At 53.6% G+C, this 41,640-nt stretch carries 40 protein-coding genes; 21 read left to right on the top strand and 19 right to left on the bottom strand.

What is annotated here, in order from left to right; all coding sequences use genetic code 11:
* Window positions 1-324: 324 nt before the first annotated feature.
* Window positions 325-906 (bottom strand): hypothetical protein, encoded by a 582-nt coding sequence (locus tag BM022_RS13510; protein WP_143079589.1) that lies wholly within the window; start codon window positions 904-906, stop codon window positions 325-327.
* A gap of 1,101 nt (window positions 907-2,007) precedes the next feature.
* Between BM022_RS13510 and BM022_RS13505 the strand changes: the two genes are divergently transcribed.
* The 5 genes from BM022_RS13505 (at window position 2,008) to BM022_RS16150 (ending at window position 7,603) form a co-directional block, all read left to right on the top strand.
* Window positions 2,008-2,334, top strand: a complete 327-nt coding sequence (locus BM022_RS13505; RefSeq protein WP_091140132.1) for a hypothetical protein — start codon at window positions 2,008-2,010, stop codon at window positions 2,332-2,334.
* Window positions 2,335-2,680: 346 nt separating this feature from the next.
* On the top strand, window positions 2,681-2,905 hold the full coding sequence (locus BM022_RS15610) for a hypothetical protein (protein WP_218146888.1): 225 nt from the start codon (window positions 2,681-2,683) through the stop codon (window positions 2,903-2,905).
* Window positions 2,906-3,003: 98 nt separating this feature from the next.
* Window positions 3,004-4,383, top strand: coding sequence for an FAD-containing oxidoreductase (locus BM022_RS13495; protein ID WP_091140130.1), 1,380 nt, complete (start codon window positions 3,004-3,006; stop codon window positions 4,381-4,383).
* A gap of 697 nt (window positions 4,384-5,080) precedes the next feature.
* On the top strand, window positions 5,081-6,970 hold the full coding sequence (locus BM022_RS13485; protein WP_091140127.1) for a patatin-like phospholipase family protein: 1,890 nt from the start codon (window positions 5,081-5,083) through the stop codon (window positions 6,968-6,970).
* A gap of 108 nt (window positions 6,971-7,078) precedes the next feature.
* Window positions 7,079-7,603, top strand: a complete 525-nt coding sequence (locus BM022_RS16150; protein ID WP_256209183.1) for a hypothetical protein — start codon at window positions 7,079-7,081, stop codon at window positions 7,601-7,603.
* Between the two features lie 131 nt (window positions 7,604-7,734).
* Here BM022_RS16150 and BM022_RS16485 read toward each other — a convergent pair whose 3' ends face one another.
* Complete coding sequence (locus tag BM022_RS16485) at window positions 7,735-8,097, bottom strand: WYL domain-containing protein (RefSeq protein WP_091140125.1); 363 nt, start codon at window positions 8,095-8,097, stop codon at window positions 7,735-7,737.
* A 189-nt stretch (window positions 8,098-8,286) separates the two neighbouring features.
* Window positions 8,287-8,478 (bottom strand): hypothetical protein, encoded by a 192-nt coding sequence (locus BM022_RS13470; protein ID WP_091140123.1) that lies wholly within the window; start codon window positions 8,476-8,478, stop codon window positions 8,287-8,289.
* Window positions 8,479-8,832: 354 nt separating this feature from the next.
* On the opposite strand from BM022_RS13470, the gene BM022_RS13465 reads away from it, so the two are divergent.
* Window positions 8,833-9,273, top strand: coding sequence for an anthrone oxygenase family protein (locus BM022_RS13465; RefSeq protein ID WP_091140122.1), 441 nt, complete (start codon window positions 8,833-8,835; stop codon window positions 9,271-9,273).
* 202 nt (window positions 9,274-9,475) lie between these two features.
* Here BM022_RS13465 and BM022_RS13460 read toward each other — a convergent pair whose 3' ends face one another.
* The gene (locus BM022_RS13460) at window positions 9,476-9,655 is read right to left on the bottom strand and encodes a hypothetical protein (RefSeq protein WP_091140120.1); all 180 of its coding nucleotides are present in this window, start codon (window positions 9,653-9,655) and stop codon (window positions 9,476-9,478) included.
* A 325-nt stretch (window positions 9,656-9,980) separates the two neighbouring features.
* Between BM022_RS13460 and BM022_RS13455 the strand changes: the two genes are divergently transcribed.
* Together BM022_RS13455 and BM022_RS13450 are read left to right on the top strand one after the other, a co-directional pair.
* Complete coding sequence (locus tag BM022_RS13455; RefSeq protein ID WP_177191734.1) at window positions 9,981-11,273, top strand: outer membrane beta-barrel protein; 1,293 nt, start codon at window positions 9,981-9,983, stop codon at window positions 11,271-11,273.
* A gap of 161 nt (window positions 11,274-11,434) precedes the next feature.
* Window positions 11,435-11,650: an anthrone oxygenase family protein gene (locus BM022_RS13450; protein ID WP_091140117.1), complete on the top strand. Its 216-nt coding sequence runs from the start codon at window positions 11,435-11,437 to the stop codon at window positions 11,648-11,650.
* 588 nt (window positions 11,651-12,238) lie between these two features.
* Here BM022_RS13450 and BM022_RS13445 read toward each other — a convergent pair.
* Window positions 12,239-12,970 (bottom strand): Npun_F0296 family exosortase-dependent surface protein, encoded by a 732-nt coding sequence (locus BM022_RS13445; RefSeq protein ID WP_091140116.1) that lies wholly within the window; start codon window positions 12,968-12,970, stop codon window positions 12,239-12,241.
* 1,814 nt (window positions 12,971-14,784) lie between these two features.
* Between BM022_RS13445 and BM022_RS13435 the strand changes: the two genes are divergently transcribed.
* Entirely contained in the window at window positions 14,785-15,000 is a 216-nt protein-coding gene (locus tag BM022_RS13435; protein ID WP_091140113.1) for a hypothetical protein, read from the top strand.
* A 541-nt stretch (window positions 15,001-15,541) separates the two neighbouring features.
* Here BM022_RS13435 and BM022_RS13430 read toward each other — a convergent pair.
* The 6 genes from BM022_RS13430 to BM022_RS13410 all read right to left on the bottom strand — a co-directional run bounded on the left by BM022_RS13430 (window position 15,542) and on the right by BM022_RS13410 (window position 18,049).
* Window positions 15,542-15,727, bottom strand: coding sequence for a CsbD family protein (locus BM022_RS13430; RefSeq protein WP_091140111.1), 186 nt, complete (start codon window positions 15,725-15,727; stop codon window positions 15,542-15,544).
* A gap of 349 nt (window positions 15,728-16,076) precedes the next feature.
* A complete protein-coding gene (locus tag BM022_RS13425; RefSeq protein WP_091140110.1) occupies window positions 16,077-16,379 on the bottom strand; it encodes a hypothetical protein in 303 nt (100 codons plus the stop codon).
* Window positions 16,380-16,513: 134 nt separating this feature from the next.
* The gene (locus BM022_RS13420; RefSeq protein ID WP_091140108.1) at window positions 16,514-16,840 is read right to left on the bottom strand and encodes a hypothetical protein; all 327 of its coding nucleotides are present in this window, start codon (window positions 16,838-16,840) and stop codon (window positions 16,514-16,516) included.
* A gap of 115 nt (window positions 16,841-16,955) precedes the next feature.
* Window positions 16,956-17,177 (bottom strand): thermonuclease family protein, encoded by a 222-nt coding sequence (locus tag BM022_RS16145; RefSeq protein ID WP_256209182.1) that lies wholly within the window; start codon window positions 17,175-17,177, stop codon window positions 16,956-16,958.
* Between the two features lie 32 nt (window positions 17,178-17,209).
* Complete coding sequence (locus BM022_RS16140) at window positions 17,210-17,464, bottom strand: thermonuclease family protein (RefSeq protein WP_256209181.1); 255 nt, start codon at window positions 17,462-17,464, stop codon at window positions 17,210-17,212.
* 72 nt (window positions 17,465-17,536) lie between these two features.
* Window positions 17,537-18,049 (bottom strand): N-acyl amino acid synthase FeeM domain-containing protein, encoded by a 513-nt coding sequence (locus BM022_RS13410; protein WP_091140106.1) that lies wholly within the window; start codon window positions 18,047-18,049, stop codon window positions 17,537-17,539.
* A gap of 755 nt (window positions 18,050-18,804) precedes the next feature.
* On the opposite strand from BM022_RS13410, the gene BM022_RS13405 reads away from it, so the two are divergent.
* On the top strand, window positions 18,805-19,215 hold the full coding sequence (locus tag BM022_RS13405; RefSeq protein ID WP_256209180.1) for a nitrosocyanin: 411 nt from the start codon (window positions 18,805-18,807) through the stop codon (window positions 19,213-19,215).
* Window positions 19,216-19,707: 492 nt separating this feature from the next.
* Window positions 19,708-19,905 carry a hypothetical protein gene (locus BM022_RS13400; protein ID WP_091140103.1) on the top strand — a complete coding sequence of 66 codons (198 nt, stop codon included), beginning with the start codon at window positions 19,708-19,710 and terminating at the stop codon, window positions 19,903-19,905.
* A 1,103-nt stretch (window positions 19,906-21,008) separates the two neighbouring features.
* On the opposite strand, the gene BM022_RS13390 is transcribed toward BM022_RS13400, so the two are convergent.
* Window positions 21,009-21,275 (bottom strand): SinR family protein, encoded by a 267-nt coding sequence (locus tag BM022_RS13390; RefSeq protein WP_143079587.1) that lies wholly within the window; start codon window positions 21,273-21,275, stop codon window positions 21,009-21,011.
* Between the two features lie 447 nt (window positions 21,276-21,722).
* Between BM022_RS13390 and BM022_RS13385 the strand changes: the two genes are divergently transcribed.
* From BM022_RS13385 to BM022_RS13370, 3 genes are all read left to right on the top strand, one after another.
* Window positions 21,723-22,472 (top strand): Crp/Fnr family transcriptional regulator, encoded by a 750-nt coding sequence (locus BM022_RS13385; RefSeq protein ID WP_091140098.1) that lies wholly within the window; start codon window positions 21,723-21,725, stop codon window positions 22,470-22,472.
* Between the two features lie 946 nt (window positions 22,473-23,418).
* Entirely contained in the window at window positions 23,419-24,213 is a 795-nt protein-coding gene (locus tag BM022_RS13375; protein WP_091140095.1) for a PEP-CTERM sorting domain-containing protein, read from the top strand.
* Between the two features lie 463 nt (window positions 24,214-24,676).
* Window positions 24,677-25,939, top strand: coding sequence for an ATP-grasp domain-containing protein (locus BM022_RS13370; protein WP_091140094.1), 1,263 nt, complete (start codon window positions 24,677-24,679; stop codon window positions 25,937-25,939).
* A gap of 78 nt (window positions 25,940-26,017) precedes the next feature.
* On the opposite strand, the gene BM022_RS13365 is transcribed toward BM022_RS13370, so the two are convergent.
* From BM022_RS13365 to BM022_RS15265, 3 genes are all read right to left on the bottom strand, one after another.
* Window positions 26,018-27,112 (bottom strand): ADP-ribosylglycohydrolase family protein, encoded by a 1,095-nt coding sequence (locus BM022_RS13365; RefSeq protein ID WP_091140092.1) that lies wholly within the window; start codon window positions 27,110-27,112, stop codon window positions 26,018-26,020.
* Window positions 27,113-28,347: 1,235 nt separating this feature from the next.
* The gene (locus BM022_RS13360; protein WP_091140090.1) at window positions 28,348-28,560 is read right to left on the bottom strand and encodes a hypothetical protein; all 213 of its coding nucleotides are present in this window, start codon (window positions 28,558-28,560) and stop codon (window positions 28,348-28,350) included.
* Window positions 28,561-28,660: 100 nt separating this feature from the next.
* Window positions 28,661-28,906, bottom strand: coding sequence for a hypothetical protein (locus BM022_RS15265; protein WP_143079586.1), 246 nt, complete (start codon window positions 28,904-28,906; stop codon window positions 28,661-28,663).
* Window positions 28,907-29,344: 438 nt separating this feature from the next.
* Between BM022_RS15265 and BM022_RS13350 the strand changes: the two genes are divergently transcribed.
* Window positions 29,345-31,030, top strand: coding sequence for an alginate export family protein (locus BM022_RS13350; protein ID WP_091140135.1), 1,686 nt, complete (start codon window positions 29,345-29,347; stop codon window positions 31,028-31,030).
* A 114-nt stretch (window positions 31,031-31,144) separates the two neighbouring features.
* Here the strand turns inward: BM022_RS13350 and BM022_RS13345 are convergent, their stop codons facing one another.
* The 3 genes from BM022_RS13345 to BM022_RS13340 form a co-directional block, all read right to left on the bottom strand.
* A complete protein-coding gene (locus BM022_RS13345; RefSeq protein WP_091140087.1) occupies window positions 31,145-31,972 on the bottom strand; it encodes a carbonic anhydrase family protein in 828 nt (275 codons plus the stop codon).
* Between the two features lie 349 nt (window positions 31,973-32,321).
* Complete coding sequence (locus tag BM022_RS15260) at window positions 32,322-32,594, bottom strand: hypothetical protein (RefSeq protein ID WP_143079585.1); 273 nt, start codon at window positions 32,592-32,594, stop codon at window positions 32,322-32,324.
* Window positions 32,595-32,938: 344 nt separating this feature from the next.
* Window positions 32,939-33,313 (bottom strand): hypothetical protein, encoded by a 375-nt coding sequence (locus tag BM022_RS13340; protein WP_143079584.1) that lies wholly within the window; start codon window positions 33,311-33,313, stop codon window positions 32,939-32,941.
* A gap of 504 nt (window positions 33,314-33,817) precedes the next feature.
* Between BM022_RS13340 and BM022_RS13330 the strand changes: the two genes are divergently transcribed.
* Both BM022_RS13330 and BM022_RS13325 read left to right on the top strand, forming a co-directional pair.
* A complete protein-coding gene (locus BM022_RS13330; protein WP_091140081.1) occupies window positions 33,818-35,584 on the top strand; it encodes an ABC1 kinase family protein in 1,767 nt (588 codons plus the stop codon).
* A 168-nt stretch (window positions 35,585-35,752) separates the two neighbouring features.
* Entirely contained in the window at window positions 35,753-36,136 is a 384-nt protein-coding gene (locus BM022_RS13325) for a VOC family protein (protein ID WP_091140080.1), read from the top strand.
* Window positions 36,137-36,234: 98 nt separating this feature from the next.
* On the opposite strand, the gene BM022_RS13320 is transcribed toward BM022_RS13325, so the two are convergent.
* The gene (locus BM022_RS13320; protein WP_091140078.1) at window positions 36,235-37,032 is read right to left on the bottom strand and encodes a GNAT family N-acetyltransferase; all 798 of its coding nucleotides are present in this window, start codon (window positions 37,030-37,032) and stop codon (window positions 36,235-36,237) included.
* Window positions 37,033-37,328: 296 nt separating this feature from the next.
* Here BM022_RS13320 and BM022_RS13315 point away from each other — a divergent pair, with 296 nt between their 5' ends.
* The 4 genes from BM022_RS13315 to BM022_RS13295 all read left to right on the top strand — a co-directional run bounded on the left by BM022_RS13315 (window position 37,329) and on the right by BM022_RS13295 (window position 41,576).
* The gene (locus BM022_RS13315) at window positions 37,329-37,637 is read left to right on the top strand and encodes a hypothetical protein (RefSeq protein WP_091140077.1); all 309 of its coding nucleotides are present in this window, start codon (window positions 37,329-37,331) and stop codon (window positions 37,635-37,637) included.
* A 45-nt stretch (window positions 37,638-37,682) separates the two neighbouring features.
* A complete protein-coding gene (astB, locus tag BM022_RS13310; RefSeq protein ID WP_091140076.1) occupies window positions 37,683-39,032 on the top strand; it encodes an N-succinylarginine dihydrolase in 1,350 nt (449 codons plus the stop codon).
* Window positions 39,033-39,341: 309 nt separating this feature from the next.
* Window positions 39,342-39,866, top strand: a complete 525-nt coding sequence (locus BM022_RS13305) for an NlpC/P60 family protein (protein ID WP_091140074.1) — start codon at window positions 39,342-39,344, stop codon at window positions 39,864-39,866.
* 1,407 nt (window positions 39,867-41,273) lie between these two features.
* Window positions 41,274-41,576 carry a P-loop NTPase fold protein gene (locus BM022_RS13295; RefSeq protein WP_177191733.1) on the top strand — a complete coding sequence of 101 codons (303 nt, stop codon included), beginning with the start codon at window positions 41,274-41,276 and terminating at the stop codon, window positions 41,574-41,576.
* Window positions 41,577-41,640: the final 64 nt, after the last annotated feature.

The following is a 41,640-nucleotide window of genomic DNA, read 5'->3' as shown; positions in this document are numbered from 1 at the left end:
GCTGTTATCCTGAGCCGCAGCCCATTGTGCGATGGCTGGCCATTCGCTTCCGATACGATCAAGCTTGAGTACGTTACACAACATGGCAATTCGTTTTAAACGGTTTCGGCAAGCCCCATCGTCATGACGACTGCCATCCGATACAATCAGCACGCCGGAATTGCATATCAGATTGAAAGAAGGCGAAACTACGCCGTCATCGCGTAGTTACGGGAATCCGTTTGCTTTTTAGTCTAATCTGCAAATGTCTTTTCTCTCTTTTTCCTTTACCAAAAAACGACGGCAATATTGTCGATCTAATAAATAATCGAGAGGTTTTCAGTCCTACTGCCGGTACTCTTCGACTTGTCCTTGATGGGATTCTCCGCGTTGGGTCTTGTTTGTCTTTTCGCTGAGCAAATTGTCAAGAACTTCATTCAAGCGGGTATATCCCGATGATGTTTTCCCATTCAGCAAATCCGATAACATACTACCCCAAGTGATTCTTGCGGCATCCTCCATAAAAACAGGGTCCTGAGTCACCGCTTCGCTTTGCAAGGCCGTTTCAGCCGCGGAAGCCCAAATGAGTTCGCCACTCATGGTATCCCACAGTTGAAGAGAAAGTCTCATGTGGCCCGAACGAGTCTGCGCCATCAGGAGATCGAGGGGTGGTAGGCTCAACCGGTCCGTCATGGTTTGTAAGAAGTATGCCAGGCGGGGCTGAAACACATACCTTACTTCGATGCTCTTTCCTATTTTTTGAAGTAACTCCCGATCCAGTATATGATTCTGTTCCCCACTCTCACGCAGGCGGGCATACTCTCCCGCCAGTCCGTAACGGTTGATGAGGTTGATCGTTTGCTGTTCACCTATAACCTTCCAGGTCGGGAAGATTTTCTTGATGATGTCATCAAGATAACGACTCAATGCGACTTCATTCCCTCGAAGAGCGGGTGGCGCGAACGGGGTGAGCAGTCCCACCGCTTCCTGTTGAATGCTCACCAGATCCAGATCCGATGAGAGAGGTAAGGGCGTCGACGAGGTGCGTACGGTCCATAATCTATCCGGAGAGCTTGCACACCCTGCTATAAGAAGAATGAGAAGGACAAGCCCTGCCCCTGATCGGAAACGAGAGATGTGAGTCATATTACCGATGCCTCCTGCACGAATGAGTGCTTATCGTTCTTATTCCATGATGGTATTTTTTGTCCTGAGACCTTTAATGCAAACCGGTTCGAGAGTAGGCTGCCGCTGCTCAATCGTGGTGGGGACTAGCAGCCAACTCAGAAGTAAATTTCTAAACCACGAGTTGAGAAGACATGTACGCTACGAGCAGGGCATCGGGTACCGTCCAAAAGACCCGATGATTTTTTGTAACTTCGTGCCAAGGACACGGCTATTACTACCCCACTGATAGCTGCATAAGTGCCATAAAACCGGATCATCGAATCCTGGTCGTGGGTAATTTTCAGAGTTGCTCCACCTCGACCCGCCCTTCGCGCCAGACGCCTGTTTCGCTGCTGCAAACATCACGAAAATGACTAGTGTTGCCTGTAAAACAAAAAATAAAACGCTATCCGATGATAATTGTAGAAGGCCGTCGAAGGTCATTTCGATTCATTTCCTAGATGCAACACCTCTACTCTAGCAGATAGCCCCGAACATCAGAATGGCGACGAATACAGCAGCGCACATTGGCAGTGCGCCCCTGTTCGCGTAAACGGCTCCGGTGAGCTTGAGCATTCCCATCTCCCCTCGCTCCAACATCCCTTCCGTTTCAAAGTTACCAACGGCTCAATGCTTTGATCCCTATAAGTGCCCGAATTGTGCCGCTTGCAGCCCGCAATGGTGCGTTTCCGCACCGATAACATCGAAGGATAGATGCATTGTTGTCCATGCGCGTCTCCGCCTCCGTCTCGCTTATACCCAAGGAACGCCGAGTAGAAAAGGATGAAGAGGGAAAAGCCGGCAGGGAATCTACCACTCATAAGGATATCCCCGCATAACCAATACCAATAGGAGCTCGAAATGAATAAACTTATATCGACCGTTATTCTCGCCACCTTCACGGCTGTATCCAGCTTCGGCTGTGTTTCTGATGACAAGAAAAAGGAAACAACGCGCAAGGATTCTCCCCCAACCACGAGCAAGAAAGTGGAACACAAGAAAAAGGAAACAACGCACAAGGAGCCTCCTCCGGCCGACACGAGCAAGAAGGAAGAAGTCAAGTATGAGGCCAAGCCAGAGTCAATCTCGGATCAAGATGCCGAAATCATGCGCGAGAAATCACTCTCTGAAAGGCAAGAGCAATACAGAGATCAGGAGATAATGAACAAAAAGCCGTATAAGCAATAATAGATCCCGGGGGTGTTTTGATGGGCCTTAAGATCAGGGCGGGGGAATCGCAACCAGAAAGCTACTGCTCGCCCGAGGGTCGGCTGGGTGGTTATGTCGACGTTCCGCTATGTGCGTTCATCATTCCACGGTTCTTTCTATTCGCTTGCAGCCATGTCGCCGCGCATTCAACTGGCGAGCCGTCGGATGAAAAATATTGGGCAATATGCCAACTGTGGATTGTCTATGCTGGAGCAGAATGAAGAGATATGCATGGAGGGCGGCCTAACCTTGGATGGGGATGTTTTTGCTTGGGATGTTTGCCGACTCATTTGCATGAGCCGGTAAACATCCGACACACGTCTGCGTGATATCCGGACGGCAATGGCTGGTTGTTCCAGGAGGTCACAACGCGGCTGCCCGGTCGCGTCGACCCCACGACGACGACCTTCGCGTCGGCGAACGATCTGGCGAGCGCGCTGCGGCCGCGCACGGACAGCACGAAGCACGGACGGGGCAAGCCGACAAGAACTGGCCGGACTGGTACGCCGAGTACATGGTGCGCGAGCAGTCCGGCAAAAAGCCTGAGTGAACGACTACATGATCGTCGTCAGCGGCGTTGCTCCGGCGACCGCTGCATTGCTGCGCTGGCCTAAGTTGGCCTGCGATCTTCCTTAAAGGAGGTGCCTCGTGTCGCGGCATTTCGATGCAATCATCATCGGGACCGGCCAGGCAGGTCCGTCTTTGGCGGCGCGGTTTGCGGCCGCGGGCATGACGGTCGCCATTATTGAACGCCACAAGTTTGGCGGCACATGTGTGAATACGGGATGTATCCCGACAAAGACGCTCGTCGCCAGCGCGTACGCAGCGCATGTTGCTCGCCGCGGCGCCGAGTATGGTTTTGTTGGCAATGGTGATGTGCGCGTCGATATGAAACGCGTCAAAGCGCGCAAGGATGAAGTTTCCGGACGGTCGAACAAGGGCGTCGAGGAATGGTTGCTAGGACTTAAGAATTGCACGGTCATCCAAGGCCATGCCCGCTTTCAGTCGCCCCACACTGTCGTGGTCAACGATGAGGTGCTGCAAGCCGACAAAGTTTTCATCAACGTCGGCGGGCGCGCCTCTGTTCCCGCGATGCCGGGGATTCATGAGGCACCGTTTCTCACAAACTCTTCAATGATGGATATCGACTTTCTGCCGGAGCATCTTGTCATCGTCGGCGGAAGTTATGTTGGGTTGGAATTCGGTCAGATGTATCGCCGTTTCGGGAGCGAAGTCACGATAGTGGAGAAGGGACCGCGCCCGATTGGACGTGAAGACGAAGATGTTTCCGACGCCGTGCGTGAAATCCTGGAGATGGAGGGGATAGGGATTCGGACGAATGCGAAATGTATATCACTGTCGAAGCGTGACAGTCGTATCGCCGTTGGAATGGAATGCGACGAAGGTCCGCCGGAAGTAGTAGGCACTCATGTTCTTCTAGCGGTGGGACGTACTCCCAACACGGACGACCTGGGTCTCGACCGGGCCGGCGTTGCGACCGACCAACGCGGCTACATCATCGTTGATGATCAGCTGCAAACAAACGTGCCCGGCATCTGGGCGCTCGGCGACTGCAACGGCCGAGGTGCCTTTACGCATACTTCCTACAACGACTATGAGATCGTCGCCGATAATCTCCTCGACTCAGCTCATCGCCGCGTGTCAGATCGGATCCAGGCGTACGCATTGTTTACAGATCCGCCGCTAGGGCGATGCGGTATGACGGACGCCGAAGTACGGAAATCTGGCCGCGCTGCACTCGTTACGAAACTTCCGATGAGCGCAGTGAACCGCGCCGTTGAGAAAGGTGAGACACAAGGTTTCATCAAAATCTCTGTTGATGCGGAAACAAAACACATTATGGGTGCTGCGATTCTTGGCATCGGAGGCGATGAAGTAGTTCACGTCTTGCTGGACGTGATGTATGCAAGGGCGCCATATACGGTAGTACAGCGCGCCATGCATATTCATCCGACAGTTGCGGAATATCTCCCCACCGTCTTTTCCAAACTGGAACCCTTTCCGTAAGCAACGTCGGAGGACGGCTGATCCACTCTGTGGCTGCGGGCGTGTTCATCGGCGGGTGATCGGCGAGACGTGCTCGATTCCCTTGCGTCCCACCAAGCGGATCCCCACTAGCCATCGGCGAGCTTGTGGTTGAGACGATTGCTGGAATATCTAAATGCGGTCAACGACGCAGATCACATTCGTGCCGAATTTGGCCTGAAGGGACTGAATTCGGGGTCGGATCTAAAGGTTTCTCGGATGCGAAGGATCGTGTTCACCCGATCAACGTCAAACTCTCGCCACCCTGACGTGGATAGCGTTCTAGAGTCGTACGCCGCTTGCCGCCTTTTGTATTTTTTAGCGAACCTGGCACGAGCTGGCACTTCAAGTCCTTTGCTTTCGGTCGAAAGAATAAAATAAAATCACTGATAGTAGGGGTAGACCTTACAGCTGTGTCATTAGCCCATTTCGCTAGACAGTGACCAAACTAAATTTTTTTTACGTCCATAATTGAAGTGTAAGGGTTGAATGATGGCGCGCCAGATCAGGGAATTTTCAATGGCATTTCTTACCATGTAATATTGAGGCTTGTTTTTGCTTGCATGCTCGTAACCTGCCGGATGCTTATATTCTTGTATGGGCGTGTTCAAGATGTGGTGGTTCCGAAGGATAGCAGGTGCGCCGGTAGTCTTTATCAAATTACCCTAGGAGAGCTGAAATGCGATCAGAAGTATTGGATTTGATGAGGAGGCATGGTTGTTTCCAAGGGCTGGAAGACGATGCACTTGTGGAGATTGCCGAGCATATGGAACTGGTGCAGTGCAAGCCGAACGAATGTTTGCATCAACCAAATACACCGCTGACAGACATCTATTTCGTTATTCAGGGGACCTTGAAAGGAACACGCCGCGATCTTCAAGGGAATGAGAGAGTGTTGTGGGTATTTTCGCGGGATGATCAAATCGGGGCTATTATGGCTGGCGAGGTTTCCATTCCTGAAGGTCTCTTTGCTGTAACGGATTGCACACTGCTGAAATTGGAGTACAAGAAGGCACTGAGCCTCACGCCCAAGTACCCAAAGTTCAGAATCAATGTCCTGCAGGCTGCCGTTAAAAATTTTCGCAAAAATTTTATTGAGGAGAAATCGAGGCCACAACCATGGGTCGTGGCTATCTTCCACAGCTCGCCCGCAACACGCCCCTTGACTCAGCGCCTCACACGCCGACTAGCCGAACTTGGGGAACAGCCGCGGGTGCTGAGTGATCAAAACGAGGAGGAACGTCGGGAGAATGCAGGTTACAGGGTACTCTCCAAAGGGAATTGTGAACTGTTCATATCGGAAATCCGCGAACAAATCGGCGGTCGGCAAGATAGGGGGCGCTTATTTATCGATGTTGACGCAGCCCTCGACCCCGAGCGTGCTTCTCAACTGATCGAACTTAGTGATTCAGTGATGTGGTGTCTCCATGCAGGAGATGAGAAGTCGGCTGTGGAGCGCCTAAAGGCTAATTGCGCGCATGCTTCCAGTTGCCGTGAAAAAATCAATCTAGTCTGGCTGCTTGCGGACGGACGCGGGATCTCGCCTTTTGCTCCCGAGCTGAACGAGTTGGTATCACGCGATTTCAAGGTCACCTTCTCGGAAACACAATCGCCACTGGGTAAAACCAGCCTGGAAAGGGTCATTCATTACCTGCGCGGCATCAAGATCGGGCTGGCTTTGGGTGGGGGCGCCGCGCGCGGAATGGCCCATCTGGGAGTTCTGCATGTTCTGGAGCAGAATGGGATTGTCGTCGACATGATTGCCGGGACGAGCGCGGGGGCGATGACCGGCGTTCCTTATGCTTCCGGGTTGGCAGCGAAACAGTGGGCCGAGATAGTCGCCGTGGACCTGAAGCCGCCCCTTCTCTTTCGCTATCTTCCAGACGGCCGTAACTGGTATCTGGTGTACCTGTATCGTACCCATAAAATTGATGTAATGCTGAGAAAGTATTTGTCGGATTGCAGGCTGGAACAGCTGCCCATACCCTGCTACGCCGTAACGCTTGACCTGGTCAGCGGTGAAGCAGTTATTCGCGACCATGGCGACGCAGTAATTGCGATCCTGGAGAGCATCAATTTACCGGGGCTGTCGCTGCCGATCTTTCGCGGCGGCCAGGCGCTGGTTGATGGGGGGGTTGTCAAGAATATTCCAGCCGACGTACTTGTAGATCGTGGCTGCAACTATGTCATAGCGGTTAGTGTAACGGCCAAGATTGAGCAGGAGTTTCCCACAAAATCGGCGATGGGTCGAGTTTCGACGGTGCAGACCATTATGCGAAGCCTTCTGGCTCAGAGCATGGGAGTCAATTCTTTCGGCGTGCAGCCAGCGGACGCCATCATTGAACCGGATGTGACCCAATGCGATCTGACCCAATTCACGGAAGCTGTGGAAATAGCCAGGATTGGGGAACGGGCGGCGCTCGCCGAACTTCCGAAGATCAAGGAACAACTGCAGCAACTGGATTATCCGCTGTTTGCCGATGTCGCCAAGTCCATTCCTACTGACGTTGCCACATCGCCGCCACTGTCGGGAATTCCTGTCCCCAGTGCCTCTGCACAAACGCTTTGAGCGCACGGGCCGCCTACAAGCTTCATAACAGGGTTTTTATTGGCGAAAGATAGATTATCGGCCCCTCTTCGAAATTACGGCACATCGTTACGAGGCTCGAAAGCTGCAATGCCGATAGATTGCGATGAGAAACTGCTTTCAGATTTATCCTCATCTCCAGTCCTATTTCCTCCGTTTGCTCAATCCCATCCGATTAGTTTCGTGCGCGGCACCGTCGCCGATAATCTCCTCGACTCAGCTCATCGCCGCGTGTCAGATCGGATTCAGGCGTACGCGTTATTTCCAGATCCACCGCTAGGGCGATGCGGCATGACGGACGCCAAAGTACGGAAATCTGGGCGCCCTGTACTCGCCACGAAGCTTCCGATGAGCAAAGTGAGCCGCGCCGTTGAGAAAGGTGAGACACAAGGTTTCATCAAAATCTCTGTTGATGCGGAAACAAAATACATTATGGGTGCTGCGATTCTGGGCATCGGAGGCGATGAAATAACACGTTTTGCTGGACGTCATGTATGCAAAGGCGGCGTATACGGTAGTGCAGCGCGCAATGCATATTCATCCGACGGTTGCAGAATATCTCCCCACCGTCTTGTCCAAACTGGAACCCTTTGCGTAAGCAACGTTGGAGGATAGTATGATCACTGTGGCTTCGGACGCATTCATCGGCGGGTACTCGGCGGGAGGCGCTCGGTTCACTTGCATCCCACCAAGGTGACCCGACTTCTCCATCGGGCGAGCTTGTGGCTGAGAAACTGCTGGAATATCTAAATGCGGTCAACGACGCAGATCACATTCGTGCCGAATTTAGCCTTGAAGGGACTGAATTCGGGGTCGGGTCTAAAGGTTTCTCGGATGCGAAGGATCGTGTTAACCCAATCGACCTCAAACTCCCGCCACCCTGACGTGGATAGAGTTCTAGAGTCATCCTTGATTTGCACTCCAGCCACGAGAATTCTTCCCGCTGATTCGTAGATAATGTACGGTTCAAACGTCCGAAAGTGGCCCTCGTTTTTGTAGTGGAGGCGTATCCTTGTTTTGCTACGGATGGCCTCGCATAGCGTGGTTTCCAAGTCTGTTCTACGCGGAACTGGGCCTGTTCGATTTTTTTGTTTTATTGTTTCAAACATATCCATTCCCTCCGAATATTGTGAATAGATATTAACCCAGCAATGCGAAAATAAATAACAGTTGACGCAGTAGAGAATTCGTGTTAAGTCATAGCCGGGGTCGCCTTTTGGGGCCTTTTTCATTTAAGGAAGCGCATGGCAACGAGCTTGACGGGCAGCCGGATGAAAATGAGCCCGGCTATGTCGAGTTTAATGGCGCGTTTGGAAACTCTCGTCCAGCGCAAGACGTTCGGAACTGTTGATCCAGGCAGGTAATTCCTCTTTAGCCAGCCGTTGCATTTTGAGCGCGCGCTTAAGAATTTTGTTGGTTCTTTTTTCCAGCCATTTATCGAATTCTTTTGCCTTGTATCCCAACGCATCAATACCTTTTGATTTTTTCATTGGAATCCCCTATATAAACCGCTAGGAGGCCGTCCACTAACCCGGAAGCGCAGATGAGTAGTCAGCAGGCATGCCCCGTCTCTGATATTCGCAAATTTCATAATCGAATAATGTACGCGAGCTAACTGAAGCACGACATTTTCCTTCTTGCCAGATGTGACTATCTCGCATCTGTACTAGTGTTCTAGCAGGTCTTCCTTAAAAGGTTGTGAAATGCGCCCGCGTTTGCCAAGAATTCCGCAATCAGAGAATTACGTTCATTTGCCCCTTCGCATTAGTTATTTATGTAGGGTAAGGGCCGCCACGGGGGTGATGCCAGGTTTGTTATGCCACCAATTATGAACAGGTGTTGAGATGTTGCACGCCGCGCAATTCGTCGCTGTTTTTTGCTGTACCGTTTTTGCCGGTGCCGCGCTCTACATCAATCTTGTTGAGCACCCGGCACGGATGGACTGCGATACGAAGACTGCGGTTACGGTTTGGGCGCCCAGCTACAAACGGGCAACAATGATGCAAGCTCCACTGGCTATCCTGAGTTTCAGTGCCGGGGTGTCCGCCTGGTTGCTCGATGGCGGCATTATGTGGGTTATTGGGGCAGTGCTTATTGGCTTGGTCGTGCCATTCACATTTCTTGTAATCATGCCGACGAACCATCAGCTTCTGATTCCCGGACGCGACCTTGCGTCGGGCGAAACCCGAGCACTGCTCGAAAAGTGGGGAAAACTCCACGCTGTGCGGACCGTGCTGGGTTTGTTGGCATCTGGAATCTACGTTATTGAGCTGCTTAAAGCCTAACCGCGCATGAACTCGAACGAAGCATAGTTGTTTGGGCGCGTCGCCGGCGCCGATTTTTCCAGTGCTGCCGACACCTCTGTCCTTCCTCGTTCGCCGGACGAAAGCCCGCATTTCCAGACCTTCGCAGAACTTAACGAGCGGCACGCTGCGCCTACTCTCACAACAAGCAGATCAGAATGGGCCAGCGGCTTTAATGATACTTTTACAGTAGTGAAGTTATCCCCATCCCCAGTATCGCAAGCGCCATTACACCGGTTGCGATCCAGTCGAGTATCCGAAGACAGGTGCTGACAACAAACTGTCCCGTTACGTTAGGTTTTGCAGCCGGAAGCATCATGACTGCCATAATGGGAACGGCAATTACGTCTTGAGCGAATCGCATCGGTATGCGCAAGCAAGAGTCTGATTTTTTATCTGTACGTTACCGAACAGTCACACATTACTCCTATCCTACAATGTTCCTGAACTGGCCATGTACGCCCAGTGGTGCCCCCCAGCGGTGCAATTACTCGAAGGGTGTGGTCCGAGCGTTTAGCTGGCAATAACTTCGCCTCCTTGCTCGCACTTTGCTCTTCGTTTGCCTCTGCATACTTAAAACGTCAGCGCCGCTTCTCGGTAACGAGAGTGTCACGAGCAGCACTAGTCGGATCGATTTTCAAATAGGGGGATACATGAAAAAGTGTAAATTCGGATTGGGCGCGTGCGCAATGTCCTGGCTGATCTGCGGGGTAAATTACGTGTGGGCGGATAATGGCGCGGTACCGCCTCCCATGGCTCCCAAGTCTTCCGCGTCGCCCTCAGACATGGCTCCAGCGGCGGCTGCCCTGGGTATGGGAATCAAACGTCTCTTCCCTGAAGGTTCGGGAGGCAAACATCTCTTCCCTGAACACGTGCCTAAAGGCGAGGAGGACGTCAAACATGTCTTCCCTCAAGGCTGGCCGATTTCTCTAAGAGGGTGGGTCAGCGGAGGCTACGTTTATAATGGCTCAACCCCAAGTTCCCATTTTAATGGCCCATATAACGAGGTCGATCGTAATCAGCCTCAGCTGAACCAGCTCTATTTCATTGCTGAAAAAACTTTGAAAGATACAAAAAGCATCGATCTGGGTGGCAGGGTTGATGTCCTATTCGGTAACGATTTCTTTCTTGCACAAAGCAATGGACTTGAACGTACCGAGAGCGGCGCGCCAAAATGGAACCAACAATTACATGGTTTCGCGCTTCCGCAAATGTATGCTGAAATCGGCAACAAGACCGTTTCAGTTAAGTTGGGACACTTCTACACGATAATCGGTTACGAGGGTGTACCCGCTGCGGGCAATTTCTTTTATTCGAAGTCTTATTCGTACCAGTTTGCTGGTCCATTCACGCATTGGGGTGGTCTTGCTACGGCGAATATCAGCCCGCAGCTCTCTGTTCGAGCGGGTGTAGTGAACGGCTGGGACTCATTGGACCGGCAGAATGATAATCCGGCGTTTCTTGGCGGAGTGAAATACGCTACGACCGATCAATTCTTCACGGGCTCGCTGGCAGTTATTACGGGACAAGAGCCCACGATAATTCCAGGAGTGTTTGGTAACCGGACAAGATATAGCGCAATCGTTACCCTACGTCCTCTGGAGAAGCTTGAGTTCACTCTTCACCAGCACTTTTCGTCTCAGGCAAACGGGAACGTGAATGGAACTGCTGCTTCATGGTACGGGGTGGATCAATACCTCAACTATACGCTACACAAAACAGTAAAAGCTGGCTTTCGATTTGAGTGGTTTCGCGATGCAGACGGTACACGAGTAAGCGGCTCTGAATTCAGAGGAAATCCCAACCGTGGCGCGTTTGCGGGCGACTTCTTCTCTGTGACGGGTGGAGTGAACTACACTCCGCACCCGAATATCACCTTTCGTCCGGAAGTGCGCTATGACTGGTTTTCGGGCGAGGGTCGCCCCTTTAATGGTAACAATAACCAAGTCATGGTCGGCATCAACGCATACGTGCAGTTCTAGTTTGTCGCGGTATTGTTCCAAATACAACCTGGACATATCCGGACTAAATGCGGGATATTAGAGTCGGGGCAGACCGGGGATCGAGATCGCAAACCGCTGGATGATGGGGTGGCCGAAAATAGTTGTAATCTTCTGATCGAGGATATGCACGAGGAAGCTTCATGTGGTTAATTGGGGCGGTGCTTATTGGCTTGGCCGTGCCATTCACATTTCTTGTACTCATGCCAACGAACCATCAGCTTCTGATTCCCGGACGCGACCTTGCGTCGGGCGAAACCCGAGCACTGCTCGAAAAGTGGGGAAAACTCCACGCTGTGCGGACCACGCCGGGTTTGTTGGCGTCTGGAATCTACGTTATTGAGCTACTTAAAGCCTAACCCGCGCATGAACTCGAACGAAGCATAGTTGTTTGGGCGCGTCGCCGGCGCCGATTTTTCCAGTGCTGCCGACACCTCTGTCCTTCCTCGTTCGCCGGACAAAAGTCCGTATTTCCAGACCTTCGCGGAACTTAACGAGCGGCACGCTGCGCCTACTCTCCCAACAAGCGGATCAGGGTGGGCCAGCGGCAATGGATACTTTTACAGTAGCGAAGTTATCCCCATCCCCAGTACCGCAAGCGCCATTACACCCGTTGCGATCCAGCCGAGTATCCGAAGACGGGTGCTGACAAAAAAAGCAATCAGGTTGGAAAACCCCATTCCAAGGTAAGTGTCGATCTTGATACGTCGCAGATGAGCTCTCGCTTGTTGCGGAGCTTTTCTTAGCGGCTCGTCGCCATCGACAGCACGCAGCTCCTCGACTTCCTGAGAGGCTTGCCAGAAAAAAAGATACGGGTTGAGGTAAGCCCGGCGCCGATCTGGTGCTGCGCCCCAAAGACTTGCACCGGACTAGCGGTTAACAGGGTCTTTGGGCAATCACGGGACAAAGAGACAGCCCCCCCAATGACTGCTTAGCCTTTTCGCTATTTACGCGCTCGCTCTGTGGTGACGCGCGGCTATTCTGCCGACCAGGACAAGCCCTGCCAAAAGCATGACGTAAGTATGGGGTTCCGGAATTGGCAATACCTCCGCCGGTGGCACAAGGTTCGCATCCAGCGCAACGTTATCAAATTCGAACCCGTATCGGGTACTCGAGGCGACGACCCTGTTAAACCCCGTATCCGAGTTGATATTTACGTAAAACGTGCCGCCAGCGCCCTGGTTTCCTTTAGCCAGCTGGTCGACATCCAGGCCGGTATAACTGAACAGCAACGTAGCCCCATCATAAAAGGACAATGTGTTGTAGTCGTCCACTGAGCCCCACAACAGGCCAAAATAGTTGTGGTATTGATCCAGCTGCAGTGTGACCTGTCCGATACCGGTGCTCAGGTATGGAGTGACGCCGCGACCGTCGGCCTGGGTGTTTCCAAACAACGTGCCGTTGCCTCCCGAGATATATGGTGCCGCATATTTGCCCACTACGTTGGGAACGGCAATGGTGCCGGCTCCTATGCCGCTATAAGATACGGTAACGCCTTCGTCAGTCGTACCGCCGGTCGGGGCGAGGCTGTCAAAATCGACATAGGTGCCTGCAACGATGGGCGTGCCGCCTATTGTGGCGCTGAGCGTCGTAGCGGCTATCGAAGCCGACGATGCTGCAGAGATGCTCAGAATAAAAACCAGCCGGGCGACGACAAATACAGTCTTTGCATGTTCCATCGAAATCCTAGTCCTTATCTAAAAAAGTTGTAACGTTATTCTCATAACAAGTATTTTTATGACTACATGATACTACAAGCAATTATCATGCCTTATCTTAAATCCAATCATAATCAGCAACTTAGGATACTAGTTAAGCGATATTTTTCATTGCCTTGAAAATTTTTTCGACATTCTGGAGAGTAGACGGGAAAAGATGCTGGGGGTGGGCAAATTGAAAGGGAAGATGAAAAAACTGCACGAGTGGCGGGTTAAATCTGGAGATCCCGAGTATTGATTGTTGCAGGCTTAATCGGCAGCGCAGGGGTTACGACGCGAGGCCAGACGGAATCCGGTGGAGGGATGCGTTTCTCATGCGGCGAGAGGCTCCGCCGCAAACCGAAAAGCATTTTGTCGGGTTTTGCGGAACCGCGCGTTCAGGCCAAAAAGGAAAAGGGGCGGGGAGGCGGATACGAAAAACGCTGGGCCGGACGGTTTCAATAGCCAAAGACGCACCCGGTCGCCGTATAGGAACGAGGTGAACCGGAACTACGTACCCGGCAGTCAGGCGCTATTCAGTGGGCGAGCAATAGCCCTCGATTTACCACGATGCAATATTATTGCCCGGCCAGCGTGCGCATCCGTAGCCGGGGAGCTTTCCGCAACCCATCGTTGTATGCGGAGAAAACAGAATCCCGGTCGAATTCGTGCAAAGGTTTTTTCGCGGAACATTTAAGCGAGTTGATGCTGGCTTTTTCGAGCCATCTATCAAACTCGTCCGGGCTATACCCGTATATATCAGCGTATCTGCGTTTTTTCATAAACCTCGTCATTATCAAAAAGGCCGGGCGGGCACTGAAAGGCGCCAGCCCAGGCCAGGCCAGGCAAAGTTCGCCTGGAGGGAACACAACGAGGCGAATATTGCCTTTTCCGGGATGCCATGTTATGTACGCTACCGCTCTTAAGACACACTTTATTCCACCGCCGCTTCTCATTTGTTCCACCCGGCCGTCTGCCGCCATGGGGAACGGCGCCTTCAAGATGTTGCCATTTTGGCGCGGTCGCAAGCGCATCAGCGGTATCGATATGAGACGAATTTGCTACCGTGCGTGGGATCTTGTGCGGCGGATCTCGATTGCCATCGCCGTGGCCCAGTCCATAAGGATGCCGTATTAATGTTACGTGCTTGCGACAACGTGCCGCATTCCTGCACGGACTCAAAAGATTATTCTCGCCCACGCCTGATCTCAAGAATGCTGTGACTGCGCTCGCGCGTTTGGGTAGTATTCCCCGCTTCCAGTTAAAGATATTTCCCCGACGCCATCCGCGACTATAGAGGTGGCGACCACAGGCTCGGGATCGGTCATCAAGTCGAGAATCAGCAATTTATTCCGCGCTCGAAGTCGAGCCGAAAGGCACTTCTCAAGCAGGCCTGGTAAAGACATTGCTGGAGCGTTATCGATATATGAAGGTCGGCATGAAGCCAAAACTCGCCTCACTTGCCTTGGTTAGTCTCTGGATATTTTCCCCCGGTTGCTGCCAGTGAACTCGGAGGGAGTAGTAAAAGATGAGAAAACCAAATCGGTTTTGTCCGACACCGATAAGCCGCGTACTGTCGCTCCCGTGCAAGGAGCTTTGCTGAATATCGATGCACCGCCTGTCGCCGTACGAACCGCTGCCCTGAAGCTGACGCGTCACGAGCCGGTAGTTAAAATGCCGGAACTGACGATTGAGGGAAAGGTGAAGCGCCCGCGAAGCAAACCGAGATGGAATGATACCGGCTGCCCCAGACCACGGAAAGCATTACGCGGGAAAGGATCGACAATACGATCAGCATGGCGAACCCGGAGGATGCAATCCAGGTGCGCAGCCGCTATATCGGCGATACCCACGCACCGGTCGAGATGCGCACCTCGGGCATATCCGCCAGTGCGCGCAACCTGAGCTACGCTGATGGCATTCTGCTGTCTTCCTTGCTTGGCAACAACATACCAACACCGGCTCCGCGCGCGGCGGGGCGCAAGCGGGGAAGCCGCAAGCCGGGACCGTGAGCCCGTGTAGGATATCAACCGCAAAGGCGGCAAAAGCAGTCATGGCGGTATGCATCCGCAGGATGTCAAGGCCGGCGGTCAAAGCCACAAAAGTGACGGAAGCAGTTCCGGATCAGGGTCCCATTCCCGGGGCGGCAGCTCAGAAGCGCGCGAATGATAACCCCGGACGGGGTACGCATCGTTGCTTTGAGATGAACCGGTTGGAATAGCTTGATCGGGAGTCAGGAGGACAATGCTTGATGGCAGTTGCCTTCATGTTTTTTTTTGTGAGTTTTTCTTCCTACTCCAGCGCCGCCGCCATTTTCGTCGCGAATAATGGAACCGCAGAAAGGAAAACCCGGCCAAGAGGGCACTAGGCCGGGGCGGGTTGGGGGTAAATACGCCCGCATCGACATAGTAACAGATTTTTAGATTCTCCCCTTTTTAATTAGGGGCAATATAATGAAAAAACCGCCCAAGGTCTCGTCCAACCCTGGAAAGCACTTTTTTCACCCCAAAAAAAACCCGCCGGAGCGGGTTTGAGGGGATCACGGTCCTGCTTTTAAAGATTGTCGATCGCATCTTTGACAGTTTCTTTTGCATCACCGACCTTCTTTTGGGTTTTCCCCTCGACCTGTTTCGCTAGGCCCTTGGCTTCCTGCTCTCTATCCCCGGTCAGTTCGCCGGCCCCTTCCTGGATCTTTCCGGCGATATCTTTGGCGGCTCCTTTTACCTGATCTTTGTTCATGATCAATCTCCTTTGCAGAAAATAAGAGTGTCAATGTTGCTTGCCTCTCTGTGTCCGCGCCAATCAACAAACTTATGATCGGTCAGCGGTCGCAGGAGCATAAACGGCAAGTGTTGCCAGATTAATATAATGGCGCGGCTCATACTGTGCGTTGAGTCACATTGGGTAAAATAACTTAATGATGAATAACCGCGGGAGAGTAGCGCTACGTTAAGGTTGGGGAGGATGAGGACCGGCGCAATATAGTCCGCCGGAGGGGGCGGGGCAAATTGATGTATATAGACGGCTTGTTTCTAGTCCCCCTCTTCGTTGAGACCGTGTTTACCTTCACAGTAACACACCGTTCTTCCTAATAGCGGCTTCCATCGCCGCTATGGATCGCCGGCGGATTCGTCGCGTACGGATTGTTCGGGCTGTCGTTGCTGTACTGACTGCCGTATTTCCCGTACGGATTATTGATGCTGTCCGCGGAATACTCGCTGCCATACCTGCCGTACGGGTTACTGACCGAGTTTGCGTCGTAAGGGTTGGAGCTGAGGTTGCCGAGGTATTTTCCAGTTTGCCGATCCCGAAGATGCGGCGGCTCCGCCTGGACAATTGCGGAAACAAGTATTGCGAGAAGGGCGAATGGAGCTAATTTGGCTGATTTCACGATTTGTCTCTTTTTATTGTTATTTTATTGCTCGACTATTGTTTTACTGGGCTAGCGGATCAGTTACCGATCAGAACAGTTAATGTACAGGTGCCAAGGTACAGGTGCCAACATACATGTGCACGGGCTCGCCATCATCGCTGGCGAAGCAGCACGAAAGGTGGCTCCCCCGAACTGCGATCCATTATTCTTCCCTGGCCATACTGAACCACGCGGTCATTTTTGAGGATCACGGAATAATCGACCCGTTCCACATTCAACCCGCTGGTAAACAGCCACCCGTTGATTTGGCGGTCTACATAATTCAGCGCTTCGTAGTCGCCGCTGCGGTGAAAACCATCTGGGTTTCCGATAGCATTCAAAACTTCTGCCTTTGTCAGACCTTCCCGCAGCGCCGCGGTTTTGGTTGCACACGATGCAAGCGCCAGCATGCAGACCAAAGCGAAAGCAGAGCCCTTCAAGATATTTCTCTCCCATGTAATGAGTATTAAAGAATGGCGTAAGCCCCCTCAGTGGCCCCCTTAGTGGCCCCCTTAGTGGCCCCTTAGCTATTATATCTCTGATGGCCAACATGGGTTATTGGTAAGGATCTTCGGTCGGCTGGTAATTATGGAACGGGTGCCATTCCCAAGGCGGGACGGGCGATTCACGCGACCATAAACCCCGCCTCGCGGAACGGGCTTCGTTCTGCAACTTGGAGAGCGTCCTGTCTTTTGCGGATTGGTCTTTTACCCAAGCCAGACCGCGCCGTACCTGCTCCGCGTTGACATCCACGCCGTTGCACTTGACCCTGGCCATGGTGCGTCCATAATGGTCCCGACTGATCGAGGTCAATTCGGCGTGGACCCACAGGCATAAGTCAAACAGGGACTGTCTTGAGTCGATGGAGGCTGGTCGTGTTCGGGCGCGTCGATATCCGCCAGGCGTACCCTTTCCAGCTCGCCATCCATCGAGACTGTAACCGAGTCGCCATCAACGATCTGCAATACCTGGGCGTGGACCACCTTGCTGTTTGGCTCGGCGAAGATACTGCCAGACAGCATGGCATACGTGACCAGCACGAGAGCAGGGATAACACGGCGCATCAGGTTGTTATATCACCGCCCATCTGTCTGGGCAATCGTCACGCCGCATTCGTTTGAGCGCTTATTACAGTATTACAGCCATTCCAGCGTCCTATGCAGCAGTACAGCCGCTTCTGCCCCTACACGGTTACAGCGCCTCGGTCCGGCAATTTGCTGAAAACCCAGAATGCGTTTCTGGGCGGCCGCATGACGCGGGATGACTTCGCACACCAGATCGGTGACGTCATTGAGCAGGTAGGTGTAGTAATAAACAAAGTGGAACATGGCGGCCATCACGGATCGGGTCGTCTGGGCGGGGAGAATGGCAAACCGCGATAACTCGGCAAGTTTATGCCCCGCGCCCCGTATCGAGTCGAGTTCTGCGGAATATCCTTCGTCCGCGCTCAACCCCCGCGGCGAATCCAGTGTCACCAGGACTGTGCCAACCACATTCCCATCCAGCAGCACGTCTATTACCGCGCCGTGGCTCGTCAATATGTGGTTCGGAGTATAGCCTTTACGCCAATACCGATCTGCGATCAGGGCGCGTGACGGAGCAAGAGACTTGCCGATAGCTACCGTATAGGGTCCGAATACAGCTTTCATGCATTGGATACCGTGAGGCTCGATATCGGCTGTGCGAAGTAGGTGCAACGTATTTCTCCCGGTTGTTCATCCCCTTTTACCTCGGCCCGCGCGCGGTGGGCCGTTCCCTTTGTTTTTAACGCAGCCATTTCGTCTTTTTCTCTCTCTATTTATTCTTCTGCTTCGATTATCCAGCGGGTGTTCTGTTCGAGCCATAGTCCACACTGACCACCGGACCCGGTCTCGAGTATTCCAGTCTCGTCTAAGCGGCCCGCGGAGTTGTGAAGCCGGCAGCTTAAATGCGATTTACGGCTCGATCACAATACTTACGAAGCCAGCGCGGGTATACTGCCGTAAAATTTTACGTGACGGGGGGGCGCTCGGCGTTTAACCAATGCGCATGCGGAAGGTGGGGCGGAGATCGCGCCCAAGGCATATCGGATGCGTGGAACTATGTGCGCAACAGTCTGGTACCTACCCGCTGCGCTGCCGCTGCCTGGCGTAACATCGGCCGGCGGACGGTTCGATACGGTTTGAAGCCCCGGGATACATGGGTGATGAAGACATGGGGAAAGTTTACATTATGCTCAATAGAAGCAAAATGCGGTCATGGGGAAATATCATAGAGATATGAGATCATGGTCTGGACGGATTTGTTACAAAACGATAGCTCAACCGTATGTTTGGTAGGTTGACGATTGACATCCGTGATTATCCCATCTAGAGTATTGATCCGCAGATGCTATTTCATTAAAACGTCAACTTAACAGGGGAAAATGATGAAAATAAACAAAACGATTCTAGGTGCTGCTTTGGGGTTGCTGTTGGCTGGAACCGTGCAGGCAGCGGAACAGAAACTCAAGGTGGTTATCAATGCTTATGACACTAACATTCCTGAGCTCAACGTCGAAGGGGTGACGGTGAAGAACATTCGCGCCTTTAATGTTCTCAACGAGCCGGAAGCCTTGACTGTCAAGAAAGGGACAACGGTAAAGATTACAGTCGAAAACAAATCTCCCATTAGCGAGGGATTTTCCATTGATGAGTATGGCGTCAAGGAAGTTCTGAAGGCGGGCGAAACCAAGACTATTACGCTGAAGGCAGACAAGTCCGGTGCGTTTACCATATGGTGCCAACTCCATCCCAAGAATATCCACCTGCCCGGCTCCTTGAACGTTGTGGAGTAAGCGGGATTACAAAGAACATGACGGAGTAATAGATTGGTCCGAGAAATTCTCTCGCCGATCCTCATCAAACCCGCCGGCAGGCGGGTTTTTTTATTTCGGGGCGGTATTTATTTTTCCGTAACCGAATTTCCTATTGGCATGATGGCATGATGGCATGATGGCATAATGGCATACCGGCCTTGCGTCCCTGCGGTGCCGCTAAGTAAGCACTCGGGATATTGCCTGCTATCTCGCCCCCTTCTCTTGTGGATTTTTTGCTTTTCTCTTCTTTCCCTTCCGAGCCTGGTTCGAAATATCCCGAGATAAAAACTCTTTGTGAACTGTTAAGTTGGATAGCGCACATATCTCATGTATTTGGATGAGATAAAGTTTTTTCGTGGTATTCCTCAAGGACACGCTACATATGCGTCCGGTTACCTGGGTTGGTTCCCTTGTCTGGTTCAGGAAGCCGGTCCGTATTTTTGACAAACTCTTTTTCAATAGGAATTTGCGATGAAGAAGCTCAGAAATATTGATGTATTGGGGTATGAGGCGGAAGAATTTGATAAGTGGCTGGAGGAAAGCACGAACAAAATCTTAAAACGCGCTCCAAAAGTCAGACGCACCTGGGAAGCGGATATGTCCGCTCCACTAAAAGCTTCCAGGCAGGGCTCAAGCAAATCTGTCTATTCCCGGCAGCGCGGCATCTGAGCATCACGTAGCCAAAGGGTAACAATCCTCAACGATTCCGGCTTCGGTTCGCCAGCACGTAATGTTAATGTGCTCCGCCGGAGCAAATCAATCATAAGTGTTGAGGGTGTCGAGGATGAGACGGGTGCGACCCAGGCTCGCTAAGCGTGGATTCCATTCTTGCGTGGAGAGTCCCGCGCTCGGTCGGCCCGTGCCGACCGGAGAAGGCTTTGCGCAATGATGCAGGAGTCCGGGGGCGTGTTGTTACACCTCCTTGCGTCCCCGGGAGGGTATCTATACCAACGCCAACGCCAACGCGAAAGCAGTTTCCGACGTTTATTGATGGTCCGGACTACGAATAGAACGTAGCGGACTAGCAAACTAGCGGATTAGCGGATTAAGTGCATTGGGCGAATCGTGCGCTCCATGGTCACCCACTCATGGGGCAGGAACGGAGATTCGTCGTCCCAGGATGATACGCGAACGTCTCCCTGGGTTTTAAGAGAACAGATTCGTTTCGGTTGGGGCTAGACCTGCACTATAGCCGTCCTTGTGCTGCCAAAACACCTTCGACTCGGGCCAGCCCACAAGAGTCTCTTCATAGATATACATCGCGTCCCCTTCGAACCCCTTGAAACGGAAGTTTTCGTAACGCGAAATCGAACCGTCGGTTCTGCGTATGTAAAGGATGTATACAGGCATTTCCACCGCGTCCGGTTGTAAGTACCTCCTTTTTTTGATCTTATTAGAGGGCGATTCTAAATAGATACCCGGAAATTGTTCCGTGCGGTATCCCTCGTTATCACGAGGAACGATGTTGGTTGGACCGCCGCTGAGCGGTTACATCGAAAAGCATCGCCGAGGAGCGCGGACGACAGCAGAGCAGGATCACCCGGAGCATCGTGTAATACCGCATATTCCTATTGGGCTGCCGTGGCGGCATATCATAACGGACTAACAGCGTGGCTGCGATTCTGCTGGTCGTAAAACCCCTTCCAGACAAAGGTTTCCGGACAATAGTGGGGTTATGGCTGCGCGGAACGACCGGAATGTTATTAACGGGGAAGCGATGGATCGCTTGGGGAAACTCGGCGGTCGCTAGCACACGCCTTCTCAGATGTTGCTCAGATGTTGGTTGGCCAATCCGAGCATTCCTTGTCAAAACCAACCCAGGCGGCATCGCCGGCAATTTCAACCACTACGAGCTTGTCATTTAGGCCGATGTATTGTTGAAGATGATCCTTTACCTGATCCGCCGTTTTAGGGGAAGCAATGATCCAGGTTGAGTCCAGGCAATGCCACCATGTTTCGTAGGTTTCAATTTCCCCTACAAGTGTGGCATACATGCCACTCCGGTCTACGAGCTCGTATCCTATACAATACAGTGACATACGTTCTCCTTCTCCAAGTCTGGGTTTAAGGAAAATATGCTGGAATTCGCTTCCGTACCGGCCACGCTAACTTTAATATAACGGTATGTCTTGCCATTCCTTTAACCTGGGGTTGCTACGGGCTCCGTAAGCCGGGGACAGCCTGCTTGTCATGCCCTGCTATTTCATAATATGGGGCACATGGCGCGACACTTGTACTAGTTGGGGCTCTTCTGTCGCGAAGTAGCGACATAAATAAAGGGTATATTTCAAAGAGTTGCGTCAAGGGGCGGAGATTACGTCGGCTATTGGTGACCGATGAGCTTGGTCACTAAGCACAGCTATATGTTCTTTAAAGAAAAAAGTTCTGGCACGAATTTTGCTGTATAACGACTTAGACAGACTTAAATCCATAAGTCTGTGAATGAAACTTTTCTGATCGCTAATCAAGTCCCACAAGGAGGAGCTATGTCGATATTGCACAGCCCGAAGCAAAACCAGCTTTTAGCGGCCCTGCCTGCGGAAGAGTATGCCCGCTTACTGCCTTATTTGGAATTGGTGGATCTGTCGTTGGGTCAGGTGATATATGAACCCAACACTCGGATAAGTCAGCTCTATTTTCCCACGACCTGTATTATGGCCCGCATGTATGAACTGGAATCCGGAATTTCCAGGCAGGTCTCGATGGTCGGGAACGAAGGGGTCACCGGGACCGCGCTGCTATTAGGTTCGGAAAGCACCCCGGCCACGGTCACCGTGCAAAGCCCCGGCTACAGTTATCGCATAAAGGCCGGCGTGCTGAAAAAGGAATTCGAGGCCGGGGGCGTCCTGCAGCAATTATTATTGCGCTTCAGCCAGGCGCTGCTGTTTCAGACTGAACAATGCGCCGTGGATCATAGGCACACCGTGGAACAGCAACTATGCCGGTTCTTGCTGATGAGCCAGGACCGCCTCGCATCGCCGTCCCTGCCCATGACACATGAACTGGTAGCCGCGATGCTTGGGGTGCGCCGCGAAAGCGTGACCCAGGCGGCGCAAGCGCTGCAGGCGGCCGGCGCCATCGAGTATCGCCGCGGCCACATCACCATACTAGACCGGGCAGCCCTGGAGGAGCGGGTTGGTGATGGGTACGCCGTGGTTAAACAAATATACCAGCGGTTGTTGCAGACCAAGCCAGCGGCTAGTGTAGTGAAGGTGGTGAGAGCGGTCGCGGCGTAATACAACTGCCCTCCACGACAACCGCGGGGTGTCAGGGCCCGGCCATGCAACGCAACGCGACGTAATGTTGACGCGCGTGGCCGGGGCGGAGCGTACGCTTGCAGGGTTGCGTTGACGTTCCGCAGCATCTATCTTACGGAATTTATCAACCCTGCCTATTGGACTGAAGTCCAGGTCGCCAGGTCGCCAAGTCGATTGGGCTGCCAATTGATAGGATCAAAGCTCTCGGACGCCTCACGCAATCAACGCGTGAAAAGGCGAAACCTTGAAACCTTTCGTCGGAGTTGAGATGCTGCTGATCCTATTGCTGCGCGCCGGTGGCTAGCTCGTGGTTTGTTCCCCCTGGCGCGTAATCCGCTACTTCTACGAATTCCTCAACCCGTCCTATCCTATCCGAACGCTGGCCATATAAAAGAAAACCCGCCGAAGCGGGTTGTTCAAGTGGGTGGTTTTATTTTTATCGGCCAGACTTGCCAGCCGCTATTTTCCCGGGTCCCGTTTTCGATTTTGTGGGTACTCGTCAGCCGTTCGGGACTCAATTATCTATAAGCAAGAACCGTGCTCGCTCCGTAAGCATGCCTAAGTTGCGGAAACTAAAATAAAAAAAATTTCGTCCAAAAAATAATTCCTGTGAGTGTAAAGATATCCGACATCCTCGCTATCCCTCGCTACTTCGTTCTGACGCGGCCATGTCAGTGCCTCCGCCGCTCCGCTTGAAATCGCGCTACCGGGCTTAAAAACCTGACCACTCGGGCTTTGCCCGAGTCTTACGTGGACGCGGCGCGTTCCCATTCGCCTTCAGCTTCGAATATCCGCCTGTTTTCAGCCAAGTGAGCGCGAGTACTTGTACCCTGGTACAAGGTGTACCTGCGTCCAATAGCCACCGCTGCTGGCATAAGTATGATGCCTTCCTGACGGTTCACTTTGACGGATTCATGGAGGAAAAATGAACAGATTAGCCAGCCTGGCGGGTGCTTGTGCCATCATTTTCGCTTCGATATCGCCTGCCCACGCGGTTCCTATTTACACCACCGCCGATTTTTCGGGCGGTATCTCAAACGTCATGAGCCTCGGGAGCAGCCTGGGGTTGCAGCGAACCAACACATGCAGCGGTTGCGCGGCGGGCAGCGTGAGTGGACATGTATTATTCGACGCCAATCTCGTACCGGGAAGCGGAACAGGTTTCGTTAACGTTCCCCTGGCATCTGCCGGAGGTGCCTCCAATGGCGTGGTTTTTGACCTCATGTTTGGCAGCAAGCCATTGGAATTCCAATTCGGCGATGCAGGCGTTTCCGGGGGACCGGCGATCCAGTTCAACAATGGGGTGTTCAATGGTTTTTTTCTGGTAGAAAATTTTTTGTATAACGGGAATCCCTTCCAGTTAAGCATACAAGGGGGAAGCTGGGCGATAAAAGGATGGAAGACTAACTCTTATGCGGATCTGGCGGCGAGCGGGTACCTTAATACCGGCAACAACGGATTAACGAACAAGGCATTGTTTGATCCATCCGCGGCACCAGCGGAGGTTAACGCCGTGCCTGAACCGACCACCATTGCGCTGGTTGTTTTCGGGGTGTGGGGCCTTATCATGGCTCGCCGCCGTGAAAGCGAGCGAGCTCGGCTCGAAGCGATCCGTGCAAAGGAGGCTATCAAGTGGCCCTGCCCACAGCCTCTATATGAAACGGAACTTTCGGATAAACGTGAGCTGAAGCTGGCTGAGCGGGCGCTGAACCTGGACTAGACTGAACCATACACCAGACTGGGGACCCGTGCCAGGGCCCTGGTTCCCAGTTAACAAGGCCATTTTTTCTCGCCCCGACGAGCAGTATCTTCAAATAATCATCGCCTGAGTCTCCGAATATTGCTGTTTTTATCCCCCTGTATGTTCTCCCACGCCTCCTGTGGGTAGGAATGACGACGTGGGATGATTCCGGCCCACAGGGTCCGGCGACCACTCCCAGCAGGCAATACCCCTATGGCAGGCATGGGCCTGTAATCGTGCTGGTCATAATACTTTCCCGGCAGTGATGAGGTAGGGAATGTAGCTCGCGGTTCAGCCTTGATTCCGCGTTTAAATGCTTCGCGAGATTGGTCGGGGCCAGGCAGAGCATCAGCCTGTAACATCTTACAGCTACAAATTGCACACAGATGATGATCTACTGCTCGCCTTGATTGTTTGCCGATGCGCAGGAGGTCAGTCTTTAATGGACAAGCTCGAGGCTTTACTGATAGGCGGCTATTGGCCTGAGGTGATGGAGGTGACGTTCGGGTTGCTGGTCCGTGCCGGATTTACGGTAGATGTGATATCCAACAGTACCGCGTTCAGGAAAAGTGGCGCAATGCGGGATTATGTACTGGCGAAGAAACGCGATCTGCTGGTTGAAACAGCGGCGGAAAAAATAAAAAAAAAATATACGCTGGTTGTTGTCGGGGACGACGCCACGCTTGGGATGATATTAAACTCGGACTTGTCCGATGAACAGAAATTGCGCCTGCTGCCGGTCCTGTCGGGGAAAAACTTCGGCCATATTTTTTCGAAAATCGGCTTGTCGCTTGCGTTGAATGAAAACGGAATCAGTACGCCGGATTACCGTATCGCCCGCGATGAAGAGGAACTGAACACCTCGGCGCGTACGATAGGCTATCCTGTCCTGGTGAAGCTCGACTCGTCCGCGGGTGGCCTGGGAGTGTTCGAATGCTTGGGCGGGGCTGACGTGGAAGCTTTGGGAAAAACGCTGATGCGGTATCCGGTTCTGGTGCAGCGGAAAATGGCAGGCGCCGAGGTAGCCCTGGAGGCTTTCTACCGCAACGGGGAATTGGTGCATTTTGCCTATTCGGTTCCGGAAAAATCAAAATATAGATTCGGACCCACTTCGGTCCGGTTGTATCGCCAGCTTGCCTCCCTGGAAAAACAGGTATTCGATGAGCTGCGTTTGCTCGGCAAGGCGCTGGGGGCACACGGTTTCGCGAGCATTGGTTGCATACATTCCGTGCAAGACGGCAAGCGCTACTATTTCGAGGCCGATATGAGGCCCAATCTATGGATCGATCACTCCCGATACCTGGGCGAAGACTGGGCGGTAATCATTTCCCGGCATTTCGCCACACGTAATAGCGTGAAGCATTCGTACACGTTCAACTCCCAGTATTCGAACCCGCTTCTCATATCCCACTATCTCCGGTTGTCGTTGACCGAACTGGTGTTGAATCGCTATCAGGTATGGAGATATCTTCCTGGAAATTTCCTGTATGCGATCGTTCAATACCGAATCTTGGCGCGGATCGTTTTGCTCATGCGTACCGTATACCGGTTTTTGCTGCCAAAGAAGCTGCGCGAGTTTTTCAAGTGCGATCGCCATCACTTCCCCAGTCGCTTCCGCAGGCGGCATGGAGAAGGGCATGCCAACGAGCTGGGCGACGGCATGAGAACGCTTCCCTCCACAGTGCGCCTGGAGGATAAGAGCTAAGAGACGCCACGCCGATTGCGGCGCCTCCGTTGGTGGTCCGTTTTCTGGGGTTCGTCCGGTTCGCGGGTTTTCCGGTTTTCAGCTCTCCCCGCCGGTTGTTGAAGCGTCCACTTTCAAGGCCAGGTTCATCGCATACTCCTGGAGCGTTTCGCCGTCGTCCAGGCCGTCGAGGAAGCGCGGGGGTATTCCCGATAGCCCGGTTTGAGCGCCGACGAGCGCACCGGTCAACATTGCGCGCGCCTGGTTTTCCCCGCCGCCATTTACGGCTTGGAGCACAGCCGATTCAAAATCGTTCGGAAAGCGGGCCGTCAGATGATAGGCTGCGGGAAGCTGATGATAAATGGCGCAGGTCATCCCGTAGACGATGGAAACTTTCCATGCGGGCTCTATCCGTACATCCGGGTCCACCGCGGCTGCGGCGACATACGAGGGCGTGAGCAGGGCGTCCGGGGAGACGAAATGTCCGCCTTCACGCGGGTGGTCCTCCTGCGGCGGCTGCAGGTCGGTATGCGCCATTGTATGGAAAGGCAGCTTTCCCGCCTTTGCCAATCGCAAGAGCTTGCCGGAAAGGCTCCTGTTGAGTTTGTGTCCCTGCACCAGAAGACCCAGCACCGCCCCGTACGCGACAGTCAGGGTAACCACGGTATCGTCGATCTGGGTAAGCCGTGTATTGCTGGAGATGGCGGCTGCCAGTTCCTGCGGCTGGAAGGCGTAGCGGACCGCGAGGGCGAGGGTGCGCGCTATCGCCTCGGTGGTATCTGCCTGCCCCCCCGTTTGGCCCCAGGGCAGGTTCTGCTGGACACGCTTGCGCCAGGCGTCGCGAATCGATTGCTGGGTGTATCCACCTGGTCCGTTCACGGGCATGCCATTGAGCGACGGGAAGATTTCCTCATCCATGCGCCGGCAGAAATCAGCCTCATCATAACTGCCGCGCTCGATGAGCGAGCGCAGCATGAGCCGGAGAATGACCCCATTCTGGGAGAGTTGACCCGCCTTGAGACCGCTATGGTAGCGGCCAGGCTTGGGATCGGCATAGGTCGTGATCCAGTCGCCGTAGTCGCGGCGGAGAGCGGCCAGGTCATAGTACCAGTGGGGGCCAAGGCCTAAGGCATCGCCGATAAAGGCGCCCATGATGGCCCCCGCAGCGCGGTCCTGTATCGCGGGGTCGGACATGTTCTGATCCTCCTCTTGGTTAATCTCGATTATCTGGATAAATCTTTTTCAGGCTCGAAGTATTCTTAGTAGTGGCTCTTCGGTTTTTGGGGCATCCTGGACTAAAGGAAACCGGAAGGACGCCCTTGCTGGCACATTCTCGCTTGGTACATCGCCCGCACCCTATCCCTTAATGCCGCAGACGATCATTGCAGCATAGTATGCACGGCCCAATCCGCATCCCGATTTAGGATTTTGCCCACGTCGCCCGTGGGCTGAATCAATTCCAAATCCTGTTGCGAACGAAGTTCCAGCTATCGGCGCTTCGCGATCACACATTGAATCACGCGACTTGATCGAAGATATCCATCCCCCTTCACCTCCTATTCGATAAGACCGGCGGCGTATTCGTTCCCGTTTGAGCTTGCCAGGAAGTGTTCCGCTGCGCATTTCCGCATGGCTATCCTCCTCATTCATGCTGCAAAACCAGGTGGGCCTTTAGGGAGAAGAAGCACCCGTGCCCATCATTAGCTGGACTTCACCGCAATCGAGTGCGAGAGGAGCGTGGTTTTCGCATCACATTGGCACGGCGCCCTCAGTATGGGTCTAATACCACCATTAACACCCATCAATAGCCATTATCGATCCTCCCCGGGGCCCTATTTTGAAAGTTGGATCATCCGCGGGTGGCTGAGGAGTATTCGAATGCCTGCAAGGAGCCGGAAGTGGGTAGCGGAAGTGGAAGCTCGAGGAAAAACGCTGAAGCCGGGTTTGCTCTGGTTCAACGCAAAATAGGCGGAAAGTAAAGGGTCCCGAGGTATCAATGGGAGGCTGACTACCGGACAGGGAAATTTCGCCTCCTCGGCTCCCGAGAAAGCAAATACAACTCCGGGTCCTACCTCTGCCGGGTGTGATCGGCCGTTGCCTAGCCCGGACAACGCTGTCTGATGAACTTGGTACTCGTCGGGACGCTGGTGTACTGGCGTTTATGAAGATCGAGTGCATTACCCAGAGTCGGATCAATGCCCTACTATCTTAAGGCGAATAAGAGTCGGAATTTCTCGATCGACCACGCGGGCAACGGGCCGGCATCAGTGTTCGTTCAACTTTCTATTCCCGTAATCTATTCTCCTGCCATTAACTGCGGCTGACACTGGCGGGTTGCTCGTCACTGCCATCAATTACCAGCTGTTTTCGCCAGCGGCATGAAGAGTGGCACGCCTACGAGTTGGGCGATAGCCTGGCTTCGCTTCCCCCTAACCTGCGCCTGGAGGATAAGAGCCAAGCGGCGCCACGCCCACAGTGGAGCCCTCGTTCGAGGCCCAGAACACGGTTGGTTCGGGAAAACCGGTGATCTGCTCTTCGTGTTTATAACCGCCGAGCAGACCGGTGGGACCGATGGCGATCACGTTACTCAGGCGTTCGATACAACCGTCCATATTGCGTAGATAGTAAACAAAATTCGTCATTTGCTTGACTCCTGCGATAACGAGCTAAGTTGCGATTATGCCAGGGAGCGCGATCAGCCTGTTCACTCGGCGCTCGGCGGAAATGCCGTCGGATTCCGCGCTATGCCGCTGGGATGTGGTCGCCGAGATTCGCACGAGCGCCGAGCGGGGCGATACCCACTGTAGGTCCGATACTCCTGGCCCAAAGTACGACGGACTCGGGGAAGCCCTTGAGCGGCTCCTCGTGGACATACGGCGCGAGGGAACCATATTGGGCTTGCGAAATATGGGGAAAACCGCAGATGACATTCTGCGTGCGCTCGATGGCGCCTTCTTTGGTTCGTATGTAAACAGCATACTGAGACATGGAGACCTCCTGTAATGGATACAGGCTCCGGATTGTACCGATGGTTTATTGCAGAATTTTTATGCGCTCCATATCAATTCGGCCCCTTTTAACCATTTTACCTGCGCTCGCTGCGTTTTTCGGTCGAAAAATGCCACTTGGATATGAATTAATCAGATAAGGAAATCGAATAATAGAATTTATGATCATATGACATTTCTGTTAGCCTTCTGACCAATCGGCATAAGCATCGGCAGCGCCGCTGCACGAAGATCCACGTTGCGAAGTGCGCTGATCAGGTATCTGATTTAGGACAACGAAGTGAGGCCCGGCATGCGGCATGCGGCGGAAGCAGGAACGGAAGCTGGCTCCGGCCGGCATACCGGTGGAGGCAGCCAGGAGAAGACATTGGGATACACGTTGCGAATTACCCTTGCATTCATGGCCGGCATGCTACCCATGGAGCTGATCCAGGCCCACAGTGGACAAGGGGAACTACCTGGGGCCAGCCTCCAAGGAGTGGCGCAGATCGCGCAGGTGAGGGCGCCGGCCACGTCTGCGCCTTCGGCCAATTCAGCCCCAGCCGGCCCTGCCTCGTCCAAATCGCCCGATGACAACTACAAATGGCTCATCAAGTCGAAAGACGAGGACTACAAATGGGCGATCCCGTCAGCGGATAAATCCGTATCAGAAAAACCCGCTGCCCCATCCGACGCCAAGCCGAACGGGGATAACAAATCCACGAGCTATTACCGGCCTTCGAACAGTTATGCGACTAATCCGGACTCCGATCCGCCCCGGTACGTACGCCGGCTGAGCGCGACCGGGATCGAGGCATTCAAGGACATCCACTGGCTGGATATCGGTTTCGAGTTTCGCACCCGCTATGAAATGCGCCACGATGATTTCCGCCGCGTCGAAGCAGGATACGATAACCCGGTTTTTCTACGTTCGCGAGCTTACCTGGGGATAAGGGAAATTCTCGACCCGTTCCGCTTTGCAGTCGAGTTCCAGGACTCGCGGGTCTACAACAACCGGTTTCCGACAACTGACCAGGAGAACAACCCGTACGACCTCATCCAGGGATACGGGGAATTGAATTTTAAAAATGCGTTGGGCCAGGACGATCGCAAGCAGGACCGTCCAATCAGGTTTCGGGCAGGGCGCATGGCTTATGAAACGCTGGATAGGCGTTTTATCGCGCGAAACGAATGGCGCAATACGACCAATACCTTCGAAGGCTTTCGCCTGAACCTCGGGCGGGAAGCGAATGACTGGGAAATCGATACATTTGGCTACCAGCCGGTCAGGCGCCTGCAGACCAAATTCGATGAGGCCAACGACCACCTTTGGTTTTTCGGCACAATCGGGCATTGGCGCAAGTGGTCCGATATCATCACGCTGCAACCTTATTATATGGGCCAGAAGCAGACTGCTGATCCCAATGGCCATACCGCAACCAACCGGCTTGATCGCGAGATTCACATGCCATCGTTGCGCGGCTACGGACTGATCGGGACTACCGGGCTGGATTTCGATGTGAACTTCAGCTACCAGTTCGGTACTAACGGCACCGAGCGTCATGATGCCTACGGTTATACCACCGAGGTGGGGTATAAGTTCAAGCACGCCTGGAAGCCGCGTCTCACTGGCTTTTACGGTTATGCTACAGGTGACCGGCATCCCGATGACGGCGTGAACAATCGTTTCGACCGTTTTTTTGGCTTTGCACGCCCATGGTCGTCAGATCATTATATTATTTATGAAAACATCAAGCATCCCAGAATCAGGTTTGACCTGCAGCCGACCCAGAAACTGGGGATTGAAGCCAGCTATGCCTGGTTCTGGCTGGCGAGCAGTACCGACCGGCTGTTCGACACTTTTGATGGCAACATCAGCGTCGTCAGGGACCCCGGCTTCAATCGGGACAGGACGGGGAGAAGCGGCGACGAGGTCGGGAACGGGGTGGAATTGCGCGTACGTTATCAGATTGAGCCGAGAATCAACACAGTCATTGGTTATTCGCACTTCATCGCCGGGGACTTCATCAAAAACCGGATGGCGGCGCACCCCGAGGAAATCACGCAGCGTCCGGGCTTTAGTGATTTTTTCTACGTAGAGGTGTTGATCACGGCGTTTAAATGACCAAAGCTCAACGTGAACTTGAACCAGCGGCTGTGTTGCGTCACTGGTGTTGCGTCAATAAAACCCGCCTTGGTGGACCTACCGGGCGGGTTTTTTATTGCCGAGGCAGCTCCCTTACGCCTGCCTGCTTCGCCGTGACATAAAACCAAGCAGACCCAATCCCGCCAGGAGCATGGCGTAGGTTTGGGGTTCCGGAACGTTGATGACAAACCCTGGCACGTCCGTCAATATGTTCTGGTCGCCGAGCGGCTGAACCGGCCGTGTATTGCCTTCGGGGAAGAGGTCTCGGTAAGCCTGGATTTGAGAGGCAGCCATTTCCAGCGGTTGCGCCAGGTTGACCCAGGTCACGCCCTCGGTAAACGGGGGAGTCGTGAGCGAACCGCTGTAGCGGAATGATTGGAGGTTGTCAGGCAGAAGTAAATTCAGGTTGAAGTCAGACACCTGATGGGTTTCGGTTGCAAGTGGCAAATCGGAGAAAATCGGGTCAAGCGCGCTATTGAAGCTGCCCTGGTTGATCCACCGTCCCACCACCAGAAGATTGTCCGTGGCGTCGGCAAATACCATGTGCAGTTCCAGAGGCGTTGCCTTGCTGTTTTCCAGATGCTCGGAGGGGGTGTGGAAGTGGAACTGGGCGAGATCGTAGGTGGTGCCGTCAACTGTTACCGACCCTGCGCGGGGAAGGATATTTGCCTTGATGGCGCTCTCGTGATCGGGCGACCCGGTGTTGACTACGCTCAAGGCTGTATTACTGCTCAAGCTGAACTGTAAGGGGGACAACCGGCCGAAGTAGGTATTATCCGGACGAATATCGACAGGACTTTGCTCTTCCGTTGCAGCCAATACATCGTCGAGGGGAGCCGCACCGACCACAGGCGGCTGAGTCAGGAACAGAACGGAAGCGAGGGGGGCAAATTGCAATATTCGAAACGTTAATTTGCTCACAGTAAGACCTCCTAAAAATAGACGGGAAATCTTCAAGAGTAATACAAACTGCTCGACAATATTAACATGATGCCTTATTGTTAAGTAGCTATATAAACATAATAAATCATTATTTAATGACGTTAATAACAGGGTTTTTGCGAAAGCGTCCGGGATGGATAAGAGGTGTAGAAGGCGACTGTGACAATATTTCCCCTGGCTCGGAAAGCGCTGTTTCTAGATGCACGCATCCACCCGGTTCCTCCAGCCTCGTCACTTGGTACGGCGTCTTACGGATGTGCCAGCCTCCGGGTGGGTCGGATGGCCAATCGTCTTACGGATGCGGCAGGGGTAGGGGTGAACCGGATGGTCAATCGAGAGCGGGGGAGAGGAGGGGAGCGGAACCTGCCGGGGACGGCGAGGTGACGTCCCTCTCCGCGTCAGGGGTGCAGGAGAGGATGGGAGCAATGCCTACGCTTGGACCGGTTTCATGCGCCCAGAACACCCTGGATTCCGGCCAGCCACTAACCGGTTGCTCATGAATATAGAGTGGGGGGTGCTCGTCGGAGGAATTGAAAATAGCATAGGAGATCCGTTCAATGTAACCTTCTGCAGTTCGCACATAGGGAACATATTTGGGCATGAGGGCTATCCGTACGAGGGGTTGGATGCCGGTTATTGTACGATGACGCTGGCTCGGCTTTATATTTAATTTCGATTAGCTTATCTAATATAAAAGATACGTTGCGCGTGGCCCGATGGCCAGGGTGCGGAGCCTCAGACGCCAATAGTGAAAGTAAAAACGGATCGTGCTTTACGAGAAAAAAAACGTGAGGTGGGAACCTCTTATGGTTGACGCGCCTAGGCGTCATATGTGTGCAGCTTGACTGCGGAGGAAGGGGGCAGTCGGCGACAGACTGCTCCCTTCAGCTCATGGCCTTCGTAGCATTATTTCCCTCCGGGACGGTTTGATCTTGGGGACAGTTATCAACGGGAGACGCACATCCCCTTGCAATCGAGTCCGTCCCGGGTGGGGTCGCAGTTGTCGGAAGGGTCATCCACGCATACCATGCCGCCCTGGCATTGGATCCTGGAGGGTCCGCCGCAGGGTTGCTTAACTTTCTGTTCCGCTCCGCCGCCCGCTACGCACAGGCCGGGGCAGTTGAGGCCATCCTTGGTTGGATCGCACTTGTCGTGGGGGTCGTCGACGCACGACATGCCAGCGGGGCATTTGATGACATTGGGCCCGCCGCAGGGTAGCTGTTTCTTCCCGCTGCCGGCGGATTGCGCTTGTGTTCCGGACTTGCCGTGATCGTGTCCCTGCATGCCCTCCTGCGCAGCAACGGACCCATTCAGGCTCATGTTCAAACCAGCGCTTAATATGAGGAGTGCCAATAGCCGCACGGCCCCGGAAAAAAAATCGAATATGGTTTCATAGATAACTCCAAAATAAATGAAAGGATTAGGTGGGGGTGTAGTTTTCCTCTTGAGGTTCTATCCATCTTTTCTTGCTTGTTCATCAGACATCAAGCTGGATAAACCCACATTATTTTTGTGGATTAAATCGGACTGTTTCTGTGCGGTGTCGAACAAACTGCTGGGCGTCCATCTTTAAGGAGTAACCGAACCCGATTGAGTCGCCGCCGGCGGGGTTGAATTCCTCGATTTTCGCTGTAGCCGGCAAAAGCGCGCTCTTACACGGTAGCTTGCAGTAAAATGAGTTGCGGCAGAACAGGTTGCAAATAATGATTTCGAGCGGATATAGTGCGCGCCGGCTGGGCCGACCGCTGCCTGCAACACAGACACGATTTTCCCAATAAGCGAGGGGCTGATGTTTTTGCACGGAATAAACCTGAGGTATCGATAATGCTCTGGCAAGCGCTGATGGCAGCGCGTGACCTTGGCCGCCTTCACGAGATTGCCTCCATCCTAATCCGCTATGGATTCGGGGACATGGTGCGCAGGATGGGACTCGCCAATGCGTTGGAACGGACGGGAAGCGCGTTACGATGGAACGAAGCAACTGAGCTGGCCCAGCTTGAGCCTCACGCGCGCGTGCGCCGAGCAATGGAGGAGATGGGCCCAACCTTCGTCAAGCTTGGCCAGATTCTCGCTACCCGTGTCGATCTCTTCGATCCTGAATGGATCGCGGAATTCAGCAAGCTGCAGGACAGCGCGCCTCCATCGCCGTACGATGAGATCTACAAGCAACTGACGGAAGACCTCGGCGCGCCGCCAGAGGAGGTGTTTGCGGCATTCAGTGCGGAACCGCTCGCGGCGGGTTCCATTGCCCAGGTGCATCGCGCCCGCTTGGCGGACGGCAGCGAGGTGGTGGTCAAGGTGCGTCGGCCGGGGGTCGAGTCCATTATCGATGCCGATCTGCGCTGGATGTCGCGACTGGCTGAAGCCATCGAAACCGGCAATACCGAACTGCGTCATTTTCACTGGCGGGAGGTGGTGCGGCAGTTCAACCAGTCGCTGCGGCGCGAACTCGATTTCACGGCTGAGTGCCGGCATGCCGAGCGCATCGCGACAAACTTTGTCGGATATACCGGCCCCGATTCACCGGCGACCGAGAGTCAATCGGCCGTAAACTCGCCTGAACGGGAAGCGGTCCCGCCGCTTATCGTCATTCCAAAGGTATATTGGCAGTGGACAGGAGAGCGGGTGTGCGTACAGGAATATATCGAAGGCATACCTGGGCGCGACCTTGCCGCGGCAGAGCGGGCGGGCCTCGACCGCAAGGTTCTTGCGCGACGCGGAGTGAATGCGGTGCTCAAGATGATTGCGATCGACGGCTTGTTTCACGCGGACCCGCACCCAGGCAACGTATTCTATCTGCCGGACAACCGCATTGCCTTTATTGATTTCGGCATGGTGGGCAGGCTCAGCGACGAGCGGCGGGACCAGTTGGTCCATCTGCTGCTCGGCCTGGTGCAGCAGGAACCTGCGCTCGTCGCCAACGTACTGCTGGACTGGGCGGGCGACAGCATAGTCAATGAAGAAGCCTTAACCGCAGAGCTTCAGGCCTTCGTGGACCAGCATCTTGGCACGCCGCTGAAACAACTTAGGCTGGGAACTATGCTCGCCGACTTGGTGGGCATACTGCGTTCGCACCAACTCTATCTGCCACCCGACCTGGCGCTCTTCATCAAAGCATTCGTTTCACTGGAAGGCATGGGCCGCGACCTCGACCCAGACCTGGATCTCGCGGGGGAAGCGGTGCCGATGCTGCGGGAAGCGTTATTGACACGGTACGCGCCAGCCGCCCTGGCCAAGCGGGGCTGGCACGCTGCCTCGGAGATATCCAAACTCATGTCAGATCTGCCGCGCGATATTTCCCAGTTGCTGCGTTCGGCACGACGCGGCAGGCTGGAGATTCATATCGATGTGGGACATCTCAAGCATGTGGGCGACCAGTTGGACCTCGCCACCAATCGGCTGATCATCGGGATCATCGTCGCCTCCATTATCGTCGGGTCCTCTGTGGTGATGACGGTATCCGGTGGCCCGACCTTGTTCGGATTGCCGTTCTTTGGTTTGCTCGGCTTCGTATTCGCAACGATCGGGGGGGTGTTGCTGACCGTTTCAATCTCGCGAAGCAACAAGGCGGATCGGGAGAGGAAGTCTTAAATGACTCTGGAATAGATCCTTGTCAACCGGATAATCGTCTTTCTCGCAATCATCGCAACCCGGCTATTGGGAAATCTTCCTCCGCGCTTTACGTCAGGAAGATTGCAGGCTGGATAAAAGGCAGGTAAGGTTGATCTCCTCCGGTTTTAAATCTGATCAGGGAATGAGATGACTATCACGCTCAATCACACCATCGTGCCTGCGCACGACAAGGTCGAGTCCGCGCGGTTTTACTCCAGAATATTCGGGTTCGAGTATATCGGCGAGTTTTCTCACTTCATCGTAGTGAAGGTGAACGACACCTTGAGCCTGGATTTCGACAACAATGACAAGTTCGAACGGCATCATTATGCCTTCAAGGTGACGGACCAGGAGTTCGACGAGATATTCAAGCGATTGCAGGCGGACAACCTCAAATATGGCAGCGGTCCGTTCAGCCCGGAAGATATGACCATCAACCACCATTACGGCGGACGCGGCGTTTATTTCCGCGATCCGAACGGGCATCTCCTGGAAATGCTCACCGTCGATTACGAAATGCCGCCGAGGTAGTTGCGGGTAGCTGGCGGTAGCCCCGAAGCCTTCATTGGTAGTTGGGTAGATTGGGGAGCGAAGCGTAGCCCGACGGATCCGTCGCGCTATGCCGAGCATCAGGTTCTACCGCGCGCCTCGCCGTCAGATTTCATTTCCATAATCCCACCTACGGGTTCTGCCTCAAGCCGCAGCTCATCGCCCCGCAATTCATCGACCACATCCTGCAGGGTCGTGCGGAAGTCGAGATCGAGCAAGTGGCGAACCTTCAGCGCGACGATGAGCTGGTGGCCGTTTCTCGTCCTGCTCCAGTTTTCCATCTGTAAAGTTTTTTCTATCACCTGCCTGCGCCCGGCATCGGCAAGAGCAAAGAAGTCGCAGCAGCAGTTTCTTCCGGAATCGGGAGCCGGGGGCGTCCGGCAGAACGCGCACGCCATGAATAGCGCAGGGGAAGGCGTCGCCAGCGGCTGGAATCCCAATTCCGATGTATTCGCAGCCGAGTGGGCATTTGCCGGTTTCACGCCGGTAATCAGCGCAGCATAGTCTGTAGCTGCATGCTTGCCGGCGCCTTTATCCTGCACCTGACCAAGGGTGGCGGCGCAGACCCTGACGCGCAAAAGCAGCGCCTGCAAGCCGTAGCCCCGCCACGCCTGCTTGACGTAACACATCCCCAGCTCTTTCTCGCCCGGGTCGGCGAAGTCGAACACCCCCGCGCCGGCCATGAAATCCCCGCTGGCGTTTTCGATGACGAAAAACAGGCCATTTTCCACCGCCCCTCTGAACTCCTGATAAGGGCGCCACAAGAGGTTCGCCGATTCCTCCGGCGGGAGATTCCGCACCGCCTCGCGGTATTCGGCCAGGATATGTTCCACGTCGGCTGGTCCCGCCGCCCTGATTGTTGCATGGGTGATCGTCATTGTCTCAATTCCTCCTGGGTTGTTGCTGCCGCCCGCGTGATCCCCGGATACCGGATATCGCCGTCTCCGCTGCTTTTTCAGGTGCCTGTGCCCTCCCTATCAAAGTCTTCTGTTTGCCTATCCGCTAGCGCAATATAGGGCTATCGGGACGGAAATCAATCCGTCGAAGGCAGTTTTTTTGTCTCATGATCGTTATTGCATATAGCAGAGCAAGCGATTGACGTGATGCGTACTTTAGGCTAAAAAGAATTGCAGGTCGCAATGTTATCTGAACAATAACTCGAGGATGCCAGGTCGTGGTTACGATAGAGCAATATCGGCGCATTTGCGTCGAATGGAGCGGTGATCCCGCGGAATTTTCGTGGCTGGTCCAACATGGCGACATCGCGGGCGTGTCGCAGCGCGCCATAGCGGATGAATTCGAATTTGCGCCATCTACTGTTTCACGTTGGGCTGCCGGCGAAGCGCTTCCCCACAAGCGCATCCAGAAACTGGTTATCGCCGGGCTGGAAAAACGGGCCCGGCGGCTGGAATACGCTGCCGCCAATGCCGTTCCGCTGGCAAGGAAATTTCCCAGTCATGGCGAACCGGTGCAGCGGGGCTGAGGCTAAGGCTCGCCGGGGCAAGCATGCTACCGCAGGAGTGTCGGGATGAAGGCATGGGAGGTGAACTTTGACGGCCTGGTAGGGCCGACACACAATTACGGCGGGTTGTCGGTTGGGAACATCGCCGCCGCGGCGAACGCGATGGCCGAATCCAGTCCGCGTGAAGCAGCCCTCCAGGGGCTGGCAAAGATGAAACTGCTGGCGGACATGGGCATCAAGCAGGGAGTATTGCCTCCCCAGGATCGGCCCGCTATCGCTACCCTCAAAAAACTGGGTTTCCACGGGGATGAAACTTCGATTGTCCGCCATGCGGCTGCGGTGGCGCCCGGGTTGCTGCGCGCGTGCTGTTCCGCTTCCAGCATGTGGGCCGCAAACGCGGCAACCATATCGCCGAGCGCGGATACTGAGGACGGCAAAGTCCATATTACCCCGGCCAACCTGCCCTCGCAGTTCCATCGCAGCATCGAGCCTCCCGGCACAGCTGCGACCCTAACACGTATTTTTAGAGATGAACGGTATTTTCGACACCACGATCCCCTCCCGTCCAATCTCTATTGCGCCGACGAGGGCGCCGCGAACCATATGCGACTGTGTGCTCACCACGGCGATGCTGGTCTGGAAATTTTTGTCTTCGGACGGTCTACCCACTCAGAGGTTCCCAGGCCGGCAAACTTTCCAGCCCGCCAGTCATTGGAAGCGAGCGAGGCCGTTTCCAGGCTGCACCGGATCAGGCCGGGAAAAAGCTTGTTTATTCAGCAGCACCCGGACGCTATCGACGCGGGCGCATTCCATAATGATGTGCTCGCGGTGTCGAATTGCGACGTGTTGCTCTATCACGAGGCGGCCTTCCGCGACTGGCGGGAAATGGAAGAAAACATAACCAGCGCGTGCAATTTTCCAATCCACTTCATCCGCGCCACAGAAGCCGAAATCGATCTTCCCGAGGCGATAAACACTTATCTGTTCAACAGCCAGTTGATCAGTCTTCCGGATGGCGGGATGATGATTCTCGCCCCTGCGGAATGCCAGGAGTCCGGGCCGGCAGCTGCTTTTCTGAAGCGCATTGTGGCGGATGTCGACAATCCGGTCGGTCGCGTGGAATACGTGAATTTGCGCCAGAGCATGAGAAACGGCGGCGGGCCGGCGTGCTTGCGCCTACGGGCGGTGCTGACCGAAGCTCAGTTCGAGGCGGTGCAGCTTACCAGCCGCGTCATTCTTGATCAGCCTCTTTACGATCTGCTGAAAGCCTGGATAGAACGGCACTATCGCGAGCGCATCCTGCCCGGGGACGTCGCGGACCCCTCCCTGTTGCGCGAGAGCCGGACAGCGCTGGATGAACTCACCGGCATACTGTCGTTGGGCCACATCTATGATTTTCAGACGCCGTGGTGTTAATGGCGGCATTGAATGGCGCTGTGGCGACATGATAGCTTAACTTTATTGCTGAGCTAGCGGCTGATGGATTAAAATCGGCCTGTTCCTTGGACTAAAATGGAACGAAGGGGCGGAAGACCTTGCTCCCGTGGGCGATGCTGGTGCGATCCTTCGGTATTATCGCCGGCAACGCTACTGAGCTGATATGAGCTGATGCCAACCGATGCTGGCTGTGGATGAGAAGTAAGATGGGAAGGACTGGCTGGCTGCATTGCCGTAGCAGTATTTTGCGCACTTTCTCGCAAACGATCATAACTACAAGAGCCACTTATGAAAAATACACTCTGGATTGCCGGACTGTTTATCGCTGCCGCGTTGGTGGGATGTACCAGCGTGCCGGACAGAGGCCAGACGAGAGCAGGGCAGGGAATTGGCTCAAGCGCGCGGATTACGACGATTCCAGGCGCGGAGGCAGACCTGGGCGACCCTGCGGCGGTTAAAAACAGCCTCTACGCGCAGTATGACGAATGGAAAGGGACCCGCTATCAGATCGGGGGCTTGAGCAAGCAAAGCGTCGATTGCTCCGGATTTGTGCATATCACCTTCAAATCAAGGCTGGGAATTGTGCTTCCGCGTTCGACGGATTTGCAGGTAGAGCTGGGACAGCACGTCGACAAGGATGAGTTACGCGCCGGTGACCTGGTCTTTTTCAAGACCGGCAGAACGCTCCGGCATGTCGGCGTGTATCTGGAGGACGGACGGTTTTTGCATGCCTCGTCCAAGCTGGGCGTGGCCATTTCCCATCTCAACGAGAACTACTGGAAATCCGCATACTGGAAAGCGAAGCGGTTATAACTCCTTGTACTGTCTACATACTTCTTGATCAGAAGTAGAAGGATTATAGCATTACATTGTGAACAGTGTGAATGGGATTGTGAACAAGCCATTATCCCTAATGGCGATTGTGAATGATCCCTTGTTATTAATGGGGGTCATTCTTATTCATTAGATGAGGGGGGAGCAGGGGGACGGGGGTCCCTGTTACATAGTGCATTACACCTAAATAAAATCTAGCAAAAATGCATAGAATGCCGGACATTGAACATAATGTTCTAGCTTGCCTAGCTATCAGGGCTGATAAAACCATCAGCTTGTCGCAATACCCACCAATCCCGTATCCCGTATCGCTGCACAGAAGGCAGAATTCTCTTCTGGAATTCTTATCCCGCAGACATCCTAGTAACGCTGCGCTATCACTAAAGTTCGGAACCCGTTCGTTGGGCGTAAAAATGCCGTTATGCTTCAGCAGGTTTTGCTGGGTTTGATGCGGCTTCCATATTCGGAAATCGATTAAAATTCCGTTGAATCAAAGGAATGGATTTAGCGCGGAGCGCTGCCTCAATCGCGTAAAAAAACCTTTGAAACGGGTAACGAAAGGGTTGCACAAATCCGTTCCTGACACTACTATTAGTAAACACTGATCAATTTAAATACTAAATGTAGTGGTTAGAAGATAAAAATCGTTCAGCTTCAACCGCTGGGGAATAGCCGTTTCCCATATAGATGAGGAAGTTCCAAGATGCAGCTTGCTACAGACCATACAGCCCGTCCTGCGGGAACAATTGGGAGAAAGCCATGAGAAGATAATTCGCTCATTTGACACAGGCCCTTCGGTCAAGTGAGCATAGAAAAGGCCCTTGATTAGCATAACCTTGGCGGGTGACTAATCAAAGGCCGGTAGGGGCCAACAGCCCTAATACAAACATGTCTATTGGCAGTCGAATAGTGACCCAAACACTTTTCACAGTCAATAGACCGTCTAGTACTTTTTACTAATAGGAGAAATGTTTTGGCAGTCTATCTAGTAACGTACGACCTGAAAGCCCCCGGTAGGAATTATGACCCGGTCTACGACTACCTAAGGGGATTCATCCACTGCAAAGGACTTGAATCCGTCTGGCTCATACAAACAGCCCTGTCCAGTTTGGACATCCGGGATAAGTTGATGAGTTTGATTGATTCAAACGATGTTATTTTTGTGGCGCGTCTTAGTACTACATGGGGTTCATATCGTTACAGCTGCGCGAATTGGCTAAATGAGCCAAGTCGATCTTGGTAATAATTTAAAAAGATAAGCCGTTAATAATGGGAGGGGCCTTTTTGCCTCTCCCAATCTTCTACTTCCCTTCCCGCATTTATTCAAGGCTTGGGTTACTGGGCGTTAATGTCGCCCATATAACTCATGTAAAAAAAGAACCCTTAATGAAATTAATTACACCTCCCTTAGATATTTCCGAAACTGAAGGATTTAAACAAGATGTTCTAGGTAGGGAAGCTTATGGCAAAGCATTATTGGACTTAATAATACATTCACGTGCTGATGAACTAGTCATTTCCCTTGACGGGCAGTGGGGAGAAGGCAAAACCACCTTCATAAAGATGTGGCGGGGACTGCTTAAGGAAGTAGACGTACCAAATATTTACATAGATGCATTCGCCAATGATTACGTGGACGATGCGTTTATAGCAATAGCTGTTAGCGCCGCTGTAATACTGACCCACTGAGCCGGAGTAAAACTGACCCACCTGGGCGAATATGGTGGCTTTTTGGCTGCCGATTATGTTGACT

Source organism: Nitrosospira sp. Nsp14, assembly GCF_900113575.1.
Taxonomy (GTDB): domain Bacteria; phylum Pseudomonadota; class Gammaproteobacteria; order Burkholderiales; family Nitrosomonadaceae; genus Nitrosospira.
Note: the sequence above shows the minus strand (reverse complement) of the source record. Positions and strands in the feature narration are given on the sequence as shown.

Excerpts from the sequence above, each read along its gene's own strand:
- BM022_RS13505 (WP_091140132.1), top strand. The coding sequence starts at position 2,008 with ATGAATAAACTTATATCGACCGTTATTCTCGCCACCTTCACGGCTGTA.
- BM022_RS13485 (WP_091140127.1), top strand. The coding sequence starts at position 5,081 with ATGCGATCAGAAGTATTGGATTTGATGAGGAGGCATGGTTGTTTCCAA.
- BM022_RS16150 (WP_256209183.1), top strand. The coding sequence starts at position 7,079 with ATGCCGATAGATTGCGATGAGAAACTGCTTTCAGATTTATCCTCATCT.
- BM022_RS16485 (WP_091140125.1), bottom strand. The coding sequence starts at position 8,097 with ATGTTTGAAACAATAAAACAAAAAAATCGAACAGGCCCAGTTCCGCGT.
- BM022_RS13470 (WP_091140123.1), bottom strand. The coding sequence starts at position 8,478 with ATGAAAAAATCAAAAGGTATTGATGCGTTGGGATACAAGGCAAAAGAA.
- BM022_RS13465 (WP_091140122.1), top strand. The coding sequence starts at position 8,833 with ATGTTGCACGCCGCGCAATTCGTCGCTGTTTTTTGCTGTACCGTTTTT.
- BM022_RS13460 (WP_091140120.1), bottom strand. The coding sequence starts at position 9,655 with ATGCGATTCGCTCAAGACGTAATTGCCGTTCCCATTATGGCAGTCATG.
- BM022_RS13455 (WP_177191734.1), top strand. The coding sequence starts at position 9,981 with ATGTCCTGGCTGATCTGCGGGGTAAATTACGTGTGGGCGGATAATGGC.
- BM022_RS13450 (WP_091140117.1), top strand. The coding sequence starts at position 11,435 with ATGTGGTTAATTGGGGCGGTGCTTATTGGCTTGGCCGTGCCATTCACA.
- BM022_RS13445 (WP_091140116.1), bottom strand. The coding sequence starts at position 12,970 with ATGGAACATGCAAAGACTGTATTTGTCGTCGCCCGGCTGGTTTTTATT.
- BM022_RS13435 (WP_091140113.1), top strand. The coding sequence starts at position 14,785 with ATGGCGAACCCGGAGGATGCAATCCAGGTGCGCAGCCGCTATATCGGC.
- BM022_RS13430 (WP_091140111.1), bottom strand. The coding sequence starts at position 15,727 with ATGAACAAAGATCAGGTAAAAGGAGCCGCCAAAGATATCGCCGGAAAG.
- BM022_RS16145 (WP_256209182.1), bottom strand. The coding sequence starts at position 17,177 with ATGGCCAGGGTCAAGTGCAACGGCGTGGATGTCAACGCGGAGCAGGTA.
- BM022_RS16140 (WP_256209181.1), bottom strand. The coding sequence starts at position 17,464 with ATGCGCCGTGTTATCCCTGCTCTCGTGCTGGTCACGTATGCCATGCTG.
- BM022_RS13410 (WP_091140106.1), bottom strand. The coding sequence starts at position 18,049 with ATGAAAGCTGTATTCGGACCCTATACGGTAGCTATCGGCAAGTCTCTT.
- BM022_RS13405 (WP_256209180.1), top strand. The coding sequence starts at position 18,805 with ATGATGAAAATAAACAAAACGATTCTAGGTGCTGCTTTGGGGTTGCTG.
- BM022_RS13400 (WP_091140103.1), top strand. The coding sequence starts at position 19,708 with ATGAAGAAGCTCAGAAATATTGATGTATTGGGGTATGAGGCGGAAGAA.
- BM022_RS13390 (WP_143079587.1), bottom strand. The coding sequence starts at position 21,275 with ATGTCACTGTATTGTATAGGATACGAGCTCGTAGACCGGAGTGGCATG.
- BM022_RS13385 (WP_091140098.1), top strand. The coding sequence starts at position 21,723 with ATGTCGATATTGCACAGCCCGAAGCAAAACCAGCTTTTAGCGGCCCTG.
- BM022_RS13375 (WP_091140095.1), top strand. The coding sequence starts at position 23,419 with ATGAACAGATTAGCCAGCCTGGCGGGTGCTTGTGCCATCATTTTCGCT.
- BM022_RS13370 (WP_091140094.1), top strand. The coding sequence starts at position 24,677 with ATGGACAAGCTCGAGGCTTTACTGATAGGCGGCTATTGGCCTGAGGTG.
- BM022_RS13365 (WP_091140092.1), bottom strand. The coding sequence starts at position 27,112 with ATGTCCGACCCCGCGATACAGGACCGCGCTGCGGGGGCCATCATGGGC.
- BM022_RS13360 (WP_091140090.1), bottom strand. The coding sequence starts at position 28,560 with ATGACGAATTTTGTTTACTATCTACGCAATATGGACGGTTGTATCGAA.
- BM022_RS15265 (WP_143079586.1), bottom strand. The coding sequence starts at position 28,906 with ATGTCTCAGTATGCTGTTTACATACGAACCAAAGAAGGCGCCATCGAG.
- BM022_RS13350 (WP_091140135.1), top strand. The coding sequence starts at position 29,345 with ATGGAGCTGATCCAGGCCCACAGTGGACAAGGGGAACTACCTGGGGCC.
- BM022_RS15260 (WP_143079585.1), bottom strand. The coding sequence starts at position 32,594 with ATGCCCAAATATGTTCCCTATGTGCGAACTGCAGAAGGTTACATTGAA.
- BM022_RS13340 (WP_143079584.1), bottom strand. The coding sequence starts at position 33,313 with ATGAGCCTGAATGGGTCCGTTGCTGCGCAGGAGGGCATGCAGGGACAC.
- BM022_RS13330 (WP_091140081.1), top strand. The coding sequence starts at position 33,818 with ATGCTCTGGCAAGCGCTGATGGCAGCGCGTGACCTTGGCCGCCTTCAC.
- BM022_RS13325 (WP_091140080.1), top strand. The coding sequence starts at position 35,753 with ATGACTATCACGCTCAATCACACCATCGTGCCTGCGCACGACAAGGTC.
- BM022_RS13320 (WP_091140078.1), bottom strand. The coding sequence starts at position 37,032 with ATGACGATCACCCATGCAACAATCAGGGCGGCGGGACCAGCCGACGTG.
- astB (WP_091140076.1), top strand. The coding sequence starts at position 37,683 with ATGAAGGCATGGGAGGTGAACTTTGACGGCCTGGTAGGGCCGACACAC.
- BM022_RS13305 (WP_091140074.1), top strand. The coding sequence starts at position 39,342 with ATGAAAAATACACTCTGGATTGCCGGACTGTTTATCGCTGCCGCGTTG.
- BM022_RS13295 (WP_177191733.1), top strand. The coding sequence starts at position 41,274 with ATGAAATTAATTACACCTCCCTTAGATATTTCCGAAACTGAAGGATTT.